The sequence below is a fragment of the Ectothiorhodospira haloalkaliphila ATCC 51935 genome, assembly GCF_000633935.1.
GTDB classification, from domain to species: domain Bacteria; phylum Pseudomonadota; class Gammaproteobacteria; order Ectothiorhodospirales; family Ectothiorhodospiraceae; genus Ectothiorhodospira; species Ectothiorhodospira haloalkaliphila.
The window spans coordinates 288,789-346,459 of the sequence record NZ_KK214996.1 but is presented as its reverse complement, the minus strand read 5'-3'; the positions used below and the strand labels follow the sequence as shown (position 1 = coordinate 346,459).

Here is a 57,671-nt window from a genome sequence, read left to right as displayed (position 1 = left end):
GGTGCTGGTGAAGTACCCGGAACTGGCGGATCGCAAGATCATCCAGCTGTGCTGCGAACCTGAACGCCAGATCATCTTCCGCGTGCCCTGGCAGGACGACAAGGGCCAGACGCACATCAACCGTGCCTTCCGTGTCGAGTTCAACAGTGCCCTGGGCCCCTACAAGGGCGGCATGCGCTTTCACCCTTCGGTGTATCTGGGCATCATCAAATTCCTGGGTTTTGAGCAGATCTTCAAGAACGCGCTCACCGGCATGCCCATCGGTGGTGGCAAGGGCGGCAGTGACTTCGATCCCAAGGGCCGTTCCGACGCCGAGATCATGCGCTTTTGCCAGAGCATGATGACCGAACTGTATCGCCACCTGGGCGAATATACCGATGTGCCCGCCGGCGACATCGGCGTGGGCCAGCGTGAGATCGGCTATCTGTTCGGGCAGTACAAGCGCATCACCAACCGCTATGAGTCCGGCGTATTCACCGGCAAAGGGCTGGATTGGGGCGGCAGTCGCGCCCGCAAGGAAGCCACGGGTTTTGGCACTGTGTTCTTCACGAACGAAATGCTCAAGGTGCGATCCGACTCCCTGGATGGCAAGACCTGCGTCGTCTCCGGTTCCGGCAACGTGGCCATCTATGCCATGGAGAAGGCCATGGAACTGGGCGCCAAGGTGGTGGCCTGTTCAGACTCCAATGGCGTGATCGTGGACAAGGAAGGCATCGACCTGGATCTGGTCAAGCAGATCAAGGAAGTGGAGCGTCGCCGCATCAACGCCTACGTCCAGGAGAAGAAGAGCGCCAGGTATCTGGAAGATGGCAACATCTGGGAAGTGCCCTGCCATGTGGCGCTGCCCTGTGCCACCCAGAACGAGCTCAATGGTCACGATGCCAAGGCCCTGGTGAAGAACGGGTGCATCGTGGTGGCCGAGGGCGCCAACATGCCCTGCACCCCGGAAGCGGTGCGCATTTTCTCTGACGCGGGCATCGCCTTTGGCCCGGGCAAGGCCGCCAATGCCGGCGGTGTGGCCACCAGCGCCCTGGAGATGCAGCAGAACGCCAGTCGCGACTCCTGGACCTTCGAGCACACCGAGGAGCGCCTGCGGGAGATCATGGTGGATATCCATCGCAACTGCTACGAGACGGCCGACGAGTTCGGTGCCCCGGGTAACTATGTGACCGGCGCCAACATCACCGGCTTCCTGAAGGTGGGCCGTGCCATGATGGCCATGGGCGTGGTCTGACGCCCGGGGGCACGCCGGCCCCTCACCCCAACCCCTCTCCCGCAAGCGGGAGAGGGGCTCTCATTTGCCTTCCTGGTAACACACCAGCCGCTGACTCACCACGTCGGCCACCAGCCTCAGGCCAACCCCGGCGACGTCATGCACCGTTATGCTCGCCAGCACGTCGGCATCCAGGCCATCCAGCGCATCTTCATCGATCACCTCCCGTGGCGCGCGATTCAGCCACTCGGGATGGTAGTCGGTGTGCCGGTCGTGAGGACGCACGGCCACGTAGGCGATGCGTGATTCCACCAGATCCTGGAAGAAATGCGACCCGTAGGACAGGTCCGGCACCACGCCGCCGCCCAGTTCAGCCACCTCCATGAGGACCGCCATGCGACTGATGTCCGCGAACCGGATGGGCACGCCCAGTTCCGGCGTGCTGGTCCCCCAGCGACCTGGGCCGATCAACAGGGTAGGGCAGTCATCCCGATTCTTCATGGCGCGATTGACCTGTCCCACGAGGCGGGCCACGGCGAATTTCTGGTGCGAGGTCAGGGCACTGTAACGCCCGCCGTCCACGCGGATCACCCGGTGAATGGGCTGATCCATGCTGCCACCCATGAAATGCCCCTGGGTTGCCAGCAGCAATCGGTCGTTCGACACGGCCTCCGGCACCGTCACGGGCCGGTTTTGCCCCAGTGTCTGCAGGGGGCGGCACTGCACCAGATTGAACGAGGGTTGCCCCTCAAGGCCGATGTGTACCGTGAATTCCACGTCCACCGGATACTCATACGTGGCTTCCAGGGTTCCCAGTAGCTGCTGCATCAGTGGCACGAAACGGGTTCGTGAGAGAAGCGGGGCGAAACTGATCCGCCAGGGCGGCGTGAGGCCATGTTCCCGGGCCCGCCGCACAGCCTCGCGGTCCTGCTCTCCACACCAGCCCAGGATGCGTTCCATATCCGCATCCAGCGGTGCCAACTGGCGCAAGGGAATACTGGTCAGAACGTTGTCGGTTACATCCAGGGTGTCGGCCTGGTGCTGGGAGAAGCGCATGGCATCCTCGTCATCCCGGAACGGGCGCTTCTCCGGGTGATCCAATGGGACAACACAGGCGTGGTCGTCATCATTGCGATCCACGGCCCGTGTGCCCAGGCCCACCACCAGTCGCGCCATGCCGGCGGCGGGATCCATCTGCGGATCCCAGGTGAAGATGTTGCGCGACACGCCCACCCCGGCAGCATCCGGCAGGTAATGACGACCGTGATAGCGACCGTTCACCCGCTGCAACAGGAGCGCCATGGGTTCCTCCATGCCGTCCAGGCCCCGCTGCTGGCGATACACCAGGGCATCTTCACCCATGGTACTGGCGAAGACCTGGCGGATGGCCTCCTCCAGTTTTGCCAGTCGCTCCTCGGGGGCGCCCTGGTTCACCAGGAAGACGCTGTCATACTTGCCTGCGAAGGCGTTGCCAAAGCCGTCCTCCAGCAGGCTGCTGGAGCGGACCAGGATGGGATACTGGCCGAAATAATCCAGCATCCGGGCCAGTTCCAGGCGGGTTTCCTCGGGCAGTTCGCCCTTGAGCATGCGCGCGTGCAGCGCGCGACCCTCGCTGTAATAACCTTCGGGTTCGTGCTGGCGCATGAGCAGTGGCCATAGGCCGTTGTGTACCAGAAAGGAGTAGTACACATCGGTGCCCAGAAAGAATGAATCATGGGGCTCCAGGTGCTCTTCCCAGGTGTTCGCATCCGCGTCCAGCAGGATGCGTCGGGCCAGTAGCATGCCGGCTGCCTTGCCACCGATGTAGCCGCTGCCGATCACCCGGGCGCGAATCGCCATCAGGTCCTCGAGGCGGAAGAATCGCCGCGCCAGCCCCAGGATGCGTTCATCCCGCCCCAGGAGCACCCGGCAGAGGCGTTCCACCTGGGCGGCCTGGCCTTTTTCGTCATCCGGCCTTTCAAGCTGCCGGGCGGCCTCCAGGAACAAGGTGTCCCAATAGTCCAGTTGGCGTTGCGGACCCTGACTGTGATCAGGTTGCAGGGCCGTTTGCACACGGGTGGCATCGCTGCTGTCGATCACCGGTTCGAACCGGTGTCCCCGGTGACGGTGGGGCAGGAACATGGTGGGAGACTGGCGCCGCCAGACCTTCACCGGTTGCACATGGCATTCGCTTGCGGTGCGGCGCACGTCGATGAGCACCTGGGTGGTCTCCCGGATGCGTGCCACCGTGGTGTGAGAGTGGCGGTCGTTGAGCAGGCCGAAATAAGCCACGGTATCCAGTTCGAACAGGTAGGGGCAGACCACACGGAACAGATTGCCCACCATCAGGTCGGTGGCCCAGTTCTCCAGCAGGTCGGAGAGGCAGTCGAATACGTAGAAGGCCCCGCGCCCATGATCCGTGATCAGGCGGTACACATGTTCCGTGAAGGCCTCGAAGCCAATCAGGGCATCCAGATGGACCACCCGTACATTGGGGCCGGCCTCCACAAGCGGAGCGTGATGACCGAAACGCAGGTAGATGATGCTTCGGTTGCGAGCGACGGCTGCCTGCACGAAGCTGTCGATGAAGCGTTGATAATCATCCACATGGTCCACGCGCCAGACCACGTTGTCGCCGATGCGCAGACAGTCGATCACTTCGTCCAGACCTGGCAGCCCGGTGGAGACGCGTGTAACCTCGGCTTCGTGTGTCATGAACTTGCCCTGGATCATGGGAACGGCGGCTTGTGCCGTCATGGATGAACTTCCCGGGAGTAAGTATTCACCCGGTGTTGATCGCCTTGTATCATGCGCGGGGTGACGGGCCCAAACCGGATCAGTCGCGGGACATGGCAGACCCGTGCGGCAAGGGGCCCAATCTGCGCTTCAATTTACAAGGGGATGACCAATGGCGTTAATTGAATGTCCCGAATGCGGCCGGGAAGTATCGGACAAGGCCCCCACCTGTCCAGGCTGTGGGGCACCCATCGCGGCTCAGGAGCACATGGAGGTCACGGAACAGGAGCCGGGCATGGAATATGAGCAGGATGTGGACGAAGAGTGGCTGCGGGGTGAGCAGGAGTACATGGCCTTTACGGACCGCGTGGCGCGTCATCGTGTGATGTCGGTATTGCTCTTCTTCGGCGGACTCACCCTGGGCATGGGCATGAAGGCCTGGGTGGGGCAGGAAGGCGACGGGCGCGCACTGATCTACTACGTGGCCGACCTCATGGTGTGGGCCGGGATCATCTGGCTGGTGATCAACGAAGCCCGCAACCTCTGGTTTCACCGTAAACTCGGCGGCTGAATTCAGCGAGCCCGTCGGGGGCGGCTGTGCTTGTGTTTGCAGATGCCGCGCGCTAACCTCCGGCGCTTGGCCGCGATCCATTCCCTCACCTCGGCCCGGGCGGCCAATCATCTGCTGGAAGCCTGAGCATCCCCCATGAACGGGCCCGGACGCCGAGACGCCAGGGGTCCGCCCCCGGCGCTTGTGAAGAACCCTAGACCGTCCTGACGGTATGACCGAGGAGAATACGGCGTGAACTCGACTTGCAATAACGACTGCCCCGCACCGCCGGACGGCGAGGGCAGCGTACAGGTGTCCATGGACCCCAATCTGCACATTGGCAAGGCCAAGGTGTTTGCCATTTATGGCAAGGGGGGCATCGGCAAGAGTACCACCTCGTCCAACCTGTCCGCCGCCTTCTCGCGACTGGGCAAACGGGTGATCCAGATCGGCTGCGACCCCAAGCACGACTCGACCTTCACCCTGACCAAGTCCATGGTGCCCACGGTCATCGATGTGCTTGAGTCCGTGAACTTTCATGAGGAAGAGCTGCGCCCCGAGGATTTTGTCTTCGAGGGCTACAACGGCGTCATGTGCGTGGAGGCCGGAGGCCCCCCTGCGGGTACCGGGTGTGGTGGCTACGTGGTGGGCCAGACGGTCAAGCTGCTCAAGCAGCACCATCTGCTGGAAGACGCCGATGTGGTGGTCTTCGATGTGCTCGGCGACGTGGTCTGCGGCGGATTTGCCGCCCCATTGCAGCATGCCCATCAGGCGCTGATTGTCACGGCCAACGATTTCGATTCCATCTTCGCGCTGAACCGCATCGCCGCAGCCATCGAGGCCAAGGCCAAGAATTACCAGGTGCGCATCGGCGGGGTGATCGCCAACCGCAGCGAAAACACCGATGAGATCGACCGTTTCAATAATGCCGTGGGCCTCAATCGCCTGGCGCACTTCCCGCTGCTGGATGTGATCCGCCGCAGCCGCCTGAAGAAGTCCACCGTCTTCGAGATGGACGACGAGCCGGAACTGAGAACGGCTCAGGCCGAGTACATGCGCCTGGCTCAGAGCCTGCTCGATGGCGTGCAATCACAGCGCGCCACGCCGATGAAGGACCGGGATATCTTTGATTTTCTGGGTTTTGATTGATGGTCGCCGGAGGTATCGCATGCACCAGACCAGTGGGAGTGATCAGCGATGAAGGATAGAAAGGCCTCAAGCGCCTTCATGGGCATCCTGAAACGGTTGGGTCCCTCGATCCTGCCGTTCGCCGATGCGGCCACCAAGGAACTGCCCTTGCCGCGCCTGTTGCGCCTGGCGTTGTTCCAGATATCGGTGGGTATGGCCATTGTGCTGCTCACGGGTACCCTGAACCGGGTCATGGTGGTGGAAATGGGGGTCGGCGCCTGGCTGGTGGCCCTGATGGTCTCCCTGCCACTGCTGTTTGCCCCCTTGAGGGCCCTGTTGGGCCATCGCTCCGACAATCACCGATCTGCCTTCGGTTGGCGACGGGTGCCCTATCTGTGGTTCGGCACCATGCTTCAATTCGGTGGCCTGGCCATCATGCCGTTTGCCCTGCTGGTGCTGGCTGACGGGAGCGGCCCGGCCTTCCTGGGCCCCATGGCGGCAGCCCTGGCCTTTCTGCTGGTGGGGGCGGGCCTGCATACCACACAAACGGCCGGTCTGGCCCTGGCCACGGATCTGGCGGCCCCCGAGCAGCGGCCCCGTGTGGTGGCACTGCTCTACGTGATCCTGCTTCTGGGCATGGTGCTGGCCTCCGGTATCTTTGGCTGGTTGCTGACCGACTATAGTCCTGGTCGCCTGATCGAGGTGCTGCAGGGCGTGGCCGTGGTCACCATTGTGGTGAACCTGTTCGCCCTGTGGAAACAGGAGGCGATTGATCATGATCGAGCCAAGGCCCGCCATGAGCCGGGAGTGCCGTTCCTGGAGGCCTGGCGTGCCCTTGCCTCCGTGGGGCACGTGCGCCGACTGCTGGTGGTGATCGGTCTGGGGACCGTCGGCTTCAACATGCAGGACATCCTGCTCGAACCCTATGGGGGTGAGATCCTGGGCATGTCGGTGTCTGCCACCACCACGCTCACGGCCCTGTGGGCCATGGGGATGCTCATGGCCTTCTCCCTGGCCGGCTACGTGCTCACCCGTGGCGGTGATCCCTACCGGGTGGGTGCCATCGGCGCGGTCATCGGCGTGGTGGCCTTCATCATCGTGGTGCTGGCGGTGCCCTTGCAGTCCACCCTGATCTTCCGTCTGGGCACCGGCCTGATCGGCTTTGGGGGAGGGCTGTTTGCGGTCTCCACCCTGTTGGCCATGATGGCCTTTGCACGCGACCAGCAAAGCGGCATGGCCGTGGGGGCCTGGGGGGCCGTGCAGGCGACTGCCGCCGGGGGCGCCATCGCCCTGGGGGGCATCATCCGCGACCTTGTCGGCCTCATCACCGGTGGCGGGCTGCTCGGGGAGACCCTGGCATCGCCAGCAACGGGTTACCTGGCGGTGTATTACCTGGAGATCGGTATCCTCCTGGCCGCGCTGGTGGTCATGATTCCGCTGCTGCGTGAGGGCGGGCCGCGCCATGGTACTGGGGATGCCCGTTTCGGCATGCCGGACTTCCCCAGCACTTGATGGTGATGGACTCAGGGGCGTCGCGGTGGCAAGCCGCGGCGCCCCTTTTTTTGTGGTTGTTGCGTGGTTGGTCTGCCCGCTGAGTTGGGAGCTCTCACCGCCGAGTCAAAATGATGATCTGGATCAGAAAAATGACAGCCACGCCTGTGGGTATGGCTTGGTTGGCCATCCTTCGAGTGCCACGATGTTTTTTTAAGGTGCTGATTTTTTTGATTTATTAACGAAGTTGCGGACTGTTCTGTTTCCTCATTCAGTGGTGGTAGGTCAGCTTGACATTTAATCCTGTCAACGTAGACTTACAACCAGACCAAAGCAGGGGTTTTTGGATCAGAAACACCCTGCCAGGCAATAAGCAAAAAAAGACTGTTCAGGGAGTGTCCCGGCCTTTCCTGTCGGGGTCCGTATCTGATTCAAGTGTCAACCTTGGCCACATGTCTGACATGTGGCGGTTGAAAACATCCTGGCCTCCACAGGGGCCTGGTCTTAAACCAAGAGGGCTTTATCTATGAGCGAATACAGACCGAGCAAGCCAAGCAACCCCAGAGACGACTGGAAGCTGTGGCTGGTGGTTAACCCCGGCACCTGGTTGATGCCCATTCTGATCACGGTTCTGGTTGTTGCTCTGGCTGTGCACGCTTTCGTGTACTCCAATGACAACTACAACCCGCTGACCTATGATGCGTCTGCGGAAGTTTCCGAGTAAGTCTGGATTCTCCTGAATCCGACCGACTTCTTGATTACACGTTAGAGGGCTTTCCCAATGAATGACAGCATCTCCGGTCTGACCGAAGAACAAGCCAAGGAATTCCACGAGCAGTTCAAGACCACCTTCACCGTGTTCATGGTGCTGGCGGCTGCTGCCCACTTCCTGGTGTTCCTGTGGAGACCTTTCTACTAAGGTCTTTACCGTCACCTCTTTGAGGTAACGGTGCAGGTAGAGGGGGTTTGGTGTATCCTTCGGCGTGGGATGGTGACTTGCAGAGGCCAGTCCCACGTACAGGTTCACCGGCCCCCTCTTCCTTTTTGTGTTTCTGATATGCCCGCTGCTACGCCCCCGCATCGCCCCCTTGCTCGTGATGAGCGCCTTGATGCCGGGCTCACTTCCAACCTCCCCCTTGATTGCCTTGCGTACCCCCGCGCGACGGATGTGTTGAGTCCGTTGGTCCGCTTCGGGCTGTACTAGCATGGCCCGCTCTGATTCCTCGCCTCATCTGATTTCGGGAACGACCGTCAAGGATTCAGATCCCGCTCATGTGATTCGGCCAGGCTTGCTGGTGGTCTTCATGGGCATCATCCTGCTGGTCGTGGCCCTCGCCATGTCGGCCTGGCAGGCGAGCCTGGTGGAATCCAATCAACGCGACCGATTATTGATCCAGGTTGTCGAAGTGGCCAATGCGCTGCACTGGCGACGGGTGGACAGCCTCACGTTCTCCGCCGACGACTTGGGCACGCCGATTTTCGAGAGCATGCGGGTGCAATTGCGGGCACTGGCCGAGCGCCATGGGGGTGGCGAGCTCTGGACGGTTGCGCCACGCAATGGCGAGTGGTTCTTCGGTCCGGAGAGCCTTCACGCGGACGACCCATTGGCCAGCCCGCCGGGCACTCGCTATGAGTCGCCGCCTGATGAGTTGGGCTGGGTTCTTCAGTCTCTGCAGGCCACGACCACGCAGCCCTATGCTGACGAATACGGCGAGTTCGTATCCAGCCTGGCGCCTGTGGTGCATCCGCAAACGGGGCAGTTGCTGATGGTGGTGGGGCTGGACGCTCCGGACACCCTGTGGTGGTCAGAGATCCACCGTGGCAGCCGCCCCGCCCTTCTGGCGGGACTGGGCTTGTTAGTGGTCTTTGGCTTGGGGGTGGCCATCGTCACACGGCGTGGCCGAGCCGGGGTCGTTCGACCGGCAGCCCCTTATCTGGAGGCTGCTTTTGTGCTGGTCAGCGGTTTATTGCTGACCGGACTGGGGGTGAGCGTGGCTCAGCAACTGGATCAGCGCGAGCAGCAGACGGAATTTGTACGCCTGGCGGCCCTGAACTCCCAGGCCATGCATGGGGCACAGGCGCCGGTGTCGGGTCCTCTGGTGCTTCCCCCTTTGAGTCAGAGCCAGAGCCTTGCCGGCGACCGGGCCTGGGGAGTGGGTGGGCTGGGGATGCTTTTTACCGTGCTGGCAACCATGCTGGTCATGCTGTTACGGGTTCGGCATTTGTCTGTGGAGCAGCAGGTCAAGGAACGCTCCGGCGAACTGAAGAAGAGTCAGGTGATGCTCAAGGCCATCACCGATGTGGCCCAGGATGCCATCGTCATGATGGATCCTCGCGGCCAGGTGGTCTTCTGGAATAAATCCGCCGAGCGCTTGTTCGGGTATCGCAGGGATGAAGCTGTGGGGCGTGATCTGCACCAGATGGTCATGCCGGGAGGCCCGGGTCCTGAAGTGAACCGGGCCATGCGTCGCTTCGCGCAGACGGGGACCGGGGACGCTGTCGATCGGATCGTGGAAGTCTCTGCCCAGCGTCGTGACGGCAGTCGTTTGGCCGGTGAATTGTCCCTCTCTTCGCTGCGGATGACGGATGGCTGGTACGCGGTGGGCATCGTCAGGGACGTGTGTCGGCGCAAGCGCATGGAGCGTCGACTGATTCGCTTGAATGAATGCCTGGCCAGCCTGGGGCCTGACTATCAGGAGAACGTCACGCAAATCACCCAGGTTTGCGGCGAACTGCTGGAGAGTGAAGCCGCGCTGTACAACCGGTTGAAAGAGGGTCGACTCTTTGCCCTGGGGCGTTGGCGAACCCCCGAGGACATGCCCCTGAGTGATGCACCTGAAGGGCATGTTTGCCATGACGTGATCAACGGCACTCTGGGGAAGGCGTATGTGACCGGGGATCTGACGCAGACGCCCTATGCCGAGCAGGACCCCTATGTGAAACGCTACGGGATCAAGTCCTACATGGGCCATGCGGTCCGCTGTCAGGATCAGGTGGTCGGTAGTCTCTGCGTGGTCTCCACCAGCCACATGCAGCCCACGGATGAGGACGAGCGAATCCTCGGGATCCTGGCGGCGGCCCTGAGTGCCGAAGAGGGTCGTCACCTGGCCATGAGTCGCTGGCAGGAGGCCAAGGAGCAGGCGGATCGGGCCAACCAGGCTAAATCGGATTTTCTGTCGCGCATGAGTCATGAACTGCGTACGCCCATGAACGCGGTGCTGGGGTTTTCCCAGTTGCTCGAGGCCGACCCGTCACTGGACGAGGGGCAACAGGAAAGCGTGAGGGAGATCCTGCGCGGTGGGCGTCATCTGCTGGATCTGATCAATGAGGTGCTGGATCTGGCTCGGGTCGAGTCCGGTCGGATCGAGATGTCCATCGAGCCCGTGCTGCTGGGGGATGTAGTCCGTGATTGTCTGACATTGTTGAGGCCACTGGCTCGGGACAAGGGCATCACCATCCACGTGGGTCAGGTGGATCAGATCCTGATGGCCGATCGCACCCGGCTCAAGCAGGTGCTGATCAATCTGATATCCAATGCCATCAAGTACAACCGCCCCCACGGCGAGGTGTGGCTGGATGCCCAGGCACGTGCCGAAGACGTGCGCGTGCGCGTGCGTGACACGGGTCGCGGCGTACCCGAGTCCCTTCGTGACGCCCTGTTTCAACCCTTTGCCCGGCTGCATGAGGACGGCAACGAGTCCATTGAAGGCACCGGAATCGGCCTGGCCATCAGTCGGCGTTTGGTGGAACTGATGGGCGGGATGATCGGCATGACGGGGCAGGAGCAGGGCAGTTGCTTCTGGTTCGAGCTCAAGGCCGGTGAGCCTGCGGCTCAGGAGAGCGGGGATGAGGTCGACCCGTTGCACTCGTCAGCCCCCGTCGCTGCCACCGGTCAGGATCGTCACTTCACGGTGCTGCACGTGGACGATAACCCTGCCAATCTGCGATTGGTGGAGCATGTGCTGCGACAGCGGGTGGGGGTGCAGGTGCTCAATGCCCCTTCGGGTGGTCTGGGTCTGGAATTGGCCAGGGCCCACCGGCCGGATCTGATCATCCTGGATATCAATATGCCGGGGATGAATGGCTATGATGTGCTGCAGCGGCTGCGGCAGGAGCCGGAGACCACTGATATTCCGCTGATCGCCCTGACCGCCAACGCCACCGAAAGGGATATGGAGCGAGGCCGCGAGGCCGGGTTTGATCAGTACCTCACCAAGCCCCTGGATATGGCGCTTTTCATGCGGGTTGTGGAATCGTTCCTGAAGGCCCGCAAGGCGGATCTCACGGACGTCTGAGATCCGCAGAGGTTTTCAGTCGTCATGCCTGCGATGATGGTGCGTTTCCTCCCGCTCCAGTACCAGCAGGGTTCGCAGCAGGTGGCGCTCGTCCTCCGGGGTCAGGTCGAAGAATCGCCCCCCCACCAGTCTCCGTCCCTTGTCCTTCTCGTCCCTGGCGAACCGTACCTGAAGCCCGCAATCTATGGGGGGGATGCCGGGGAGTTGCAGGCCCTTGACGTCAAGTAGTTCCCGGGCGTTGATGGGGGTGTCCAGGTCGAAATGGGCGCTCAGTCCACCCAGGGACACGTCCACCAGTCGACCGCTGAACTGGCGCCCGTCACGATTGGTGAGCGTCACCTTGGTGCCCAGGGAATGTTCCACGGGGGTTCGGAAGTGGGTGCGTTTTTGTTCCGAGTCCATTTCCTCCGGAAGCCCCAGAACGTAGAAGGCCACGCCATCATGCTCGCCGGTGTGCAGCACCTCGGTGCAGAAATGGGCGCCCATGTCACCGAAGACGGCGTATACATGCATGGGCTGTCCAGGTGCGACCCGCAGGTGCCCCTGGTAGGGCTTGAGTTCCTCCAGGAACAACCATCCGTGGGAAGGGTCCATGCGCAGCAATCGGCTGTTGAAGAAGTCCTGTTCATTGCCCAGTCGCACACTGAGCGGCGCATGGCGCGCTTCCAGATCCCTCAATTGTGCCAGGATATCGTCGGCGGTCATCATCGGCTGCCCCACTTCTCCGGCCGGTGCTTCACGGGCCAGTGTCTGCATCTGTGCCATGGCGCTTGTTCCTCCCACGCGGGTAGGTGTGCCTTCGGGTCTGACTAAACCCGTCAATATAAGGTTAGCACAGTGTGGGATACATGGCGGTCGGGAATCGCCGCCGAGTGATGCGCGAGGTCAGGCTTTGGTGATCGGGCGGGATGAGCTTGCCGAGAAGGCGCGACCGCGGGTGTCGTAGAGTTCGGTGCGGGATTCTTCACCGCGCAGGATGTGCAGTGCCTGGTCCACACGGCGTCGGCTGGTTTCCACCACACCGCCATTCACTTGATTCAGGCGATGGCAATGGGACATGACTTCCACCAGGCGATCCCAGACGGGGCGTAGCACGCCCTCTTCGTCCCAGTCGCGCAGCACACAGTCCATGCCGTGGGCATTGGTTTCATAGCCTTCCCGCTGCAGCAGTTCAGTTTGTTGACGCGTCAGCGCTTCCAGTGCCTGTACGCGGCTTTGTTTGTCAGCCACGGCCGCATTCAGTTCGTCCAGGTCGCGAGACGCCAGGGCCGCGCCCTCGCGCTGCAAGGCCGATTCCAGGCTGGTGGCCTCACGCACGGACTGACTGAGTATCTGGTCCAGGTGCTCGGGGAAGGGGGTGTGGTTCATGGGATCAGAACAGGGTTTCCGACTTCATGAGCCCTTCTGCCACGGCCTGCGCATTCACCTGGTAGCTTCCATCCTGGATGGCCTGGCGCAGCTCAGCCACGCGCTGCTCATCCACCTGCGGCTGGGAAGCCGCAGTCTGCTCCAGGTCACTGAGGCGTTTTGCGGCCCCGGTGAGGGTGATCTTGTCGGCCGTGTTATCGGCCGGGCTCGGAGCTTGACCGCTCCCCTTGCCGCCACGGGCACTTTCGGACGTGCCGCGGCTGTCACCGGCACCACGCGCCTGCGGCTGGCTTAGATTCTTGATTTCGATGGACATATCCATTCCTCGCACATACAGACATCGCCTCTCATGGTCCTTTTATCGGCTCATCCTGGGAATTCTTTAACCCGTATTATGTGTCGGGTGTCACATATTAACACCCACCACCCCGGCAGAAAGTACCCGGCCCTCGACGATGCGCTTGGATGACAGGTTGCGGACTCGCACCCGGTCTCCGTAGGAGCCGTCTGCCATGGCCTCACCGGCCATGCGTACAGAGACCACCGAATTTTCCGAGATCAGGGTGACGCGCTCACCCCGATGCACAAGGCGTTGCGGCTCCACCATGTGGGGTGTAAGCACCGTACCACCGCTCAGGGCGCGTCGTAGCACCATGTTCTGGGCACCCTCCGGGTCCACCAGGTAGCCGCTGTGCAGGCTGTTGAGTTCCCGATGCTCCAGTCTTATATCATTGGAGGATAGTACAGTGCCGCGGGGCAGGGAACGGTCAAGAACCACGACCTCGCCACGCAGGTTGATCTGCATCGGTACATACAGGCTCCAGGGCGCGGGGCCGGGGCAGCGCACGCCCACGGTGGTGTTGCCCACCATGCGCCCCCCGCGCGGAAGTTGGGCTTCCAGAGGGGCGCCGCAGGCCCGCAGCCGGAGTCGCGGGTCAAGTCGTCCCGGGACTACGCGCACCTCAAGGGCGTCGCCATGATGCTGTCGTGCCTGCTCGGTGAGAAACTCCCGGGCTGCCTTGAGAATGTTGCCGTGCGGTTCAACCTCCGAGCTCAGGGCTGTGGGCGGCAGTGCCAGTGCGCACAGGGCCAGGCACGACAGGACTGACCCTCTCCACCCACGGCGTCCATGAACGGAGCGGGGGCCATGAGCCCGGGGTATGAGACAGATATGTATGAGTTGGTTCATAATCGTGATCCGCGCAATCGTTGCCGGGATTCCGGCGCCGGGGGCTATTGGTGTCAAGAGGATGCAATCCCGGTGCCAGATCAGGTATCAAGGATTGCCCCAGACCGCCGATAACCCGGTCGACTGGCCATGTTTATCCCCGGGTGTTCCGCAGGAGGGGCCCATGAGCGACTTGATGGATGGTGTCAATCGGCGTACCCAGATGGTGGGGCAGAACCGCCTTGAGTTGTTGCTGTTCTCCCTGGGTACGCGACAGATGTTTGCCATCAACGTCTTCAAGGTGCGTGAGGTGATCGCCTGCCCACCCCTCAATCGCATGCCCAGCGCCCATTCGGTGGTGCGCGGCGTGGCCACCCTGCGAGGGCAGACCGTCTCGGTGGTGGACCTGGCCAACGCCATCGGCATGGCAGCGCCGGAACACGAGCAGAAGGCCTTTGTCATCCTCACCGAGTTCAACCGCTCGGTACAGGGCCTGCTGGTGGCCTCGGTGGATCGCATCATCAATCTCAACTGGGATCAGATCCGGCCGCCGCCGCGGGGCACGCACAAGGACAGCTTTTTGACGGCTGTCACCCAGGTGGAAGACCGCCTGGTGGAAATCATCGACGTGGAAAAGGTCCTGGAGATGGTCACTGGTCCTTCCAGGGATGTGGACGAAGCCCTGTCCCGTAACATCCGCGAGGGTGGGCGGGTGCGCCGTGCCCTGGTGGCCGACGATTCTTCGGTAGCCCGCAAGCAGATCGTGCGCGCCCTTACCCAGATCGGTGTCGAGGCCATTGTGGCCAATGACGGTCAGCAGGCCCTCAACAAGCTCAAGGACATGGCACGGGAGGGCCCCATCGATGAGCAGATCGGCATGGTGATCTCGGATATCGAGATGCCCGTCATGGACGGGTACACCTTATCTTCGGAGATCCGTCAGCTGCCGGAGTTGTCGGGACTGTACGTCCTGTTACATTCTTCCCTGAGTGGTACCTTCAACGAGGCCATGGTGCGTCAGGCGGGGGCCAATCGATTTCTGCCCAAGTTCAGCCCGGACGAACTGGCCGAGGCGGTGCTCAGCCACCTGCAGCCCGAAGAGGTCGGTCAATAACGGGGGGCAGGGCAGGGGAATGCCACAGGCGGCAACCCGTTGCCGCCTGTGGGCTTGTTTTGCGGGTATAATGCGCGTTCCGGTTCATGGCCGGAGGCAGGCAAAATCCATTAACCGGGAAGCACCAGAATCTTGTCATCAGGCCCGATCGAACCCCAGGATTACGAGGACTTCAAGATCTTTCTTGAGCGGTCCTGCGGACTTGTACTGGGAGACAACAAGCATTATCTGGTAACCAGCCGGTTGTCCCGGCTGATGAAGGAGTTCTCGGTCTCCTCGGTCAGTGAATTGCTCAAGCTCCTCAAACGCGGGGGCCGCTCAGGCTTGCGCGAGCGGGTGATCGAGGCCATGACGACCAACGAAACCTACTGGTTTCGTGATGTCTTCCCCTTCGAGATCCTGAAGAATCAGATCTACCCGGAACTGGCCAAGAAATCCCCGGGCTCCACGGTGCGCATCTGGTGCGCCGCCTGTTCCTCCGGCCAGGAGCCCTATTCCATCAGCATGGCCACCAGCGAGTACCTGCAGTCGCGGCCCGGTAGTCTTCGGGACGTGCAGATCCTGGGTACGGACATCTCCGGTGCTGTGCTGCGCGAGGCCAAGGAGGCCAGCTACGACTCCCTGGCCGTGGCCCGGGGGCTGTCGCTTGATCGTCGTAATCGGTTCTTCATTCAAAAAGGCGATCGCTGGGAGGTGAAGCCGGACATCAAGGCCCGCGTCAGCTACCGGGAGTTCAATCTCCTGGACAACTACAGCACCATGGGTCGGTTTGATATCGTCTTCTGTCGTAACGTGCTGATCTACTTCTCTCTGGAGTCCAAGCGGACCATCCTCAAGCGCATCTCCCAGATCCTCAATCCGGGTGGCTACCTGTTTCTGGGGGCCTCGGAGTCCATGGCCAATTATTCCGATGCCTTCGAGATGGTGCGTTGCAACCCCGGTGTGGTGTATCGCCTGAAGAAGTGATCTCCCCGTAGCGTCAAACTTTCGACTCTGCTTGCTTCGCAACGGCTCCCAACGGCGGGTTGTTGCCGGATTGCCCTCTCTTTCTGGTTTTTCCCTCCCTCCAAGTATCTGAAGCGAATCCAAATTCGCGTATGGCACGCGGATTGCATTTCGACTGACAAGAGATTTTCTTGAGGTCGAAGATCATGCCGCTCTCATTTGATAACGCCCTGGGTATTCACGATGCAGCGCTACAGGTGCGTTCAAGGCGCATGGAGCTGCTTGCATCCAATATCGCCAATGCCGACACCCCCAACTACAAGGCCCGCGATCTGGACTTCCGCCAGGTGCTCAAGCAACAGCACCAACCGGATCAGTTGTCCATGCGTCGCACCCACGCGGCTCACCTGGATGCAACGGGCGGTGCGGGCGGCATGGGCGAGGCCATGTACCGGGTGCCCAACCAACCCTCCCTGGATGGCAATACGGTGGATCCGCAGCTGGAGCAGGCAGCCTTTGCCGAGAACGCTGTTCAATACCAGGCGAGCCTGGATTTTCTGGGTGACAAGTTTACGGGTCTGCGCAACGCCTTCCGGGGCGGCGAGTAGGCCGGGGGAATTGAATCATGAGCAACATGTTCAAGGTCTTTGATGTATCCGGCTCGGCGCTGAGCGCCCAGTCCGTGAGGCTCAACACCATTGCCAGCAACATGGCCAATGCCCAGGTGGCCAGCACCACCGAGGAAGGGGCCTACCGCTCCAAGCAGCCGGTGTTCCAGACGGTGATGGATCAACTCAATCCCGGCAACAACTCCACCATGCCCGTTCGCGTGATGGACATCGTCGAGAGCGATGCGCCTGCGCGGGTGAAGTATGAACCCCATCATCCTCAGGCCAACGAGGATGGGTATGTATTCATGCCCAACGTGAACATGGTGGATGAGATGGCCAACATGATCTCGGCTTCGCGCAGTTACGAGAACAATGTGGAAGTGATGAACACCACCAAGCAGTTGCTATTGCGCACGCTGCAGTTGGGGCAGGGCTGAGGAGGTATGAGCCATGAGCGTTGATTTGAACATGCTGGAGGGCCTGGGGCTGGCGTCGACAAACTCCAGTAAGGCGAACACGGGCAAGCGTGACGAGTTGGGGCAGGAAGAGTTCTTCAAGCTCATGATCACCCAGCTGCAGAATCAGGACCCCTTCGAACCCATGGAAAACGGTGACTTTCTGGGGCAGATCGCCCAGTTCGGCACGGTGAATGGCATCGGTGAGTTGCAGAAGTCTTTCGAGAGCATCGCCAAGTCCGTGCAATCGGCCCAGACCCTGCAGGCGGCAAGCCTGGTGGATCGTGAAGTGCTGGTGCCTGTGGATATGGCCGGCCTCGGTCCTGAAGGGGGCGTGCGCGGGGCCCTGGATCTCAAGTCCTCCGCCGAGGAGGTGACCGTGGGTGTCTACGATGCTGCAGGCGCACTGGTCAGGCGCCTCCCCATGGGGGCTCAGGCCTCGGGCATGCAGTCATTCCATTGGGATGGCATGACGGACCAGGGAGAGCGGGCACCGCCGGGTGTGTATGAATTTCGTGCAAATGCGGTGCGGGATGGCAGCAGTGAGCAGCCTGAATTGCTGTTGAACGCACGTGTGGAGAGTGTGCGAACGGATCAGAGAAACGGCGGCATCAAGCTGCAGATTGAAGGTTTCGGGGAGATGGATTTCTCCCAGGTACGACGCATCGGCTAGGGCCTGCGGCCAGTGAAGCACAAACAACTTGAGGGTTAGATCATGCCGTCTTTCAACATAGGACTCACCGGAATCAACGCGGCCTCCAAAGACCTGGAGGTGACCGGGCACAATATTTCCAACTCATCCACCGCCGGCTTCAAGGGCTCCCGGGCGGAATTTGCCGACGTGTTTGCCTTGTCATACACCGGGGTGTCGCGTCTGGCCACCGGCAGCGGTGTGAATCTGGCGGCTGTCTCTCAGCAGTTCAATCAGGGAGATCTTGAGTTTACCGACAACAATCTGGACCTTGCCCTGAATGGTCGCGGTTTTTTCGTGGTCGAGCGTGACGACGTCCGTGAGTACACCCGCGCAGGGCAGTTTCTGGTCGATAAGGATGGCTTTATTGTCAATTCCGCCGGGCAGAATTTGATGGGATATCCCCCCGGGGTACGAAGTGGCGAGTTGAATGAAATTCGTGTGACCACAGGAGAAGCAGAGCCGCGCGCTACCTCCGAGATTGAGGCTTTGATGAATCTTAGTGCGGCTGCACCTACCATCCCACCTGACCCTGACAACGATCCATCCGTTGACATTGAACCCAGCGAACCAGACACGTACAACGAGTCCACCTCCCTGACTGTTTATGATTCCCGGGGGGGAGAGCATACGGTGTCTTTGTTTTTTCAGCGCACTGGTGATAGCGAGTGGGCTGTCCGCGCCTTCAAGGGCGACCAGCCCATAGATGGTGATGGTGCAACGGCGGGTGAGCTTGTTTTTACTCCGGAAGGAACATTGGATTTAGATGCGAGTACTCCCCTCGAAATAAGTTTTGATCCGGAGAATGGGGCAGCAGAACCGCTGAACATCAATGTTGATTTCACCGAAACCACCCTCTATGGCGATCGCTTCGGCGTCAGTCGTCTGAATCAAGACGGGTTTGCTCCTGGGCAGCTCATTGATGTGGATGTGGACTCCGATGGCACCGTCTTCGCGAGATTCACCAACGGTGTCAACCGCTCGTTGGGCCAAGTGGCCATCGCCAATTTCGATAACCCGCAGGGCTTGCAGCCGGTGGGCGGTACCAATTGGGTGGAAACCTCTTCATCCGGTCAAGCCTTGATGGGCGGCGCTGGCGAGACAGGTTTCGGCCTGATTCAAGGCGGTGCCTTCGAAAACTCCAACGTCAATATCGCCGAACAACTGGTCAACCTGATCACCGCCCAGCGGAATTTCCAGGCGAATGCCCAGGTGATCAGCACCGCCGACACCATCACCCAGACCATCATCAACCTCCGGTAAACGGAAAGGGTAAGGCCTCATCATGGACCGCATGCTCTACATCGCCATGACCGGTGCCCGGGAGGCGGCGCATTCCCAGGAAGTGAACAGCCACAACCTGGCCAATGCCAGCACCACCGGGTTCAAGAAGAACCTGGAGGCGTTCATCAACCACCCTATGCGCGGCCCGGTGTACGACAGCCGGGATTACGTCCAGCTGGAATCCATGCGCGCCGATTTTGCCCACGGGCCGCAGATCTCCACCGGTCGCGACCTGGATGTGGCGGTGCAGGGTGACGGCTGGATCGCGGTGCAGGGGGTGGATGGCAATGAGGCCTTTACCCGGGCCGGTAATCTGCAGGTGGATGCCGTGGGCCTGTTGACCACCGCAGATGGCCGGCCGGTCCTGGGGGATGACGGACCCATCGCCATTCCACCGTCCGAGACCATCCTCATCGGCGGCGACGGCACCATCAGCGTGCGTCCGCTGGGACAGGAACCCAATGTCCTGGCCGAGGTGGGCCGCGTGAAGCTGGTGAACCCGAATGGTCAGGATCTGGAGCGCGGGGAGGATGGCCTGTTCCGTCGCGCCGACGGTGCCATTGAGCCGGCGGATGCCCAGGTGAGGCTGCAGTCCGGGATGCTGGAAGGCAGCAATGTGAACACGGTGGAAGCCATGGTCAACATGATCGAGTTGTCTCGTAATTTCGAGACACAGGTGAAACTCATGAAGACCGCCGAAGAACTGGATCGTAGCAGTGCACAACTGCTGCGCATCTCCTAAGGCCCAGCCAGGAGACTCTCGTCATGAATCAAGCACTCTGGATTTCAAAGACTGGCCTGGATGCTCAGCAGACCCGCATGAATGTGGTGTCCAACAACCTGGCCAACGTGAACACCACGGCCTTCAAGAAGGGGCGTGCCTCTTTCGAGGATCTGATCTATCAGACCATCCGCCAACCCGGTGCCCAGGAGGCCCAGAACAACCAGTTGCCCACGGGACTGATGACCGGGGTGGGGGTGCGCACCGTGGCCACCGACAAGATCTTCACCCAGGGCAATCACACCCAGACGGACAACGCTCTGGATGTTTCCATCCAGGGGCGGGGATTCTTCGAGATCCTCACCCCGGAGGGCAACGTGGCCTACACCCGGGATGGCAGCTTCCAGCTGAATGCAGATGGTCAGATGGTGATGTCCAATGGTTATGAGTTGCAGCCGGGCATTTTCATCCCCGAAGGCACCAAGAGCATCCATATCAGTCAGGACGGCATCGTCAGCGCCACCCTGGCCGGTGAGGAAGCAGCCCCGGTGGAAGTGGGCAACATCCAGTTGGCGGATTTCGTGAATCCCGCCGGCCTGGAGCCGGTGGGGCAGAACCTGTTCGTGGAGACCGCTGCCAGTGGTGCACCCCAGCAGGGCAACCCTGGCCAGGACGGCCTGGGTCGGCTCATGCAGGGCTCCCTGGAGAGTTCCAACGTCAATATTGCCGAGGAACTGGTGAACATGATCGAGACCCAGCGGGCCTACGAGATCAATTCCAAGTCCATCTCCACCTCCGACCAGATGATGCAGTTCCTCAACCAGAATCTGTAACCAGGTCGATGTATCGCGGTAATCAAGGGGCAAGGCCATGAACAGTCAGGTATCCACGAAAGAATATGGCATTAGAGGTGGGCCCGGTCTTCAGCGACTGGGGCTGGTCATGGTCCTGTTGTCCTTGTTGATGAGCGGTTGCGCCACCATGACGCCGGTGGAACGCGGTGATGACGCGCAATTTACCGCCATCACACCGCCCCAGCCGCTGCCACCGGAACAGAATAACGGCGCCATCTTCCAGCCCGCCTCCAACCAGGGCCTGTTTGCCGACTACAAGGCCCGCCAGGTGGGGGATGTGCTCACGGTGGTGCTGGCAGAGCGGACTCAGGCTCGCAAGTCCGCGAGTACCTCCACCAGCAAGGACTCCAATGTGAACATGAATAACCCCACGGTGCTGGGTCGCCCGGTCACCCGCGGTGGTGTGCCGATCCTGGATGCCTCCGTGAGCGGTTCCCGAAGCTTTGAGGGGGAGGGCGATTCGGCCCAGAGCAACCAGTTGGATGGCTCCATCACGGTGATGGTCTCCGAGGTCCTGCCCAACGGCAATCTGGTGGTGCAGGGGGAAAAGTGGCTGCAGATCAACCAGGGCCAGGAATACATCCGCCTGCGGGGCATCGTGCGGCCGGTGGATATCCGCGCCGACAACACGGTGAACTCCAACCAGATCGCCGATGCCCAGGTGGCCTATGGCGGCAGGGGCACGCTGGCGGACAGCAACAATCCCGGCTGGTTGACGCGATTCTTCAACAGCCCCGTGTGGCCCTTCTAGGGGAGATCCGATCATGAAACCCATACGCACATTGCTGATCGTCTGGGCCCTGGCGTTGATGTCCCTGGGCCTGATCCTGCCGGCCTCTGTGGACGCCGCTGATCGGGTCAAGGACCTGGCTTCGGTGGATGGGGTGCGCAGCAACCAGCTCATCGGCTACGGCCTGGTGGTGGGTCTGGATGGCTCGGGTGACCAGACCACCCAGGCCCCCTTCACGGTGCAAAGCCTCAAGAACATGCTGGGTCAGTTGGGTGTGACCATCCCGCCCAATGTGAATCCACAGCTGCGCAACGTGGCCGCTGTCATGGTGCATGCGGACCTGCCTCCTTTTGCCAAGCCTGGTCAGACGATTGATGTGACCGTTTCTTCCATCGGCAATGCCGGCAGTCTGCGCGGTGGCAGTCTGCTCATGACACCCATGAAGGGTGCTGATGGCCGCACCTACGCCATCGCCCAGGGCAACCTGGCCGTGGGTGGGCTGGGTGTGGAAGGGGCCGACGGCTCCCGGGTGACCGTGAATGTGCCCAGTGTGGGCCGCATTCCCAATGGGGCCACGGTGGAGCGGGAGGTGCCATCCGGTTTTGCCCGGGGCAATCACGTCACGCTCAATCTGCATCGCCACGACTTCACCACTGCCAACCGGCTCAGCGATGTCATCAACGACACCATGGGTCCGGGCACGGCCCATCCGGTGGACGGCTCCTCGGTGCGGGTGAGTGCCCCTCAGGATCCAGGCCAGCGGGTCACCTTCATCTCCATGCTGGAGAACCTGCGGGTACAGCCCGGAGAGCCGCCAGCCAAGGTGATCGTCAACTCGCGTACCGGCACGGTGGTGATCGGCAGCAATGTGCGCGTGAGCCCGGCTGCCGTGTCTCACGGCAACCTCATCGTGACCATCACGGAACGACCGCAGGTGACGCAACCTGCGCCGTTCGCTGCCGGCGAGACCGTGGTCACCCCGCAGACCGACATTGAGGTGATTCAGGAGGATGCCCGCATGTTCCTGTTCGACCCCGGCGTGACCCTGGATGAGATCGTGCGCGCGGTCAACGAGGTGGGGGCTGCCCCGGGAGATCTGGTGTCCATTCTGGAAGCCCTGCGTGAATCCGGTGCCCTGCGGGCCCAGTTGGTCATCATCTGATCCGGGACGGGGAGCGCTGCCATGAACGCCTACATTGCCGATAGCTTCAACTACACCGACATCGCAGGTCTGAGTGAGTTGCGGGGGCGTGTGCAGAGTCAGTCGCCCGAGGCGGCCGATGAGGTGGCGCGGCAGTTCGAGGCCCTGTTCATTCAGATGATGATCAAGAGCATGCGCGCCGCCGCGCCGGCGGAAGGCCTGCTCAGCAGTGATCAGACCCGCATGTTCGAGGGCATGTTTGATCAGCAGGTGGCTCTGGATATGGCCCGGGGGGAGGGCATCGGTCTGCGTGAGCAGGTGGCGCGGCAGTTGGCAGGCCCCGAGGCACGTCGCGACGACGACCGGGAATTGCAAATGCCCACGCATCGGGTGCCCGCCCTGCGCGCCGCCATCGAGGCGGCCATGGCGGCACCGGCTGCATCCATGGGTCGTCACGATACCCCGGAGGCTGACGGTATGAAACCAGGTCAGGGCACGAGTAAGGCAGGGCCGGCCGGCGGCGATGGTTCCTGGTCGCCCCGGTCCCCGCAGGAGTTCATCCGTGACGTCTGGCCCCATGCACAGCAGGCCGCCGCCGAACTGGGTGTGGCCCCCGAGGTGCTGGTGGCCCAGTCCGCCCTGGAAACAGGCTGGGGGCAGCATGTGATCCAGCATGGGGACGGGCGCAGCAGCCACAACCTGTTCGGCATCAAGGCCGATGGTCGCTGGCAGGGGGATCGGGTGACGGTGCAGACCCTGGAATACGTGCAGGACATCCCGGAGATGCAGCGGGCCCAGTTCCGCTCTTATGGCAGCGTGGCAGAGAGCTTTGAAGACTATGTGGATTTCCTGCGCAGTAACCCCCGCTACCGGCATGCGCTGGAGGCTGCGGGTGATCCGGAACAGTATGTGCGCGGCTTGCAGGATGCAGGTTACGCCACCGACCCCGACTACGCAGACAAGATTCTGAACATCATGCGGCGCGGCACGCTCAGCGACACCCTGGCCGGATTCAAGTCTGGCGGCGAGCGGCCGCTATCCTGAAGGAGGTAACGATCATGTTCATGCACCCCATTCACTTCACACTGCGGATTGCCGCCAGGAGGGCATCATGAGTGCGGGACTCTTTGGTATCGCCACCTCCGGGCTCAATGCGGCGCAGCGTGCGCTGGACACCACCGGCCACAACATCGCCAACGTCAATACCGAGGGCTACAGTCGCCAGCGGACGGAGCAGGGCACGCGCCCGGCTCAGTTTTCCGGGGCGGGCTATGTGGGCCGGGGGGTGGATGTCAACACAGTCAGGCGGATGTACGACGAGTTCGTGCAGACTCAGCTGCGCAACAACACGACCAGCAGCGAGTATTACAATACGCAGCGAGATTTCATCAGCCGGGTGGATAACCTCCTGGCTGATCCGGCCGCGGGCTTGTCCCCTGGCTTGCAGCAATTCTTCTCGGCCACCCAGGAGCTGGCCAATGATCCCACCTCCAGTGCCAATCGCACCGTGTTGATCTCGGAGGCGGAGTCACTGGTGGACCGTTTCAAGTTCCTGGATCAGCGGCTCAAGGATCAGCAGACCATCGTGGATGGCCAGATCGGCTCGGGGGTGGACGAGGTCAATGGCTATGCCGATTCCATTGCCAAGCTGAATCAGCAGATCGTGGCCGCCCAGGGTCGCGGTCAGCCGCCCAATGACCTGCTGGACAAGCGGGATCAGATGGTGCTGGAAATGTCCAAGTTCGTGGACGTGAGAACCACGATCCAGGACGATGGCTCCATGAACGTCTTCATTGGTCGTGGACAGGGTGTGGTACTGGGTAACAAGGCCACGCCGTTGTCTACAAGTCGTATTCCCCCGGGTTCGCCTCTGGAGGTGAATTTTGGTGCGCAAGGGGGCACCAAGACCAATGTGACCAACCTGATCTCGGGCGGCAAACTGGGCGGTCTGCTGGAGCTACGCAGCTCAGTCCTGGACGAGGCTCAGAATGAATTGGGCAGGGTCGCCGTTGCCGTTGCTGTGGGGTTCAACAATCAGCACCAGGCGGGACTGGATCTGGATGGCAATCCGGGGGAGGCGTTTTTTAAAGTGCCTCGACCTGAAGTTTTATCGGCTTCTGGAAATACTGCTGAGAAACCCAAGGTGACTATCGATCCAGAGGGTCTATCTGAATTGACGAGTCGGGATTACCGTATGACCCGTGAGGGTGGCAATTGGGTCTTGAATACCGTTCCCGGCAGTTCGCCACAAACGCTTGATTTCACCAGTGGTGATCCGGTGCGCGTTGCGGGTATGTTGATTGATGAGCCCACAGGAGGGGCAGATGAGGGTGATAGCTTCCTGATCCGCCCAACCCGTAATGCGGCGCAGCAGATGCAGGTGAATATCACCGAGCCGGACAAGCTTGCGGCCGCAGCTGGTTGGTTGCCTGACGATTCCGCACCTGCAATCGATTCCTTAAGTGTGGTGGATCCATCAGCACTGCCTCCGATGGGCACTGACGAGGTGAATTTTGCATCCGGCGATTTTACTGAGATATCCGCGGGTGCAGGTGTTTGGAAAGCAGTGAGTGAGGGCATCGAACTTGTGGTGCGCTCAGATGACCCTGCAGGCCCGGGGGATGTCAAACTTAACCGCAACACGGACCCGGGCCCCGGCGACAACCGCAACGGCCTGGCTCTGGCACAGGTACAGGCCACCGGGTACCTGGACGGCGGCAAGAGCTCCATTGAGGACACCTACAACGGCCTGATCGGCAAGGTGGGCACCAAGACCCGTCAGACCCAGGTGGCTGCCGATTCCCAGGCGCGGCTGCTGGCGGATGCCAAGGCCCAGCGGGAGAGTCTCTCCGGGGTGAATCTCGATGAGGAGGCAGCCAACCTGCTGAAGTTCCAGCAGGCCTACCAGGCATCGGCGCAGGTCATCGCCGTGACCAGCACCCTGTTTGACACCCTCATCGGTGTAGCGAGGCGTTAAGTCATGAGGATATCCACCAGCCAGATTTTCCAGAACGGCATCGACGTGATTCAGCGCCAGCAGGCCGAGATCTCTCGCACCCAGAACCAGTTGGGCACCGGGCGCCGCATCCTATCGCCGTCGGACGACCCCAGTGGCAGTGTTCAGGCCCTGCAGTTCGAGAGCCGTATCGAGCAAACCAAACAGTTCCAGCGCAACGGCGGCCTGGCCGAGCAGCGCCTGCGCCTCACCGAGGTCACCCTGGCCTCCGTGGGCGATGGCCTGCAGCGCATCCGCGAACTCTCCGTGAAAGCCAATAACGCCACGGAAACCGACGAAACCCGGCGCTACATCGCCGGTGAAATGCAGCAGGTGCTCAACTCCCTGGTCGATCTGGGTAACACCCGCGATGCCAACGGGGAGTACCTGTTCGCGGGTTACAAGTCCCAGACCCAGCCTTTTGTCATGAAGAATGGTGAGGTGGAGTATCAGGGGGATGATAAGGCCCGGCAGGTGGACATCAGCCCCGTGCGCAAGATGGCGGTAGGGGATCCGGGTAATCAGGTGTTTGGGGATGCGGGTGTGTCCGGGGCGCTGAAGGACGGGAATGGAACCTTCACCACTCTGCCTGGTGATGGTAACACCGGGTCAGGGGTGATCAGTGCGGGAAGCGTGGTGGATCGCGGAGACTGGCAGGACGCTTTGGCTGCTGAAGTCGAGATAACCCCACCCGACCCTGACCCCCCGTTCGTTGAATCGGTCAGTTACTACAAAGTGGTTTTTGACGACGGTGGAGAGAACTACTCGGTTCAAGCCTTCAACGCTGATGGTGAATTCCTGGGTCCTGGAGATCCTGCGGGCGAAGCGATCCTGGAGGAGGCTGATCAAATTGCCCTTGGTCTGAACGAGTTGCCCACGGACGTGCCTTTTAAAAGTGGCGAATCCATTGCGTTCAATGGCATCAGCTTCGACATCAAGGGCACTCCGGCTGGAGATGACGCGTTCACCATCCGTCCTTCCGAACCCCAGAGCCTCTTCACCGGCGTCCAGAAAATTATTGATGCCCTGAATTCCCCCGTGGGCACCAGCACCGCCCCGGTGAACAACGCCATCAATTGCGGCCTGTCCGAACTGGACAACGCCCTGGGCCATGTCCTGGACACCCGTGCCACCGTGGGTGCGCGTCTCAATGCCCTGGAGAACCAGGATAACCTCAACCGGGATCAGATCCTGCAGCTGGAGACCACCATCTCCGAGATCCGCGACCTGGACTATGCCGAGGCCATCAGCCGCTTCAACCTGCAGCAGGTGGGTTTGCAGGCAGCGCAGCAGTCGTACACCCAGGTGGCGCGCCTGACCTTGTTCGATTACATCCGCTGATCGCAGGAGCGGCAAGCGCTTTTCGGCCCTCACCCCAACCCCTCTCCCGCCAGCGGGAGAGGGGCTCAGGTTTCTTCTTCCCGGAAGGGCGCGGCGGGCACCATCCCGTCCAGCATGTTAAAATCCCCGGTTTTCCCAAACACCCGTCGGAAGGCCGCTCCATGCTGGAACTCAACCCGCTATTTACCCACATCAAGGATCTGCAAGGGCGTGTGGATGCCCTGAGGGGGTATCTTTGACTTCGATACCAAGCGCGAACGCCTGGAGGAAGTGAACCGGGAACTGGAAGACCCCAACATCTGGAACGACCCCGACAAGGCCCAGGCCCTGGGCAAGGAGCGTTCCCACCTGGAAGGCATCGTCCACAATCTGGAGCGCATCGGCGGTGGCCTGGATGATGCCCAGGAATTGCTGGAGATGGCCCAGGCCGAGGGCGACGAGGACACCGTTGCGTCCGTCCAGTCGGATCTGGATCAATACGAGTCCACCGTTGCCGGCCTGGAATTCCAGCGCATGTTCTCCGGCGAGATGGACGACTCCGCCGCCTTCCTGGAGATCCAGGCCGGCTCCGGCGGCACCGAGGCCCAGGACTGGGCGGAGATGCTGCTGCGCATGTACCTGCGCTGGGGCGAGCGCCACGGCTTCAAGACCGAACTCATGGAGGCCTCCGCCGGTGAAGTGGCCGGCATCAAGAGTGCCACGGTGCGTTTCGAGGGCCCCTATGCTTTCGGCTGGCTGCGCACCGAGACCGGTGTGCACCGGCTGGTGCGCAAGTCCCCCTTCGACTCGGGCAACCGCCGCCACACCTCCTTCACCTCCGTGTTCGTATCCCCCGAGGTGAGCGATGACATCGACATCGAGATCAACCCGGCGGATCTGCGCATCGACGTCTACCGGGCCAGTGGCGCCGGGGGTCAGCACGTGAACCGCACCGAATCCGCCGTGCGTATCACCCACTTGCCCACCGGTGTGGTCACCGCCTGTCAGAACGGTCGTTCCCAGCACAAGAACAAGGACTTTGCCATGAGCCAGCTACGCGCCAAGCTCTATGAGCTGGAGCTGCAGAAGCGCAATGCGGAAAAGCAGGCCATGGAAGACAGCAAGGCAGACATCGGCTGGGGCAGCCAGATCCGCTCCTATGTGCTGGACCAATCCCGTATCAAGGACCTGCGCACCGGCGTTGAGGTGGGCAACACCCAGGCGGTGCTGGATGGGGATCTGGACCAGTTCATCGAGGCCAGCCTCAAGAGCGGCCTTTGATGCCGCTCGCCCCCTATTCCGCGGAGCAGTGTTGCCGCGTCATCCCGTTACATAGCAATCCATTGGCAGACTGATGAACGACCACACCCAGGACGAGAACAAGCTCATTGCCCAGCGCAGGGAGAAGCTGGGCAAGCTGCGCGAAGACAACGGCGCAGCCTTCCCCAATGACTTTCGCCGCAACGTGATGGCCGGCGAGCTGCATGCCGAGTATGGCGAGCGGGAGCCGGAATGGTTCGAGAGCAATCCCATCCGTGTGGCCGTGGCCGGTCGCATGATGGCCAAGCGGGTGATGGGCAAGGCGAGCTTTACCCAATTGCTGGACATGTCCGGGCGCATTCAGTTGTTCGTGCAGCGAGATGAACTGCCCGAAGGGCGTTATCAGGAGTTCAAGGCCTGGGACGTGGGTGACATCCTGGGCGCCGAGGGCACGCTGTTCAAGACCAAGACCGGCGAGCTTTCCGTGAAGGTGGACAGCCTGCGCTTGCTCACCAAGTCCCTGCGGCCGCTGCCGGAGAAGTTTCATGGCCTGTCGGATATGGAAACCCGCTATCGCCAGCGCTATGTGGATCTGATCATGAACGAGCCGGTGCGGGAGATCTTCCGCACCCGCACGCGCATCATCCAGAGCATCCGCAATTACCTCAATGCGCGGGACTTCCTGGAAGTGGAAACCCCCATGATGCAGTCCATCCCCGGCGGGGCCACGGCGCGGCCGTTTGCCACCCACCACAATGCCCTGGACATGCAGCTGTTCCTGCGCATTGCCCCGGAGCTGTATCTCAAGCGTCTGGTGGTGGGCGGTTTCGAGAAGGTGTATGAAATCAACCGCAATTTCCGCAACGAGGGCCTGTCCACCCGGCACAATCCCGAGTTCACCATGCTGGAGTTCTATGAGGCCTACGTGACTTATCACGAGCTCATGGACCTCACCGAGGACCTGCTGCGCACCCTCACCCAGGAGGTGCTGGGCACCACCACGGTGAACTACCAGGGCGAGACCTACGACTTCGGCCAGCCCTTCGAGCGCCTCACCGTCAAGGAGGCCATCCTCAAGTACAACCCGGATCTGACCGCCGCGGATCTGGAAGACGAGCAGAGGGCCCGCGCCGTGGCCGAGCGGCTGGGCATTCCCCTCAAGGATGGCTACGGTCTGGGCAAGGTGTGGATCGAGATCTTCGAAAAGACGGCGGAATCGCGTCTGCAGAATCCCACTTTCATCACCGCTTATCCCACGGAAGTCTCGCCCCTGGCCCGGCGCAATGACGACGATCCCTTCGTGACGGATCGTTTCGAGTTTTTCGTGGGCGGGCGGGAGATCGCCAATGGCTTTTCCGAGCTCAACGATTACGAGGATCAGGCGGAGCGCTTCCGCCAGCAGGTGCAGGAAAAGGAGGCCGGCGACGACGAGGCCATGCATTTCGATGCCGACTATCTGCGCGCCCTGGAGCATGGCATGCCGCCCACGGCGGGCGAGGGCATCGGCATCGATCGACTGGTGATGCTGTTCACCGACTCCCCCTCCATCCGGGATGTGCTGCTCTTCCCCCACATGCGACCCGAGGCAGGCTAGGCTCCACCCATGACCCCGAACATGCCCGTGGCCCGCCGTATGGCGGACATCCAGCCCTTTCACGTGATGGACCTGCTGGCCCGGGCCAGGCGTCTGGAGGCCCAGGGGCGGGACATCATCCACCTGGAGATCGGTGAGCCGGATTTTCCCACCCCGGCGCCCATCGTCGAGGCGGGTCGTCAGGCCCTGGCCGATGGTCACACGCATTACACCCCGGCCACGGGCTTGCCCGCCCTGCGCGAGGCCATTGCCCGTTTCTATCAGGATGAATACGGGGCCCATGTGCCCCCGGAACGCATCGTGATCACGCCAGGAGCCTCTGGGGCACTGCTACTGGTGATGGGCGTGCTGGTGAACCCGGGCGCCCAGGTGATCATGGCCGATCCCGGCTATCCCTGTAACCGGCATTTTGTGCGCGCCATGGAGGGGGAACCAGTGGGGGTCTCCGTGGGGCCGGATACGGCCTATCAACTCACACCGGATCATCTGGCCGATACCTGGACGGAGCGTACCGCCGCCGCCATGGTGGCCACCCCCTCCAACCCTACCGGCACCCTCACCGACACCCACAGCCTCAAGTCCATGATCGACTTTGCCCGTTCCCAGGGCGGCAACCTGATCGTGGATGAGATCTATCAGGGGCTGGTCTACGGGGAGCGGCCCATGACGGCCGCGGGTCTGTCGAATCAGGTATTCGTGATCAACAGCTTTTCCAAGTTTTTCGGCATGACCGGCTGGCGTCTGGGCTGGGTGGTGGCGCCGGAACCCTATGTGCGTGAACTGGACAAGCTGGCACAGAACCTGTTCCTGGCCGCGTCCACCCCGGCCCAGCACGCGGCCCTGGCAGCCTTCACGCCGGCCTGCCGGGAGATCCTGGAGGCACGCCGCGAGGCCTTCCGTCAGCGCCGGGACGTGCTGCTGCCGGGCCTGCGCGCCCTGGGTCTGCGGGTGCCGGTGACGCCCGAAGGCGCCTTCTACATCTACGGCAACAGCACGGCCTGGGGCGAGGACAGCTTTGTGCTGGCCGAGCGTCTGCTGGAGGAAGCGGGCGTAGCGGTCACGCCGGGCATCGACTTTGGCCGCCACGGGGCCAGTCAGCATCTGCGATTTGCCTACACCCGTGATATCCCGGTGCTGGAGGCGGCGCTGGAGCGTCTGCGGCAATGGCTCGGCTGAGATCCCTGTCGATGCCTTGGCCCCCGCGTTCGGCCTGAGTACACTGGCCACCATGCGTACATTGATGATGGTGGTGTTGATCGGGTTGGGGGCCTACGGGGCCTTCGTGGGCATGCTGTATTTCACCCAGGGGCAGATGGTCTACATCCCCCTGTCGGCCCACGCCGGCTCACCCTCGGACGCGGGGCTGCCCTACGAGGAAGTCTGGCTGGACACCGAGGACGGTGAGCGCCTGCATGCCTGGTTCATCCCGGCCCGGGAGGGCGCCGGGGATCGGAATGAGGCGGGGGCTGATGAATGCCGGGCACCCGTGCTGCTGTTCCTGCATGGCAACGCCGGCAACATCAGCCATCGCCTGGAATCCCTGCAGATCTTCCACCGGCTGGGGCTCTCGGTGCTGATCCTGGACTACCGGGGCTATGGCAAGAGTTCCGGTTCCCCCGCGGAGGAGGGCACCTATCTGGATGCCCTGGCCGGCTGGCAACACCTGCTGGAGGAGCGCGACTACGCCGCCGATGAAGTGGTGGTGTTCGGACGCTCCCTGGGCGCGGCGGTGGCCGCCCACACGGCCGCCCGGGTGCAGCCGGGGGCGCTGATTCTGGAATCCGCATTCACCAGCGCCCCGGAGCTGGGTGCCGATCTCTACCCCTGGGTGCCGGTGCGCACCCTGCTGCGCTTCGAGTATGACACCCGCCGTGCCCTGGAGCAGGTGGAGTCCCCGGTGTTGCTGGCCCACAGCCGCGACGACGAGATCGTGCCCCATGGCCATCTGGAGCGTTTGAAGCAGGCAGCGGGGAGTGCGCGGGCGTTGTCGGTGCTGGAGATGCGCGGCGGGCACAACGATGGCTTCATGCGCACTGGAGAGGATTACGTCAGGGGCCTGGAAGACTTCCTGGAAGCCTCGTTCGACTGCCCCTGACAAGGTCTGCGTCCCCTTTTGCGCAAGCCCCTCTCCCCTGCGGGGAGAGGGGCCCCTTTTTTACCCGACGCTTTCCGGCACGCGCGGGGCGGCCTGGCGGATCTCCTCGCTGGCCTGGTCCTCATAGGTCCTGAAGTTGTTGTGGAACAGCATGGCCAGTTTCGCGGCCGTGTCCTGATAGGCCTGCTTGTCTTCCCAGGTGTTGGAGGGGATCAGCACCTCGTCGGGCACGTTGGGGCAGGTGGTCGGGATCTGCACGCCGAAGATGGGGTCTTCCACCGTGTCCGACTTTTCCAGTGAGCCATCGTGAATGGCATCGATGATGGCGCGGGTGTGGGCGATGCTCATGCGCTTGCCCACGCCATAGGGGCCCCCGCTCCAGCCGGTGTTCACCAGCCACACGCGCACGTCGTGCTCACGGATGCGCTCCGCCAGCAGTTCGGCATAGCGGGTGGGATGCCATACCAGGAAGGGCGCCCCGAAGCAGGCAGAGAAGGTGGCTTCGGGCTCGGTCACGCCCACTTCCGTACCGGCCACCTTGGCGGTGTAGCCGCTGATGAAGTGGTACATGGCCTGGGCGGGGGTGAGGCGGCTGACGGGGGGCAGCACGCTGAAGGCGTCGCAGGTGAGAAACACCAGATTGCGCGGATGTCCACCGGTGCAGGGGATCTTGGTATTGGGGATGAATTCCACCGGATAGGAGCAGCGGGTATTCTCCGTGAGGGAGCTGTCTTCGTAATTCACCTCGCGGGTGTCCTTGTCGTAGACCACGTTCTCCAGTACGGCGCCAAAGCGGATGGCGTTGTAGATCTCCGGTTCGGCCTTGGGGTCCAGATTGATGGCCTTGGCGTAGCAACCGCCCTCGATGTTGAACACGCCCTGGTCGGACCAGCAGTGCTCGTCATCACCGATGAGATAGCGATCCGGGTCGGCGGAAAGGGTGGTCTTGCCCGTGCCTGAAAGGCCGAAGAAGATGGAAACATCCCCTTCCGTGCCTTCGTTGGCGGAGCAGTGCATGGACAGCACGTCCTGCTTGGGCATGATGTAATTCATGATGGTGAACACGCCCTTCTTCATCTCCCCAGCGTATTCGGTGCCCAGAATGACGAATTCACCCCGGGCAAAGCACAGGCTGACGCTGGTGGGGTTCTTCACGCCGAGGATGCTGGTGTCTGCCGACGCGCGTCCGGCGTTGTAGATCACGTAGTCGGGGTCGCCGAAATTATCCAGCTCTTCCTGGCTCGGGCGGATCAGCATGTTGCGCATGAACAGGGCATGATAGGCCCGTTCGCAGATCACACGAATACGCACCCGGTAGCGGGGATCCCATCCAGCGAATCCATCGATGACATAGAGTCGCGAACAGGTGTTCAGGTGATCCACGGCCTGGGTGCGCAGGGCATCGAAACTGGCCGCTTCCAGGCCCACGTTGACCGAACCCCACCAGACGTCATCATTGATATGATCGTGGGAGACCACGCGCTTGTCCTTGGGACTGCGACCGGTCTTGTCGCCGGAGCGGGCGATCAGGGCGCCCGTGGAGGAGATGGCGGTGCCGTGTTCGTGGGCGAGGGCCTCTTCGTAGAGAACGGCGGGGGAGGGGTTGCGCAGCACTTTCGCCACGCTGATGCCATGCTGATTCAGGCTGAAGGTCATGCAGATCTACCTGTGGGGAAAGGGGGAGGGGTTTGCGACAGACTATTGACATGCGTGGTCTAAAACAACAGCCGTGGGGGCTGTTTTGAGTATTTCATTGATAAAAGGCACGTGGGCGCCCAGGAATCAGGGCCCCTGGCTATTGCCCTATGCTTCGCTTCCTGACAAGCTTTACGGTTTTTCATTATAAGTATCTATTCAAAAGTGCTGAAGGCCCCGCGACGCGGGGTCGCGTGAGGTGCCCTTCATGAGCCTGCAGTCGCTGTTGACCCGGTGAGATACCGTTCCGATTACGCCTATTCGGATCAGCGGGTGAACTGGCGTATCCTGCTCAGCCTGATCCCCTACCTGATGGAGTTCCGGGGGCGGGTGATCCTGGCTCTGGTCCTGCTCACCCTGGCCAAACTGGCCAATGTGGCCGTGCCGGTGGCCCTGAAGTACATCGTCGATCATTTCGAGTCTTCTCCCGAGACAGCCGTGATGGTGGTGCCAGTGGCCCTGCTGGTGGCCTATGGGTTGCTGCGTTTCGGGTCGGTGTTTTTCTCGGAATTGCGGGACGCCGTGTTCGCAAGGGTGGCGGAGCGCGCCATGCGCCGGGTGTCGTTGCGGGTGTTCGAGCATCTGCACCGCATGGACCTGGGTTTTCATCTGTCCCGCCGCACGGGGGGGCTGGCCCGGGACATCGAGCGTGGCACCACCGGCATCAGTTTCCTCCTGCGTTTCACCCTGTTCAACATCCTGCCCACCCTGCTGGAGATCGCCATGGTGGCGGTGATCCTGTTCGTCTTCCTGAGCCCCGGGTTTGCGGTCACCGTGGTGGTGGCGGTGGCCATCTATATTGCTTTCTCGGTGGTGGTGACCGAATGGCGTAACCGTTTCGTGCGCCAGGCCAATCAGATGGACAACCGCTCCAACACTCGGGCGGTGGACAGTCTGCTCAATTTTGAGACGGTGAAGTATTTTGGCAACGAAGGGTATGAGGCCCGCCGTTACGACACGGATCTGGAGGCCTGGGAGACGGCGCGGATGCACAACCGTCTGTCCCTGGCGGCCCTGAACTCCGGGCAGGCTTTCATCATCGCCGGTGCGATCACGGTGATGATGGTGATGGCGGCCACTCAGGTGGCGGATGGCAGCATGACCATCGGTGATCTGGTGATGGTGAATGCTTACATGATCCAGTTGTTCATTCCCCTGAATTTCCTGGGCTTCGTGTACCGGGAGATCCGCGAATCCCTGATCAACATCGAGCGGGTGTTCCGGCTCATGGATCAGCCAGCGCAGGTGGTGGATCGCCCGGACGCCCGGCCGTTGGTGCCGGATGGGGGCGAGGTGGCCTTCGATGAGGTGAGCTTTGGCTACGGGGCGGATCGGCAGATCCTGCACGAGGTGAGCTTTCGGGTGCCGGCGGGTCACAAACTGGCCCTGGTGGGCAGCAGTGGTGCGGGCAAGTCCACCATCGCACGTCTGTTGTTCCGATTCTACGATGTGGACAGGGGACGCATCACCATCCACGGCCAGGATGTCCGGGAGGTCACCCAGGACAGTCTGCGGGCGGCCATCGGGGTGGTGCCTCAGGATACGGTGTTGTTCAACGATACCATCTACTACAACATCGCCTATGGGCGACCCGATGCGACCCCGGAGGAGGTTCACCGGGCGGCGCGGCTGGCCCACCTGGAGGCGTTCATCCAGCGGTTGCCGGAGGGATACGATACGGTGGTGGGTGAGCGGGGCCTGAAACTGTCCGGCGGCGAGAAGCAGCGTATTGCCATTGCCCGGGTGATCCTCAAGGATCCGCCCATCCTGGTGCTGGACGAGGCAACATCCTCGCTGGATTCTCATTCCGAGCAGGCCATCCTGGGGGCCCTGCGGGAGATCGCCCGGGAACGCACCACCCTGGCCATCGCCCACCGGCTGTCCACGGTGGAGGATGCGGACACCATCCTGGTGCTGGAACATGGGCGCGTGGTGGAGCAGGGCACCCATGACGCCCTGCTGGCCGCCAACGGGGCCTATGCGGCGCTGTGGCGGCGTCAGCAGCGGGGAGAGGGGTTGGGGTGAGGGGCGCGGCGGGCACGATCCCGGGTGTGTCAGCCTACCCCCAGTAACGCCGCCCCGTACGCGGCTTCCGTCTCCCTCGCCGCCACCATGGGCACACCACACCGGGCCTCCCGAATCCGGGTCCAGGCCGGATTCCCTGCGCCGCCGCCCACGGTGCGGATGGAGGTCAGAGCCGGCGCCCCCAACTCCCTCAAAAGCGCATATCCCTGCGCCTCAATGGTCGCGATCCCCTCCAGCAGTCCCTGAAAGAAAATCACATCATCCTCCGGTCGGGGCGAGATCTTCGGCGCCATGGCCGGATCACAGACGGGAAAGCGCTCGCCTAAGCCAGGCAGGGGGTAATAGTCCAGGCCGGTGGGCTGTTCGGGCCGCAGTTGTGGCTTCATCCCGGCCATCTCTTTATCGGTAAAGTGCTGACGCAGCACTGCCCCGCCGCTGTTGGAGGCCCCGCCCACCAGCCAGCGGTCGTGCAGACGATGACTGTAGATCCCGTATTGGGGGGCAAAGATGGGGTGATCGGAGAGCAGCTTGATGGCCAGGGTGCTGCCCAGGGAGGTGACCGCCTCGCCGGGGCGATCGGCGCCGGTGGCCAGGAAGGCCGCGATGCTGTCGGTGGTACCGGCGATGATCTGAAGGTCACGCGGCAGTCCCAGTTGCCGGGCCAGGTCGGGCCGGATGGGGGCCAGGGGGGTGCCGGGCGGTGAGACCTGAGGGAGAAGATGGGTCGGTAAGTCCATCGCGTTCAGCCATGCTGGCCAGGCGCGTTCAACCGGGTCGAAGCCCAGCTTCAGGCAGTTGTTCTCATCGCTCAGGCCAAACCGGCCGGTCAGGCACCCGGCAAGCCAGTCGGCTTGATGCAGGGCATGGGCGGCCCGCCCGGCCTGATCCGGGTGGTATTCCAGCCACCACAGGAGCTTGGCCAGGCTGGAACTGGCCCCATGGGCACCGCTGTCACTGGGTGCCACTGCGGCGATGCGGTGGGCCTGCGGGCGTGCCCGGGCGTCGTTGTACATCATTGCAGGCCCGAGAGGGCGGCCCTCGGTATCGGTCAGTAGCAGGGTGGCTGATGTGCCATCAATCGCCAGGGTGTTGGGCGGGCAGGGCAAGCGTCGCGCGAGTTCGTCAAGCACTTGTTGCAGGGCGTTCCACCACAAGACCGGATCCTGTTCCACGGCCGGCCCTTGGCGAACAGGGTTTTCCAGCGCGACATGATGCCTGGCCAGGATCGCCCCATCAGGCGAGACGGCCACCCCGCGACACCCCGAGGTGCCCATGTCGATGCCGAGATGACAATAGGTGTGTGCCATGTTCGGGTGTTTCCTGCTTCTGTCGTGGCCCCTTCCCCCTCACCCCAACCCCTCTCCCCGGCGGGGAGAGGGGCTCAGGATCTTTTGCCGGCAACCGGAAGCCCCGATCTCAACGCCTCTTCGTGGGCGGCGGGTTCCTGTAAGCGGGTGTTCGCCGCATGGAAGCGGCGGTCAAGCCTACAGGGATGTATTCACGGCGTCCCGCTGTAAGGAACCCGCCGCCCGCGAAGAGGCTACCCTCCGAAGCTGAACCCGGGAGAGTGTTGCCTCGAAGTTAAATCCAGGTGATTGTGTCCCCGGAAGTCAAGCCCGGGGGAGTGTGCCCCCCACAGTCAAACCCCGGCGAGCGGACCCCGCACTCAGGGCAGTTTCACCTCTTCAGGCGCCACCCACTGCGGGTCCCGGTGCTCCACCACCACCGTGGTGTATACCCCGCCGCGCACATTGAACTCCGCCGTCAGCCGCATGAACCGGGGCGCAGTCGCCTTCACCAGATCCTCCAGGATGCGGTTGGTCACCGCCTCGTGAAAGGCACCTTCGTCCCGGAAGGACCACACATACAGCTTGAGCGATTTGAGTTCCACACAGCGCTCATCGGGCACATACTCCAGACGCAGTTCAGCAAAGTCTGGCTGACCCGTCTTGGGACACAGGCAAGTGAACTCCGGCACCTGGATACGAATGGTATAATCACGCGCTTTATTGGGGTTTTCAAAGGTTTCCAGTTGCTTACTGGGCTGGGTGGTCATCAGTATCAATCCAGTCTGATCGCGGCGCGCCGGGCGCCACCGCGAGAATCGAGGGTTCATGGGTTACAAGCCGTATAGTTTAGCGTTTTCTTCTGGATTCGGCAGTCCATCATGCGTCTGAGCAAGATCAAGCTCGCCGGATTCAAGTCCTTCGTGGACCCCACCACCATCCCCTTCCCCAGCAACCGGGTGGGCGTGGTGGGCCCCAATGGCTGCGGCAAGTCCAACACCATCGACGCCGTGCGCTGGGTGATGGGCGAATCCTCCGCCAAGTACCTGCGTGGCGATTCCATGGAGGACGTCATCTTCAATGGATCCTCCTCCCGCAAACCCGTCGGCCAGGCCTCCATCGAACTGGTCTTCGACAACAGCGACGGCGGTCTGGGCGGCCAGTACGCCCAATACAACGAGATTGCCATCAAGCGTCGCGTGAGCCGCGACGGGCAATCCCAGTATTTCCTCAATGGCACCCGCTGCCGCCGCCGGGACATCACCGACATCTTCCTGGGCACCGGGCTGGGCCCACGCAGTTACGCCATCATCGAACAGGGCATGATCTCCCGCCTCATCGAGGCCAAGCCTGAGGAACTGCGCGTCTACCTGGAAGAGGCCGCCGGGATCTCCAAGTACAAGGAACGCCGCCGGGAAACGGAAAACCGGATCCGACACACCCGCGAGAACCTGGAGCGCCTGCAGGACGTGCGAGACGAGGTGGAAAAACACCTCAAGCACCTTCAGCGCCAGGCCGAGACGGCGGAGAAGTACAAGTCCCTGCGTGACGAAGAACGTCGGGTCAAGGCCGAACTGCTGGCCCTTCGCCTGCGGGATCTGGATCAGGAGGCCCAGCGGCGCGAACAGACCCTGCGCACCCAGGAAACCCGCCTGGAAGAGGTGGTGGCCTCGCAGCGCCAGCAGGAAACCGCCCTGGAACGCGATCGCCAGGCCCTGCATGAGGCCAACGAAACCCTCAACCAGGTACAGGGGCGCTACTACCGTCTCGGTGCCGACATCTCCGGCACCGAGCAGTCCATACGCCATCATAAGGAGATGCAGGAACGCCAGTCCCGGGAACTGCAGCAGGCCGAACAGGCCCAGGCAGAAACCACGGGGCATATCCAGGCCGACGAAGAACGCCTGGTGGACGTGCTCGCCGCCCTGGAAGATCTGGAACCCGAGCACGAAGTGGGCAACGAGGCCCTGGAAGAGGTCAATGAGCGCCTCTCCGAAGCCGAGCAGGCCATGAACGACTGGCAGGGGCGCTGGGAGGATTTCAATCGACGCGCCGCCGAGCCCAGCCAGGTGGCCCAGGTGGAGCGCGCCCGCCTGGAGCAGCTGGAGAACCAGATCGGTCAGCTGGATGCCCGCCATGGGCGGCTGGACGATGAACTCAAGGGCTTGTCCACCGAGGGGTTGCAAGCAGAGATCGATACCGTGGCCGAAGAGGTGGAACAGGCCCGGGAACAGGAACGGGCGCTGCAAGGCACCCTTCGGGAGACGGCAGACTGTATTCAGGAAAATCGGGATGAAAGCCGCACCCAGGCGGCGGAACTGGAAGAATGGCGCCGCCGCCTGCAGGCGCACGGCGGTCGGCTGGCCTCGCTGGAGGCGCTGCAGCAGGCGGCCCTGGGCAAAGAGACCAGAACCCTGGTGGACTGGCTGGAAGGCCAGGGCCTGGACGGCGCGCCGCGACTGGGCGAGGCTCTGGATGTGGAACCCGGTTGGGAAAAGGCTGCCGAGACCGTGCTCGGACCCTTCCTGGAAGCGGTCTGCGTGGAGGACCTGGAGGCGGTGGCCCGGGTCACCGGCAGCCTGGAGCAGGGGCAGCTGGTTCTCTTTGAAGAGGCTGGGAAGCCCCCTGCCGAGACCGGCAAGGGCGACCTGCTGGCCCATCGGGTCACCACCCGCCTGCCTCTGGACACCCTGCTCAGAGGCATTCACACCGCGCCGGATCTGGATGCCGCCCTGGCCCTGCGCCCCCGTCTTGAGCCTCACGAATCCGTGATCACACCCGAGGGCCTGTGGTTGGGCCCCCGGTGGCTGAGGATCGCCCGGGATCATGACGAGCACGCCGGGCTACTGGCTCGTGACAAGGAGATCCGCAGCCTCAAGGAAGAGATCGAGACACTCAGGGAAGCCGTCGATACCCGCCAGACCCTGATCGAGGATCAGCGTGAAACCCGGCGTGAACTGGAAGCCGAGCGGGATCGGCTGCAGCAGGAGGTCAATGGGGCCCACCGCACGGTGTCCGACCTGCAGGCCCAGCTCAGCAACCGCCAGACCCGTCTGGAGCAGATGGAAACCCGCATCCAGCGCGTTTCCGACGAGATGGCAGACATCCGTCAGACCCGCGAACGCGACGCGCAGGCGCTGCAGCAGGCTACCCGCAAGCGCAACGAAGCGGTGTCACAGATGGAGGTCCTGGCCCGGGAGCGGGAAGGGCTGGATGCGGAACGGGACACCTTGCGCCAAAGCCTGGAGGCGGTGCGCAGCGAGGCCCGCACGCGACGCGACGCGGTTCACCAGGTGGCCCTGCAGGTGCAGTCCCTCACGGCATCACGGGATGCCACCCAGCAGAGCCTCACCCGCATGCGCAGCCAGGCCTCGCAACTGGAGCTGCGCCTGGAGACCCTGCGCGAATCCCTGGACGCCTCCGGCGAGCCCATCCTGGAACTGGAAACCACCCTGGAGACCCTGGTCGGCGAGCGCGTGGCCCTGGAGGACGAACTGGCCCGGGCACGAGCCCAGGTGCAGTCTCTGGAGGCGCGGATGCGCGAGACGGATCAGGCGCGGGTCACCCAGGAGCGGGAGGCCGAATCCCTGCGCCAGGGCCTGGATGAATTGCGCATGGCCTGGCAGGAGATTAAGGTTCGAAGGCAGACCAGTCTGGAACAATTGCAGGAGAGCGGGTTCGAAGCCGACACCCTGCTGGCACAACTGGACGCCGAGGCCGGCGTGGAGGCCTGGCAGTCGCGGGCCGATGAGCTGGCCCAGCGTATCCAGCGCCTGGGGGCCATCAACCTGGCGGCCATCGACGAATACCGGGAGCAGAGCGAGCGGAAACAGTACCTGGACAATCAGTACGCGGATCTGGTGGAGGCCCTGGAAACCCTGGAAAATGCCATCCAGCGCATCGACCGGGAGACACGCTCCCGGTTCCGGGAAACCTTTGAACGGGTGAACCTGCGGCTCAAGGAGATGTTCCCACGCCTGTTCGGGGGCGGCCAGGCTCACCTGGAGATGACCGGCGATGATCTGCTCACCACCGGGGTGGCAGTGCTGGCGCGCCCCCCTGGCAAGCGCCTGTCCACCATCCATCTGATGTCCGGTGGTGAGAAGGCGCTCACAGCAGTGGCCCTGGTATTTGCCATCTTCGAGCTCAACCCGGCACCCTTCTGCATGCTGGATGAGGTGGACGCGCCACTGGACGAGGCCAATGTGGGTCGTTTCTGTGATCTGGTGAGGGAGATGTCGGAACGGGTGCAGTTCATCTTCATCACCCACAACAAGGCCACCATGGAAATGGCCGATCAACTCATTGGCGTGACCATGCGGGAGCCGGGTGTGTCGCGGCTGGTCACAGTGGATGTGGAAGAGGCGGCGCAGATGGCCATTGGCTGATCGGCACGGCACCCTTTGAAACCGAATACAGAGACAGGACCGGGGAGATGGATACGTTGCGTTGGATTCTACTGTTACTGGGGATCATGATCCTGGCCGGGATCTACCTGGCCGGGCGCGTCCGCCAGCCGCGTCGTCCCCGTGATCTGGACGACGACGGGATTGATGCCGATGAGTTGGAGCACGTGCATATTCGTGCCGACGAGGGCTTCACGCCGTCGTCTTCGCGGAGAGAGGGGCAGTCCGTGGATGAGGATCCCCTGGCGTCGCAGCGCGAGGAACCCGTTTTTGACGAGGTGGGCGTGGGCAAGGTGCGGGTGGTTCACCGTGATGAGCCCCGCAAGGACGATGCCGAGCCCTCCTGGGGCCAGGAAACTTCGCCGGACCCGGTTCCCGCTTCGGAAAAGGTCGAGTCCGTGCCCGCCGAGCGCCCGGCCAGGCCGACGCGCTCCCGCAGCCACGGTGGCGCAAGCCGGCGCCCTCGTGGCGGGAAGTCGAGTCTGCTTGCCCGACTCAAGGGCAGCCTACCGAAGCCTTCCATGCCCGCCATCAAGGCGCCTCGCATGCCCGACCTGGGCCAGTTTTTCCGGGGCAGGAAGGCCGACTCGAGTCAATCGGACGCGGCGTTGGCCGAAGAGAACGAAGCCGGGTCCGCCACGCAGCCGGAGGCCGATGACAAGATCATCGTCCTGCATGTGGTGGCCCCCAATCAGGATCGGTTTCTGGGGGTGAACCTGCAGGCGGCCCTGGCCGACATGGGCCTGCAGCATGGTGATCTGGGTATTTATCATCTGAACGTTTCCGACGGTCAGCGCAACTTCACCCTGTTCAGCCTGGCCAATATGGTCAAGCCGGGCACCTTCGACCCGGAGACCATGGACGAATTCACCACCCCGGGCGTGAGCCTGTTCCTGCGCCTGCCGGGGCCCTGTGATCCCCTGGAAAGCTTCGATGCCATGCTTACCTGTGCCGAGAAGCTGGCGGAACGCCTGAACGGACAGGTGCTGGATGCCTCCCGCAGCGCAGTGACGCCCCAGGGCAACCAGCACACCCGGGAGGATATCCGGCAGTGGAAGCTGCGCAGGGGGCTGTGATCGCAAGTGACGCCGATGAATGATGCCGTACCCGAGGCCGCCCGGGAGAAGGCGGCGGACCTGCGCAGCCAGCTGGATCATCATGACTACCGCTACTACGTCCTGGATGACCCGGAGATACCGGATGCCGCCTATGACCAGTTGATGCGCCAGTTGCAGGCCCTGGAGGCAGAATATCCCGACCTGGTCACGCCCGACTCGCCCACCCAGCGGGTGGGTGGCTCCCCCCTGGAGGGCTTTCCCGAGGCCCGCCATCTGTTGCCCATGCTGTCTCTGGATAATGCCTTCGAGGAAGCCGAAGTGCTGGCCTTCGATCAGCGCCTGCGCGAACGCCTGGATACCCACGACACCCTGGAATATGCGGTGGAGCCCAAACTGGATGGCCTGGCGGTGAGCCTGCTCTACGAGGACGGCCAGCTGGTGCGGGGAGCCACCCGGGGGGACGGCACCACGGGCGAGGACATCACCTCCAATATCCGCACCATTCGTGCCATCCCCTTGAGGCTTCAGGGGCAGGATCATCCGCCCCGCGTGGAGATTCGCGGGGAGGTCTACATGGAGAAGGCTCGTTTTGAGGAACTGAACGCCCGGGCTCGGGAGAGCGGTGGCAAGGTCTTCGTGAATCCCCGTAACGCCGCTGCCGGCAGCCTGAGGCAGTTGGACCCCCGGATCACCGCTGAGCGCCCCCTGTCGTTCTTTGCCTATGGCGTGGGGCAGGTGGAGACAGGCAGCCTGAGCGATACCCAGGGCGGGACCCTGGATGAACTGGCCCGCTGGGGCCTGCGGGTATGCCCGGAGCGTGACGTGGTCAGCGGCGGCGAGGGGTGCCTGGAATACTACGAGCGGATCCGCGCGGCCCGGGATTCGCTCCCCTACGAGATCGATGGGGTGGTGTACAAGGTCAATTCCCTTCGCCTGCAGCAGGAACTGGGCTTCGTCTCCCGGGCGCCGCGCTGGGCCATCGCCCATAAATACCCTGCTCAGGAGCAGATCACGGTGCTCAAGGATGTGGAATTCCAGGTGGGCCGCACCGGGGCGGTGACGCCGGTGGCCCGACTGGAACCGGTCTTTGTGGGGGGCGTGACCGTGAGCAATGCCACGTTGCACAACATGGACGAGGTCCTGCGCAAGGACGTGCGCATCGGCGACACGGTGATCGTGCGCCGCGCGGGCGATGTGATCCCCGAGGTGGCGGGCGTGGTGAAGGAGCGCCGCCCCGACGATGCCCGCGCCATCGTCATGCCCGACACCTGTCCGGTGTGCGGCTCATCGGTGGTCCGGCCCGAAGGGGAGGCGGTTTCCCGCTGCTCCGGCGGGCTCTACTGCGGTGCCCAGCGTCGCGAGGCCATCAAGCATTTCGCCTCGCGCCGGGCTCTGGATATCGAGGGCCTGGGGGACAAGCTGGTGGAGCAACTGGTGGACCAGGGCCTGGTGGACCATGTGGATGGCCTGTACGCCCTGGATGCCGCCACCCTGGCGGGCCTGGAGCGCATGGGCGAGAAATCGGCGGCCAATCTGGTGAACGCCCTGGAGAAGAGCAAGCAGACCACGCTGGCCCGGTTCATCTTTGCCCTGGGCATTCGCGAGGTGGGCGAGGCCACGGCCCGGGGCCTGGCGGCCCATTTCGGCAGCCTGGATGCCCTGATGGCGGCGGATACCGAGGCCCTCATGCAGGTGCCGGATGTGGGGCCCAAGGTGGCCGAGCATGTATCGGCATTTTTCGCCCAGGAACATAATCGCCAGGTCATTCAAGCCCTGAGAGAGGCCGGCGTGCGCTGGGACGAGCACGAACCGGCTGCCCAGCCATCGGAAGAGGATCAGCCGCTGGCCGGTTGCACCTATGTGCTCACCGGCACCCTGTCATCCATGACCCGGGATGAGGCCGGCGCCCGCTTGCGGGCGCTGGGGGCCAAGGTGTCGGGCAGTGTGTCGAAGAAGACCACCGGCGTGATCGCCGGGGAGGCCGCCGGCTCCAAGCGCGACAAGGCGGAACAGCTGGGGGTGCCGGTGCTGGACGAGGCGGCGCTGATGGCATTGCTGGGGGAAGGGGCGTGAACGGAGACGCCTAGTGCCAGTCCCATTCTCCGTCGTTCAGGGGGCCGTCGTCGAAGGCGTCCTCCAGGCGGCGGCGCAGGGCCTTGCGCTCCAGGTACAACTCCAGGGAGCGGCGGGCGGAGAGTCGCTTGGGCGATTCTTCATCCTTCCAGTCAAAGGCGGGTTCGTCATCGTCGGCCATCACGGCGTCGTGGGACAGGCTCATGTCAATCGGATCTCCAGGATCATGGTGTCTGAGCGAGCCTTATAAACCTTTCCCCGAAATGCGCAACATGATTGTTTTTATCAATCATCCCAAGAAAGATTGATGCCTGGATGCCGGATGAAGCACCCAAGAAAAAGGGCCGCTCACCGATGGTGAGCGGCCCTTTAAAACTCAGGTTCGGCCACAAACACTCCCTTCTTCCTCAGGGGGAGAAGGGCTCATCAGGGCATCAGGCCCGATGGATCAGGACCGCCGGGCCTGCCGACGTGGACCTGCCTTGCGAGGGGCGTTGAAGCGACGAGGTGCACCACGGTCCGGGGAAGCGTCATTGATGGGGCGCAGCCCCAGTTTCTGACCACAGACCCATACCTTCTTCAGGTGATTCAGCAACGCCGGGGGCATCTGCGCAGGCAGATCCACGGTGGCGTGATCTTCACTGATGTCGATCTTGCCGATATGGGAATTGTCCAGCCCGCCCTCATTGGCGATGGCGCCCACCAGGTTACCTGGCTTGAGGCCGTGCTGGTGACCCACGTCCACCAGGAAGCGCTGCATGCCCTCATCCACTGCCTGTCCACGGCCGCCGCCACCTTCGCGCTTGCGCTTGGGCGGACGCTGACCACCGTCCATGCTCCGCTCGCGGCCCTTGCGGGGTCCTCGTTCCGGTGCAGGCCGGGGCATTTCCCGGCTCTCATCCAGCAGTAGCGGGGTGTCACCCTGGGCCATATGGGCCAGGGCAGCTGCCACGTTCATGGGGTCGGCATCATTTTCCTTCACGTACTCGGCCACCAGGTTCTGGAAGAACTCCAGGTCCTGGCCACCCAGGGTGTCGGCGATCTGCTGACGGAAGCGTTCCACGCGACGTTCGTTCACGTCGCGGGTGGTGGGCATGTGCATGGCCTCGATCGGCTGGCGCGTGGCCCGTTCAATGGCCTGCAGCATGCGCTGTTCGCGGGGTGCCACGAACAGGATGGCTTCACCCGGACGACCGGCGCGCCCCGTGCGACCGATGCGGTGCACGTAGGATTCCGTGTCATGGGGGATGTCGTAGTTGACCACATGGCTGATGCGCTCCACGTCCAGACCACGCGCTACCACATCGGTGGCCACGACGATGTCCAGCTGGCCGCGTTTGAGGCGTTCCACCACCCGCTCGCGCAGGTTCTGCGGGATGTCACCGTTCAGGGGTTCGCAGGCATGGCCGCGGGCAGCCAGCTTCTCGGCCAGCTCCACTGTTTCGGTCTTGGTGCGCACGAACACCAGCATGGCATCAAAGTCTTCATGCTCCAGCAGGCGCGTGAGGGCATCCAGCTTGTGCAGGCCACTGACCCGCCAATAGCGCTGACGGATGGTGGACGCCGTGCTGGTGGTGGAGGCGATACGCACTTCCTGAGGAGATTTCAGGTGCTTGCGGGCCACCTTGCGGATCACGTCGGGCATGGTGGCGGAGAACAGCGCCAGCTGACAGGTGGATGGGGTCTGTTCCAGCACCCATTCCACATCGTCGATGAAACCCATGCGCAGCATCTCGTCGGCTTCATCCAGTACCAGAGCGGTCAGGTTTTCCAGGCGCAGTGTGCCTCGGCGCATGTGATCCATGACCCGGCCGGGCGTGCCCACGATCACCTGGGCGCCGCGCTTGAGCTGCCGCAGCTGCACGGTGTAGGACTGCCCACCGTAGATGGGCAGCACGTGAAAGTCGGGCATGTGCCGGGCGTAGGTTTCGAAGGCCTCTGCCACCTGGATGGCCAGTTCCCGGGTGGGGGCCAGTACCAGGATTTGAGGATACTGGACATTGGGGTTCAGTTTGGCCAGCAGCGGCAGGGCGAAGGCCGCCGTCTTGCCGGTGCCGGTCTGCGCCTGGCCCAGCAGGTCCTGGCCGGAGAGCAGCACGGGGATGCTCTGAGCCTGGATCGGCGTGGGTTCTTCGTAGCCGCTCTCGTCAAGGGATTTAAGGATGGATGCGGGCAAGCCCAGCGCCGCAAACGCGGCTGGGGTAAGGTTTTCCTGATTCAATGTGATGACCTGTGGAAGAGTAGGAAGGGAGGGGCACTGATCACGAACACGTGCCTGTAATGCACTGGGCCCCCGGATCTCGAAGCGGTGAACCGTTACTGTGCTCAGGTCCGCTCGAAGACCCGCCTATTCCACGGTGTGCCGCTTGGGCTGGATTCGTTTGGTGCCGGGAGCGAGAATCGAACTCGCACTCTGTTGCCAGAACCGGATTTTGAGTCCGGCGCGTCTACCAGTTCCGCCATCCCGGCTGAATCCAATCCGTCATTATAGTGATAATCTTGGGGCAAGGATAGCCCTTGTGGGTGGATTCGGCATGGGCGGACCATTCCATTAGGGAGCTTTGGGGTTTTTCTCATGGGGCAGAGCCCCTCTCTCGCTGGCGGGAGGGGGGTTGGGGTGAGGGTGCCCATGCCTCAGTCGCCCCCTGGCCCCAATCCTGCTACCATCGCGCGCCATGCAAGTCCGCGATTTCGACTTTTTCCTCCCTCAGGAACTCATTGCCCAGGCCCCGCTGCCCGATCGCGGCGGGGCCCGTCTGCTGTGCCTGGATGGGCCAACTGGACAACTGGCGGACCGGCAGATCCGTGATCTTCCAGAGTTGTTGTCTCCCGATGACCTGCTGGTGTTTAACGACACCCGCGTCATCCCGGCGCGCCTCAAGGGCCACAAGGTGGAGACGGGCGGGCAGGTGGAAGTCCTGGTGGAGCGCATCACCGGTCGACAGGCGGCCTTGGCCCATGTGCGGGCGAGCAAGGCCCCCGGGCCCGGTACCCGGCTGTGCCTGGAGGGCGTGGTGGAGGCAACGGTGGAAGGTCGAGACGGGGATCTGTTCGTGCTCGTTTTCGATGCGCCGGTGCTGGATCAACTGGAACGGCACGGTCATATGCCCTTGCCACCTTATATTACCCGGGAAGATACCGAGGAAGACCGGCAGCGCTACCAGACCGTGTTTGCCAGGGAGCCCGGTGCCGTGGCCGCCCCGACGGCGGGTCTGCATTTCGATGATGCCTTGCTGGCGGCCATCCGTGCCCGAGGGGTGGAAACCGCCTCGGTGACCCTCCACGTGGGGGCCGGTACCTTCCAGCCGGTACGCGTGGCCGATACCCAGGATCATGTGATGCACGCCGAATGGGTGCGGGTCACCCAGGACACCTGCGATCAGGTGACCCGCTGCCGGGCCCGCGGCGGGCGTGTGGTGGCGGTGGGTACCACCAGCGTGCGTTGTCTGGAGACCGCTGCAGCCGGTGGCGAACTGATTCCCTTCGAGGGAGACACGCGCTTGTTCATTACCCCCGGCTTTGAATACCGGGCCGTCGATGCCATGGTCACCAATTTTCATCTGCCCCAGTCCACGCTGCTGATGCTGGTCTGTGCCTTCGGGGGCCAGGCGGCGGTGCTGGCCGCCTATCAACATGCGGTACGTCAGCAGTACCGATTCTTCAGTTACGGGGATGCCATGTTCATCACTGCCCAACGCGGGGCCCAGCGCGATGCAGTTTGAGTTACTTGGTCAGGATGGCGCTGCGCGTCGCGGGCAGCTTCGCTTTGATCGCGGCACGGTGGAAACGCCGGCCTTCATGCCCGTGGGCACCTACGGCACCGTGAAGGCCATGACCCCGGAGGAACTGGAGGGCCTGGGGGCCCAGATCATCCTGGGCAACACCTTCCATCTGATGCTTCGCCCCGGCACGGACGTGATCCAGGCCCATGGGGATCTGCATGACTTCATGCACTGGGAGAGGCCGATCCTGACGGATTCGGGTGGTTTTCAGGTGTTTTCCCTGGCAGAACTGCGCAAGATCACCGAGAAAGGCGTGCGCTTTCGCTCGCCGGTGGACGGCTCCCCCATCCTGCTCACCCCTGAGCGGTCCATGGAGGTGCAGCGGGCGCTGGGCTCGGACATCGTCATGATCTTCGATGAGTGCACGCCGCACCCGGCCACCGAGGATCAGGCACGGGAGTCCATGGAGCTCTCCCTGCGCTGGGCGGCCCGCTCCCGCCAGGCCCACGGCGATAACCCATCGGCCCTGTTCGGCATTGTTCAGGGCGGCATGTACGACGGCTTGCGCCGCCGCTCCCTGGACGGCCTGATGGAGATCGGGTTCGACGGCTATGCCATCGGTGGACTGTCGGTGGGAGAAACGGAAGAGGAACGCCACCGGGTGCTGGATGGCCTGATGCCACACATGCCGGTGCAGCGGCCCCGCTATCTCATGGGCGTGGGGCGGCCCGAGGACATCGTCGAGGCGGTGCGGCGAGGGGTGGACATGTTCGATTGCGTGATTCCCACCCGCAATGCCCGCAACGGTTTCCTTTACACCCGCGAGGGCGTGATGCGCATCCGCAATGCCCGTTTTCGGGATGACACCGGGCCCATCGACCCCCATTGCGATTGCTACACCTGCCGAAACTACTCCCGTGCCTATCTCAAGCATCTGGACAAGTGCAACGAGATGCTGGCCAGTCGTCTGGCCACCATCCACAACCTGTACTTCTACCAGACCCTGATGCGGGAGATGCGCGAGGCCATCGCTCAGGGGCAGCTGGGCGCCTGGGTGGCCGAGTTCCATGGGCGACGCGCGCAAACCCCACGGTCTATGCCATAATGCCGGCCTTTCAAGGGCCCAAACCCTGTCGATCTGTCAACTGCTAAGGAGTCCCACGCATGAACTTCCTGATTTCCGACGCGTATGCCCAGCAGGGCCAGGCCGCCGGAGGCGGTTTCATCGAGTTTCTGATCATGATCGTGATCTTCTTTGCGATCATGTACTTCCTGATCATCCGCCCGCAGAGCAAGCGCGCCAAGGAACACAAGGCGATGGTGGATGGCCTGAACAAGGGCGACGAGATCGTCACCCAGGGCGGCCTGGTGGGCAAGATCACCCAGGTGACCGACAACTTCATCAAGGTGGAGGTGTCCGAGGGCAACACGGTGAATGTTCAGCGCCAGTCGGTGGCCACCGTTCTGCCAAAAGGCACGATGAAGGACATCTGATCCTCCACGTCGATCTCCCAACGCTGGTCTTGTCATGAACGCTTATCCTTCCTGGAAGTACCTGCTCATCGTGGTCGTGATCCTGGTGGGCCTGGTCTACTCGTTGCCCAACCTGTTTCCCGAGGATCCGGTGGTGCAGATCGCCCACTCCGTCACGGACGAGGTGGATGAGGATACCCGGATGCAGATCCGGGCGATCCTGGAAGGGCGGGGCGTCGACATCAAGGCCGAGGAGTTCGACGGCAGCCAGATGATGCTGCGGTTCGATTCCACGGATGATCAGATGCGTGCCGCAGACATCCTGCGCACCGCCCTGCCTGATCAGCATTCCGTGGGACTGAACCTGGCCCCGGCCACGCCCAACTGGCTGCGGGCCATCAATGCCCGGCCCATGTCGCTGGGGCTGGACCTGCGCGGTGGTGTCCACTTCCTGATGGAAGTGGACATGGATGCCGTCGGTGACAACGTGGCCGAGCGTTATACCAGCGAGTTCCGCACTGTACTGCGTGACGAGCGCATCCGGTATCTGGCAGTGGAGCGGGATGGCAGCTCCGTGGAGGTGCGTTTCGAGGATCAGGCCAGTCGGGACGAGGCACGTGATCTGCTGCGGCGTGAGTATCGCGGTGACCTGGATTTCAGTACGCGCCAGTCCGGTGACACGCATATCCTGACGGCCAACATCAGCAGCGATCAGCTGGATGCCCAGCGTCGCCTGGCCCTGCAACAGAACATCACCACACTGCGTAACCGGGTGGATGAACTGGGTGTGGCCGAGCCCGTGATCCAGCAACAGGGCGAGAATCGCATCGTCGTCCAGTTGCCGGGCGTGCAGGACACCGCCCGCGCCAAGGAGATCCTGGGGGCCACGGCCACACTGGAGTTTCGCCTGGTGGATGAGGCCAACGATCCCTTCGAGGCCGAGCGCACCGGCCGCGTGCCCGCCAACTCCCGACTCTATTACGAACGTGACGGCAATCCGGTGCTGCTGCAGCGCCGGGTGATGCTCACCGGGGACTTCATCAACGACGCCAGTTCCGGCATTGCTCAGGACACCGGCGGCGCGGCGGTATTCATTAATCTGGACGGCCAGGGCGCACGCATCTTCAGTCGGGTGACCGGCGAGAATATCGGTCGCCTCATGGGCGTGGTCTTCATCGAGACCACCACCGAAACGGTGGAGGAAGACGGTGAAATGGTCCGCCAGACCACTCGCTCGGAGGAGGTCATCAACGTGGCCCGCATCCAGGACCAGTTGGGCCGCCGCTTCCAGATCACGGGTCTGGATAGCACCCGCGAAGCCCGCAACCTGGCCCTGCTGCTGCGTGCCGGTGCCCTGGCCGCACCCATGAGCATTGTCGAGGAACGCACCGTCGGCCCCAGCCTGGGTCAGGACAACATCGAGCGCGGCTTCAACTCGGTGATCATCGGCTTTGCGCTGGTGCTGGTCTTCATGGCGCTTTACTACCGGGCCTTTGGTCTGGTGGCCAATGTGGCGCTCACCCTGAATCTGGTCCTGATCGTGGCGATACTCTCCATGCTGCAGGCCACGCTCACGCTGCCGGGGATCGCCGGTATCGTGCTCACCGTGGGCATGGCGGTGGATGCCAACGTGCTGATCTTCGAGCGAATACGCGAAGAAATCAGGAATGGCAACTCACCCCAGGCTTCCATACAGGCGGGTTATGCGCGGGCGCTTTCCACCATTGCCGACGCCAACATCACGACCCTGATTGCGGCGGTGGTGCTGTTCATGTTCGGTACTGGCCCCATCAAGGGCTTCGCCATCACCCTGTCCATCGGCATCCTGGTGTCCATGTTCACGGCCCTGATGGTGACTCGCGCCATTATCAATCTGACTTATGGTCGTCAGCGTCGCCTCAAGACGCTCTCCATTTGAAGGCGGCAAAATGATGAAGCTTAATTTCGCCAACGCCAATATCGATTTCCTGGGCCAGCGACGCATCGCCCTGAGCGTTTCAGCCGTCCTGCTGGTGGCCTCCATCCTGCTGCTGGTGTTTCGCGGGCTGAACTTTGGTATCGACTTTACCGGTGGCACCCTGATAGAGGTGGGCTATCCGGAGCCCGTCGAGCTGGAGGAGATTCGCGACCAGCTTGAGATGGGCGGTTTTGATCGGGCCACGGTGCAGAACTTTGGCACCTCCCGGGATGTGCTGATCCGTCTGGCGCCCCGGGAGGGAGAGGAGAGCGCTGAGCTGTCCGAGGAAGTGCTGCAGGTTCTGCGCAGTGGTGGGCCCGAGGGGGTGGATCTACGCCGGGTGGAGTTCGTGGGCCCGCAGGTGGGGGATGAATTGCGCGAGCAGGGCGGTCTGGCCATGCTCTATGCCCTGTTCGGTATCCTGATTTATGTGGCCCTGCGCTTTGAGTGGCGGTTTTCCCTCGGCTCGGTCGCGGCCCTGGTTCACGACGTCACCATCACGCTGGGGATCTTCTCGCTGTTCTGGCTGGAGTTCGACCTCTCGGTGCTGGCAGCCATACTGGCAGTGATCGGTTATTCCCTGAATGACACCATCGTGGTGTACGACCGTATCCGGGAGAACTTCCGTCGGCTGCGCAAGGATGCCGTGGAGAAGGTCATGAACAAGTCGGTGAACCAGATCCTGTCGCGGACCATCATCACCAGTTTCACCACGTTGCTGGTGCTGTTCTGCCTGTTCCTGCTGGGTGGTGCGGTGATCCAGAACTTCGCCTTGGCATTGATCATCGGTGTGCTGGTGGGGACCTATTCCTCGATCTATGTGGCGGCGGCCCTGGCCCTGGTGCTGGGTGTGGACCGCACGGTGATGCTGCCGGTGAAGAAGGAAGGGGAAGAGCTGGAGGAGCAGCCGTAAGGCGCCGTTTGGGCTTCCTGCTCGCAGCCCTCCACCCTCACCCCAACCCCTCTCCCGCCAGCGGGAGAGGGGCTCGGACTGGCTTCACCCCTCCCGGTTCACCACCGGGTGCAAGCGCTGCAGCATGGCCTTGAACACCTTCGGACCGGCGGCGACCACATTGCCCGTCGTCAGGTACTCCGGGCCGCCGCGCAGGTCGCCCACCAGGCCGCCGGCCTCCTGAATCAGCAGCACACCCGCGGCCATGTCCCATTCATTCAGGCCAATCTCCCAGAAACCATCCAGGCGACCGCAGGCCACGTAGGCCAGGTCCAGGGCGGCGGAGCCGGGGCGGCGTACACCGGCCGTGCCGGGCAGCAGGGCCTTGAGGGTCCGCAGGTAGTAGTCCAGGTCCTGATCCTCTCGGAAGGGAATGCCTGTGCCCAGCAGGGTGCCAGAGAGATCCTTGTGCTGACTCACGCGGATGCGACGATTATTCAGGAAGGCGCCGGCACCTCGGGTGGCCACGAACAGTTCCTCCTTGATGGGGTCGTACACCACCGCCTGCTCCAGGCGCCCGCGCTGTTTCAGGGCGATGGAAACGGCAAACTGGGGGATGCCATGGATGAAATTCGTGGTACCGTCCAGGGGGTCGATCACCCAGATGAATTCCCGGTTGATATCATGCTCACCGCTTTCCTCGGCCATGATGCCGTGGTCCGGGTAGGCCCGCTGAATGACGCGGATGATCTCCCGCTCGGCGTTGCGATCCACTTCCGTGACAAAATCATTGGGCTGCTTGTCCTGGATCTTGAGGGTATCCACCCGATTGGCACTGCGGGCGATGACCTGACCTGCGGCGCGGGCGGCCTTGATGGCGGTGTTCAAAAACGGATGCATGGCGAGGGTGTCCGACTGATTTTGAAGGAAACGACGTCGTATCCGCGAAGGGTACGGGAAGATGGCGAACCATACACAACCCGCGATGACAATTGAAGCAACCCAAGACACAAACATCCTGAACCAGGTACGCATCGTTCTGGTGAACACCACACACCCGGGTAATGTGGGTGGCGTGGCCCGGGCCATGAAGAACATGGGGCTGAGTGATCTGCATCTGGTGAACCCTCAGGGCTACCCAAGTGCCGAGGCCACTGCCCGGGCCTCCGGGGCGGATGATCTGCTGGCCAGGGCCCGGGTGCATGAGGATCTGGATGCGGCGCTGGTGGGCTGTCAACTGGTGCTGGGGACCAGCGCCCGGCAGCGCACCTTGCGGTGGCCCCAGCACGAGCCCAGGCAGGCGGCCGCCGAACTGCTTGCCGCAGCCCGATCCGGCCCCGTGGCATTGCTGTTTGGTCGCGAACGCACTGGCCTGACCAACGAGGAACTGGACCGTTGTCATGCCCTGGTGAACATCCCCGCCAATCCCGAATACAGTTCCCTGAATCTGGCGGCAGCGGCGCAGGTGCTCAGCTATGAGCTACGCATGACCGCCCTGGAAGGTCGGGCCGCCCAGGCTTCGGCGGCGGAGTCCGGCGGTGAATTGCCGGCGCCCCATGAGGACGTGGAGCGCTTCTACGCCCACCTGGAGGACACCCTGCGGGTGCTGGACTTCCTGGACCCGGACAATCCTCGGCATCTGATGCGTCGCTTGCGCCGTCTGTTTGGTCGTGTTCGCCTCACCATCAACGAGGTGAATATCCTGCGTGGCATCCTTGCCCATGCGGCCAAGGGCCGCAAGGACCCGGCGCCTTGACCGCTCAAGAGCCAGCCGTTCAACCGGTTTCGATCCACTTTCCGTGAAGTAGTACAATGCGCTTTCCACACTGAGGAACTCGGGTACCAGGGAGCCTATGCTTCAGCGTCTGCGAGAGGATGTCCGCTGCGTCTTTGAACGCGACCCGGCGGCGCGTAACACCTTTGAGGTGCTCACCACCTACCCGGGTGTGCACGCCCTGCTGATCCATCGGATAAGCCATTGCCTCTGGAGTCGCGGTGTGCGCTGGCCGGCCCGTTTCCTGGCCTATTTCGGGCGATGGCTGACCGGCGTGGAGATCCACCCGGGGGCCACCATCGGTCGGCGCTTTTTCATCGACCATGGCATGGGCGTGGTCATCGGCGAGACCGCCGAGATTGGTGACGACTGCACGCTGTATCATGGCGTGACCCTGGGTGGCACCACCTGGCACAAGGGCAAGCGTCACCCGCAGCTTGAAGACAATGTGGTGGTGGGGGCGGGCGCCAAGATACTCGGGCCCATACGGATAGGCGAGGGGGCCCGCATCGGGTCCAATGCCGTGGTGCTCAAGAAGATACCGCCCGGCGCCACCGTGGTGGGCATTCCCGGTCGTATCATCACACCCCGCTCCGACGACCAGAAACGCCGCGAGGTCATGGCTCAGAAGATGGGGTTCGACGCTTACGGCATGACCGACGACATGCCCGACCCGGTGGCCGTGGCCATCAACCGCATTCTCGATCACCTGCACACCCTGGATCACCGTCTGGATGAGACCTGTCACGCCCTCAAGGAGATGGGGGGTGATGTGGACGATTCCCATATCCGCGAGATCGAACCCGGGGAGCTGGGCGGGCTGGCCCTGGACACGGAAGATGGCAACGCTGAAACCAGCGTGGTCAATCGGCGGAATAATACTTGACTAAAAAGATAGGGTATAGCTAGTATACCCGGACGGATCATACGGGAGAGAGGGCAATGAGACTGACAACCAAGGGGCGCTACGCCGTCACCGCCATGCTGGACCTGGCGCTACATAACGACCAGGGACCGATATCCCTTGCGGATATCTCCGGACGACAGGGTATCTCACTGTCGTACCTGGAACAACTGTTCGCCCGACTGCGCAAGCGCGGCCTGGTGCTCAGCACCCGGGGCCCTGGCGGAGGTTACACCCTGAGCCGCCCCCCCAGTGAGCTGGCCATTGCCGATGTGATCTCGGCGGTGGACGAAAAGGTGGACACCACCCGTTGTGGTGGCACGGTGGATTGCCAGAACAACGAACGCTGTCTCACCCACGACCTGTGGTCCGACCTGAGCAGTCAGATCTATGATTTTCTCGCCAACATCACCCTGGGCGATGTGATGAAACGCAACGGTGTGCAGGAGGTGGCCGCACGCCAGGACAAGGCCATGGGTGGCCAGCCCGTGAGCATGCCCCGCGCATCGGCTGCTCCGGTGAGCGCCGCGTCGGAATCGGTGGAATAGGGCTGGTTTTCAGGCCGCCTATGGGATCGTTTGTAAGGAGAGAGCAGTGAGCAATATCCAACTACCCATCTATCTGGATTACTCGGCCACCACGCCGGTGGATGAGCGCGTGGCCGAAAAGATGGTCGGATTCATGACCCGCTCCGGTTGCTACGGTAACCCCGCCTCCCGTTCCCACAGCTTCGGGTGGACGGCAGAGAAGGCCGTGGAGACCGCCCGCGAGCAGGTGGCCGCCCTGGTGGGTGCCGACCCCCGTGAGATCATCTGGACCAGCGGTGCCACGGAGGCTGACAACCTGGCCATCAAGGGGGCTGCGCACTTCTACCAGAAGAAGGGTCGCCATATCGTCACCCTGAAGACAGAGCACAAGGCTGTGCTCGATCCCTGCAGGCAGCTGGAACGTGAGGGTTTCGAGGTCACCTATCTGGATCCTGAGCCCAATGGTCTGCTGAATCTGAACAAGCTTGAGGCTGCCCTGCGGGAAGACACGATCCTGGTGTCCGTGATGCACGTGAACAACGAGATCGGTGTCATCCAGGATCTGGAGGCCATTGGTCAGCTCACCCGCGCCCGGGGCATCGTCTTCCATGTGGATGCCGCCCAGTCCGCCGGCAAGATCCCGCTGAACCTCTCCTCCCTGCCGGTGGACCTGGCAAGCTTTTCCGCCCACAAGATCTATGGCCCCAAGGGCGTGGGTGCCCTTTATGTGTCCCGCAAGCCTCGGGTGCGTCTGGAGGCCCAGATGCATGGCGGTGGTCATGAGCGTGGTCTGCGCTCCGGCACCCTGGCCACCCACCAGATCGTGGGCATGGGTGAGGCCTTCCGCATCGCCGGTGAGCAGATGGATGTCGAAGCGACTCGTGTGCTCCAGTTGCGCGATCGCCTGTGGGCCGGCCTGAGCGCCATGGAGGAGGTCTATCTCAACGGTGACCTGGAACACCGCGTGGCGGGCAATCTGAACGTCTCCTTCAACTTCGTGGAGGGCGAGAGCCTGATCATGGCCCTCAAGGACATCGCCGTCTCCTCCGGTTCGGCCTGCACCAGTTCCAGCCTGGAACCCTCCTACGTCTTGCGTGCCCTGGGGCGTGATGACGAACTGGCCCACAGTTCCATCCGCTTTTCCATTGGCCGCTACACCACCGTCGAGGAAGTCGATTACACCGTGGAGCTGGTCAGGGCCGCAGTGCAAAAACTGCGCGACCTGTCCCCCCTGTGGGAAATGCACCAGGAGGGGATCGACCTGAAATCCGTGGAATGGGTGGCCCACTGATCTTCCGCCCGATCTGAACATTGAGGTAAGCACACATGGCCTATAGCGACAAAGTACTCGATCACTACGAAAACCCTCGCAACGTCGGGGCAATGGACAAGAACGACACCTCCGTGGGTACCGGCATGGTGGGAGCCCCCGCCTGCGGCGACGTGATGAAGCTGCAGATCAAGGTGAATGATGCCGGCGTGATCGAGGACGCCAAGTTCAAGACCTACGGCTGTGGCTCGGCGATTGCCAGTTCCAGCCTGCTCACCGAGTGGGTGAAGGGCAAGACCCTGGAAGAAGCGGGCGCCATCAAGAACACCCAGATCGCCGAGGAACTGGCCCTGCCGCCGGTGAAGATCCATTGCTCGGTGCTGGCCGAGGATGCCATCAAGGCCGCCATCGACGATTTTCGCCAGAAGGGCGGCAAGACGACCGATGCCGCGCAAGATAGCGCATAAATCCTTGAACTGATCATTGAACGAAGGAGAACAGGCATGGCCATCCAGTTGACCGATACCGCCGCCCAGCGGGTGCGCACCTTCATGGAAAAACGCGGCAAGGGTGTGGGCCTGCGTCTGGGCGTGAAGACCACCGGATGCTCCGGCATGGCCTATGTGATGGAGTTTGCCGATGAACTGGAAGAGGGCGATACGGTATTTGAGGACAAGGGCGTGAAGCTCATCGTCAATCCGCGCAGCCTGGTCTATCTGGACGGCACCGAGCTGGATTACACCCGGGAAGGTCTGAATGAAGGCTTCAAGTTCAACAATCCCAACGAGGCCTCCCGTTGTGGTTGTGGCGAGAGCTTTGGCGTCTGACGGGCGTCACAGGAGCGCACAGGTGGATCTGGACTTCAGTCGCA

Annotated in this window: 51 protein-coding genes, 1 tRNA gene and 1 pseudogene (2 of these 53 cut by a window edge); 41 read left to right on the top strand and 12 right to left on the bottom strand. The window is 62.6% G+C overall.

All coding sequences use genetic code 11. The annotated features are described in order from the left end of the window. Window positions 1-1,234 carry the 3' portion of an NADP-specific glutamate dehydrogenase gene (gdhA, locus tag ECTHA_RS0103420; RefSeq protein ID WP_025282080.1) on the top strand. Its footprint begins 116 nt before the window's first position, so the window shows 1,234 of its 1,350 coding nt (coding positions 117-1,350); the start codon falls outside the window, past its left edge; its stop codon occupies window positions 1,232-1,234. Window positions 1,235-1,294: 60 nt separating this feature from the next. Here the strand turns inward: gdhA and ECTHA_RS0103415 are convergent, their stop codons facing one another. Beyond that, window positions 1,295-3,907, bottom strand: coding sequence for a PEP/pyruvate-binding domain-containing protein (locus ECTHA_RS0103415; protein ID WP_035369245.1), 2,613 nt, complete (start codon window positions 3,905-3,907; stop codon window positions 1,295-1,297). A 193-nt stretch (window positions 3,908-4,100) separates the two neighbouring features. Here ECTHA_RS0103415 and ECTHA_RS20655 point away from each other — a divergent pair. The 7 genes and pseudogenes from ECTHA_RS20655 to ECTHA_RS18865 all read left to right on the top strand — a co-directional run. Then, window positions 4,101-4,175: pseudogene (locus tag ECTHA_RS20655) on the top strand (zinc-ribbon domain-containing protein); the annotation flags it as partial. A gap of 21 nt (window positions 4,176-4,196) precedes the next feature. Next, entirely contained in the window at window positions 4,197-4,499 is a 303-nt protein-coding gene (locus ECTHA_RS0103410; RefSeq protein WP_025282078.1) for a hypothetical protein, read from the top strand. A gap of 297 nt (window positions 4,500-4,796) precedes the next feature. Next, window positions 4,797-5,627, top strand: a complete 831-nt coding sequence (bchL, locus tag ECTHA_RS0103405) for a ferredoxin:protochlorophyllide reductase (ATP-dependent) iron-sulfur ATP-binding protein (protein WP_238624500.1) — start codon at window positions 4,797-4,799, stop codon at window positions 5,625-5,627. 48 nt (window positions 5,628-5,675) lie between these two features. Beyond that, window positions 5,676-7,118, top strand: a complete 1,443-nt coding sequence (locus ECTHA_RS0103400) for a BCD family MFS transporter (RefSeq protein ID WP_025282076.1) — start codon at window positions 5,676-5,678, stop codon at window positions 7,116-7,118. Between the two features lie 505 nt (window positions 7,119-7,623). After that, the gene (pufA, locus tag ECTHA_RS16950; RefSeq protein WP_025282075.1) at window positions 7,624-7,821 is read left to right on the top strand and encodes a light-harvesting antenna LH1, alpha subunit; all 198 of its coding nucleotides are present in this window, start codon (window positions 7,624-7,626) and stop codon (window positions 7,819-7,821) included. Window positions 7,822-7,878: 57 nt separating this feature from the next. Further along, on the top strand, window positions 7,879-8,016 hold the full coding sequence (gene pufB / locus ECTHA_RS0103390) for a light-harvesting antenna LH1, beta subunit (RefSeq protein ID WP_025282074.1): 138 nt from the start codon (window positions 7,879-7,881) through the stop codon (window positions 8,014-8,016). 385 nt (window positions 8,017-8,401) lie between these two features. Continuing rightward, the gene (locus ECTHA_RS18865) at window positions 8,402-11,392 is read left to right on the top strand and encodes a hybrid sensor histidine kinase/response regulator (protein ID WP_218915902.1); all 2,991 of its coding nucleotides are present in this window, start codon (window positions 8,402-8,404) and stop codon (window positions 11,390-11,392) included. A gap of 15 nt (window positions 11,393-11,407) precedes the next feature. On the opposite strand, the gene ECTHA_RS16940 is transcribed toward ECTHA_RS18865, so the two are convergent. The 4 genes from ECTHA_RS16940 to flgA all read right to left on the bottom strand — a co-directional run bounded on the left by ECTHA_RS16940 (window position 11,408) and on the right by flgA (window position 13,949). Continuing rightward, a complete protein-coding gene (locus ECTHA_RS16940) occupies window positions 11,408-12,157 on the bottom strand; it encodes a flagellar brake protein (protein ID WP_025282072.1) in 750 nt (249 codons plus the stop codon). Between the two features lie 120 nt (window positions 12,158-12,277). Next, window positions 12,278-12,760, bottom strand: a complete 483-nt coding sequence (locus ECTHA_RS0103375; RefSeq protein ID WP_025282071.1) for a flagella synthesis protein FlgN — start codon at window positions 12,758-12,760, stop codon at window positions 12,278-12,280. A 4-nt stretch (window positions 12,761-12,764) separates the two neighbouring features. Next, entirely contained in the window at window positions 12,765-13,076 is a 312-nt protein-coding gene (flgM, locus tag ECTHA_RS0103370; RefSeq protein WP_025282070.1) for a flagellar biosynthesis anti-sigma factor FlgM, read from the bottom strand. 90 nt (window positions 13,077-13,166) lie between these two features. Next, window positions 13,167-13,949: a flagellar basal body P-ring formation chaperone FlgA gene (flgA, locus tag ECTHA_RS0103365; protein WP_025282069.1), complete on the bottom strand. Its 783-nt coding sequence runs from the start codon at window positions 13,947-13,949 to the stop codon at window positions 13,167-13,169. A gap of 163 nt (window positions 13,950-14,112) precedes the next feature. Here flgA and ECTHA_RS0103360 point away from each other — a divergent pair, with 163 nt between their 5' ends. The 17 genes from ECTHA_RS0103360 to ECTHA_RS0103280 all read left to right on the top strand — a co-directional run bounded on the left by ECTHA_RS0103360 (window position 14,113) and on the right by ECTHA_RS0103280 (window position 31,738). Continuing rightward, window positions 14,113-15,042: a chemotaxis protein gene (locus ECTHA_RS0103360; RefSeq protein WP_025282068.1), complete on the top strand. Its 930-nt coding sequence runs from the start codon at window positions 14,113-14,115 to the stop codon at window positions 15,040-15,042. A 129-nt stretch (window positions 15,043-15,171) separates the two neighbouring features. After that, on the top strand, window positions 15,172-16,008 hold the full coding sequence (locus tag ECTHA_RS0103355) for a CheR family methyltransferase (RefSeq protein ID WP_275260075.1): 837 nt from the start codon (window positions 15,172-15,174) through the stop codon (window positions 16,006-16,008). A 185-nt stretch (window positions 16,009-16,193) separates the two neighbouring features. Then, a complete protein-coding gene (flgB, locus tag ECTHA_RS0103350) occupies window positions 16,194-16,595 on the top strand; it encodes a flagellar basal body rod protein FlgB (protein ID WP_029762530.1) in 402 nt (133 codons plus the stop codon). A gap of 17 nt (window positions 16,596-16,612) precedes the next feature. Continuing rightward, window positions 16,613-17,035 (top strand): flagellar basal body rod protein FlgC, encoded by a 423-nt coding sequence (flgC, locus tag ECTHA_RS0103345; protein ID WP_025282065.1) that lies wholly within the window; start codon window positions 16,613-16,615, stop codon window positions 17,033-17,035. A gap of 13 nt (window positions 17,036-17,048) precedes the next feature. Beyond that, the gene (locus tag ECTHA_RS0103340) at window positions 17,049-17,726 is read left to right on the top strand and encodes a flagellar hook assembly protein FlgD (protein WP_025282064.1); all 678 of its coding nucleotides are present in this window, start codon (window positions 17,049-17,051) and stop codon (window positions 17,724-17,726) included. 42 nt (window positions 17,727-17,768) lie between these two features. Continuing rightward, window positions 17,769-19,007 carry a flagellar hook protein FlgE gene (gene flgE, locus ECTHA_RS0103335; protein ID WP_025282063.1) on the top strand — a complete coding sequence of 413 codons (1,239 nt, stop codon included), beginning with the start codon at window positions 17,769-17,771 and terminating at the stop codon, window positions 19,005-19,007. A gap of 22 nt (window positions 19,008-19,029) precedes the next feature. Continuing rightward, complete coding sequence (locus ECTHA_RS0103330) at window positions 19,030-19,770, top strand: flagellar basal body rod protein FlgF (RefSeq protein WP_025282062.1); 741 nt, start codon at window positions 19,030-19,032, stop codon at window positions 19,768-19,770. 23 nt (window positions 19,771-19,793) lie between these two features. Then, a complete protein-coding gene (gene flgG / locus ECTHA_RS0103325) occupies window positions 19,794-20,582 on the top strand; it encodes a flagellar basal-body rod protein FlgG (RefSeq protein WP_025282061.1) in 789 nt (262 codons plus the stop codon). A 109-nt stretch (window positions 20,583-20,691) separates the two neighbouring features. Next, window positions 20,692-21,354 (top strand): flagellar basal body L-ring protein FlgH, encoded by a 663-nt coding sequence (gene flgH / locus ECTHA_RS0103320; protein WP_051582592.1) that lies wholly within the window; start codon window positions 20,692-20,694, stop codon window positions 21,352-21,354. A gap of 58 nt (window positions 21,355-21,412) precedes the next feature. Next, the gene (locus ECTHA_RS0103315) at window positions 21,413-22,495 is read left to right on the top strand and encodes a flagellar basal body P-ring protein FlgI (protein ID WP_128572024.1); all 1,083 of its coding nucleotides are present in this window, start codon (window positions 21,413-21,415) and stop codon (window positions 22,493-22,495) included. A gap of 21 nt (window positions 22,496-22,516) precedes the next feature. After that, complete coding sequence (gene flgJ, locus ECTHA_RS0103310) at window positions 22,517-23,518, top strand: flagellar assembly peptidoglycan hydrolase FlgJ (RefSeq protein ID WP_025282058.1); 1,002 nt, start codon at window positions 22,517-22,519, stop codon at window positions 23,516-23,518. Between the two features lie 67 nt (window positions 23,519-23,585). Then, window positions 23,586-25,451: a flagellar hook-associated protein FlgK gene (flgK, locus tag ECTHA_RS0103305; protein ID WP_025282057.1), complete on the top strand. Its 1,866-nt coding sequence runs from the start codon at window positions 23,586-23,588 to the stop codon at window positions 25,449-25,451. A 3-nt stretch (window positions 25,452-25,454) separates the two neighbouring features. Further along, window positions 25,455-26,810: a flagellar hook-associated protein FlgL gene (gene flgL, locus ECTHA_RS0103300; protein WP_025282056.1), complete on the top strand. Its 1,356-nt coding sequence runs from the start codon at window positions 25,455-25,457 to the stop codon at window positions 26,808-26,810. Window positions 26,811-26,971: 161 nt separating this feature from the next. Continuing rightward, window positions 26,972-28,070, top strand: a protein-coding gene (gene prfB / locus ECTHA_RS0103295) for a peptide chain release factor 2 (RefSeq protein ID WP_128571921.1) whose coding sequence is annotated in 2 segments (ribosomal slippage) — window positions 26,972-27,046 and window positions 27,048-28,070 — 1,098 coding nt in all. Because the reading frame shifts where the segments join, the coding sequence is not laid out codon by codon here. Between the two features lie 73 nt (window positions 28,071-28,143). Next, entirely contained in the window at window positions 28,144-29,643 is a 1,500-nt protein-coding gene (lysS, locus tag ECTHA_RS0103290; protein ID WP_025282054.1) for a lysine--tRNA ligase, read from the top strand. Window positions 29,644-29,652: 9 nt separating this feature from the next. Further along, window positions 29,653-30,819: a pyridoxal phosphate-dependent aminotransferase gene (locus ECTHA_RS0103285; RefSeq protein WP_025282053.1), complete on the top strand. Its 1,167-nt coding sequence runs from the start codon at window positions 29,653-29,655 to the stop codon at window positions 30,817-30,819. A gap of 52 nt (window positions 30,820-30,871) precedes the next feature. Next, window positions 30,872-31,738, top strand: coding sequence for an alpha/beta hydrolase (locus ECTHA_RS0103280; RefSeq protein ID WP_025282052.1), 867 nt, complete (start codon window positions 30,872-30,874; stop codon window positions 31,736-31,738). A 60-nt stretch (window positions 31,739-31,798) separates the two neighbouring features. Here ECTHA_RS0103280 and pckA read toward each other — a convergent pair whose 3' ends face one another. Beyond that, window positions 31,799-33,394 carry a phosphoenolpyruvate carboxykinase (ATP) gene (gene pckA, locus ECTHA_RS0103275; RefSeq protein WP_026623498.1) on the bottom strand — a complete coding sequence of 532 codons (1,596 nt, stop codon included), beginning with the start codon at window positions 33,392-33,394 and terminating at the stop codon, window positions 31,799-31,801. A gap of 273 nt (window positions 33,395-33,667) precedes the next feature. Here pckA and ECTHA_RS0103270 point away from each other — a divergent pair, with 273 nt between their 5' ends. After that, complete coding sequence (locus ECTHA_RS0103270; protein ID WP_025282050.1) at window positions 33,668-35,458, top strand: ABCB family ABC transporter ATP-binding protein/permease; 1,791 nt, start codon at window positions 33,668-33,670, stop codon at window positions 35,456-35,458. Between the two features lie 29 nt (window positions 35,459-35,487). Here the strand turns inward: ECTHA_RS0103270 and ECTHA_RS0103265 are convergent, their stop codons facing one another. Then, a complete protein-coding gene (locus ECTHA_RS0103265; RefSeq protein WP_025282049.1) occupies window positions 35,488-36,765 on the bottom strand; it encodes an FGGY-family carbohydrate kinase in 1,278 nt (425 codons plus the stop codon). Between the two features lie 359 nt (window positions 36,766-37,124). Further along, the gene (gene queF / locus ECTHA_RS0103260; protein ID WP_025282048.1) at window positions 37,125-37,514 is read right to left on the bottom strand and encodes a preQ(1) synthase; all 390 of its coding nucleotides are present in this window, start codon (window positions 37,512-37,514) and stop codon (window positions 37,125-37,127) included. Between the two features lie 111 nt (window positions 37,515-37,625). Here queF and smc point away from each other — a divergent pair, with 111 nt between their 5' ends. From smc to ligA, 3 genes are read left to right on the top strand one after another with little or no spacing between them, the layout of a single operon-like run. Then, window positions 37,626-41,132 (top strand): chromosome segregation protein SMC, encoded by a 3,507-nt coding sequence (smc, locus tag ECTHA_RS0103255; protein WP_025282047.1) that lies wholly within the window; start codon window positions 37,626-37,628, stop codon window positions 41,130-41,132. Between the two features lie 56 nt (window positions 41,133-41,188). Next, a complete protein-coding gene (gene zipA, locus ECTHA_RS0103250) occupies window positions 41,189-42,226 on the top strand; it encodes a cell division protein ZipA (protein ID WP_158407558.1) in 1,038 nt (345 codons plus the stop codon). Between the two features lie 15 nt (window positions 42,227-42,241). Continuing rightward, the gene (ligA, locus tag ECTHA_RS0103245) at window positions 42,242-44,281 is read left to right on the top strand and encodes an NAD-dependent DNA ligase LigA (RefSeq protein WP_026623497.1); all 2,040 of its coding nucleotides are present in this window, start codon (window positions 42,242-42,244) and stop codon (window positions 44,279-44,281) included. Between the two features lie 10 nt (window positions 44,282-44,291). Here the strand turns inward: ligA and ECTHA_RS0103240 are convergent, their stop codons facing one another. The 3 genes from ECTHA_RS0103240 to ECTHA_RS0103230 form a co-directional block, all read right to left on the bottom strand. Further along, the gene (locus tag ECTHA_RS0103240; RefSeq protein ID WP_025282045.1) at window positions 44,292-44,486 is read right to left on the bottom strand and encodes a PA3496 family putative envelope integrity protein; all 195 of its coding nucleotides are present in this window, start codon (window positions 44,484-44,486) and stop codon (window positions 44,292-44,294) included. 243 nt (window positions 44,487-44,729) lie between these two features. Next, complete coding sequence (locus ECTHA_RS0103235) at window positions 44,730-46,502, bottom strand: DEAD/DEAH box helicase (RefSeq protein WP_025282044.1); 1,773 nt, start codon at window positions 46,500-46,502, stop codon at window positions 44,730-44,732. A 161-nt stretch (window positions 46,503-46,663) separates the two neighbouring features. After that, a tRNA-Leu gene (locus ECTHA_RS0103230) sits at window positions 46,664-46,750 on the bottom strand. Between the two features lie 206 nt (window positions 46,751-46,956). Between ECTHA_RS0103230 and queA the strand changes: the two genes are divergently transcribed. The 5 genes from queA to secF are packed head-to-tail and all read left to right on the top strand — an operon-like array spanning window position 46,957 to window position 52,346. Next, entirely contained in the window at window positions 46,957-48,003 is a 1,047-nt protein-coding gene (queA, locus tag ECTHA_RS0103225) for a tRNA preQ1(34) S-adenosylmethionine ribosyltransferase-isomerase QueA (protein WP_025282043.1), read from the top strand. Beyond that, on the top strand, window positions 47,993-49,108 hold the full coding sequence (tgt, locus tag ECTHA_RS0103220; RefSeq protein WP_025282042.1) for a tRNA guanosine(34) transglycosylase Tgt: 1,116 nt from the start codon (window positions 47,993-47,995) through the stop codon (window positions 49,106-49,108). Before queA ends, tgt begins: the two co-directional genes overlap by 11 nt. A 59-nt stretch (window positions 49,109-49,167) precedes the next feature. After that, window positions 49,168-49,497 carry a preprotein translocase subunit YajC gene (gene yajC / locus ECTHA_RS0103215; RefSeq protein WP_025282041.1) on the top strand — a complete coding sequence of 110 codons (330 nt, stop codon included), beginning with the start codon at window positions 49,168-49,170 and terminating at the stop codon, window positions 49,495-49,497. Window positions 49,498-49,531: 34 nt separating this feature from the next. Beyond that, entirely contained in the window at window positions 49,532-51,394 is a 1,863-nt protein-coding gene (gene secD / locus ECTHA_RS0103210; RefSeq protein ID WP_025282040.1) for a protein translocase subunit SecD, read from the top strand. 13 nt (window positions 51,395-51,407) lie between these two features. Continuing rightward, a complete protein-coding gene (gene secF / locus ECTHA_RS0103205; RefSeq protein ID WP_025282039.1) occupies window positions 51,408-52,346 on the top strand; it encodes a protein translocase subunit SecF in 939 nt (312 codons plus the stop codon). 84 nt (window positions 52,347-52,430) lie between these two features. Here secF and ECTHA_RS0103200 read toward each other — a convergent pair whose 3' ends face one another. Beyond that, window positions 52,431-53,225 carry an inositol monophosphatase family protein gene (locus tag ECTHA_RS0103200; protein ID WP_025282038.1) on the bottom strand — a complete coding sequence of 265 codons (795 nt, stop codon included), beginning with the start codon at window positions 53,223-53,225 and terminating at the stop codon, window positions 52,431-52,433. A gap of 85 nt (window positions 53,226-53,310) precedes the next feature. Here ECTHA_RS0103200 and trmJ point away from each other — a divergent pair, with 85 nt between their 5' ends. From trmJ to hscB, 7 genes are all read left to right on the top strand, one after another. Next, entirely contained in the window at window positions 53,311-54,081 is a 771-nt protein-coding gene (gene trmJ / locus ECTHA_RS0103195) for a tRNA (cytosine(32)/uridine(32)-2'-O)-methyltransferase TrmJ (RefSeq protein WP_084306678.1), read from the top strand. A gap of 97 nt (window positions 54,082-54,178) precedes the next feature. Beyond that, window positions 54,179-54,985, top strand: coding sequence for a serine O-acetyltransferase (gene cysE / locus ECTHA_RS0103190; protein WP_025282036.1), 807 nt, complete (start codon window positions 54,179-54,181; stop codon window positions 54,983-54,985). Between the two features lie 56 nt (window positions 54,986-55,041). Further along, window positions 55,042-55,551, top strand: coding sequence for a Fe-S cluster assembly transcription factor (locus tag ECTHA_RS0103185; RefSeq protein ID WP_025282035.1), 510 nt, complete (start codon window positions 55,042-55,044; stop codon window positions 55,549-55,551). A 46-nt stretch (window positions 55,552-55,597) separates the two neighbouring features. Continuing rightward, on the top strand, window positions 55,598-56,821 hold the full coding sequence (locus ECTHA_RS0103180; RefSeq protein WP_025282034.1) for an IscS subfamily cysteine desulfurase: 1,224 nt from the start codon (window positions 55,598-55,600) through the stop codon (window positions 56,819-56,821). Between the two features lie 35 nt (window positions 56,822-56,856). Then, window positions 56,857-57,267 carry a Fe-S cluster assembly scaffold IscU gene (iscU, locus tag ECTHA_RS0103175; RefSeq protein WP_025282033.1) on the top strand — a complete coding sequence of 137 codons (411 nt, stop codon included), beginning with the start codon at window positions 56,857-56,859 and terminating at the stop codon, window positions 57,265-57,267. A gap of 36 nt (window positions 57,268-57,303) precedes the next feature. Then, window positions 57,304-57,627, top strand: coding sequence for an iron-sulfur cluster assembly protein IscA (iscA, locus tag ECTHA_RS0103170; protein ID WP_025282032.1), 324 nt, complete (start codon window positions 57,304-57,306; stop codon window positions 57,625-57,627). A 22-nt stretch (window positions 57,628-57,649) separates the two neighbouring features. Further along, window positions 57,650-57,671, top strand: the beginning of a protein-coding gene (gene hscB / locus ECTHA_RS0103165) for a Fe-S protein assembly co-chaperone HscB (protein WP_035369086.1). The gene runs 524 nt beyond the window's last position; the window shows 22 of its 546 coding nt (coding positions 1-22); its start codon is at window positions 57,650-57,652; its stop codon lies beyond the right edge, outside the window.

Coding starts and splice junctions, on each gene's coding strand:
- ECTHA_RS0103415 (WP_035369245.1), bottom strand. CDS start 3,907: ATGACACACGAAGCCGAGGTTACACGCGTCTCCACCGGGCTGCCAGGT.
- ECTHA_RS0103410 (WP_025282078.1), top strand. CDS start 4,197: ATGGAGGTCACGGAACAGGAGCCGGGCATGGAATATGAGCAGGATGTG.
- bchL (WP_238624500.1), top strand. CDS start 4,797: ATGGACCCCAATCTGCACATTGGCAAGGCCAAGGTGTTTGCCATTTAT.
- ECTHA_RS0103400 (WP_025282076.1), top strand. CDS start 5,676: ATGAAGGATAGAAAGGCCTCAAGCGCCTTCATGGGCATCCTGAAACGG.
- pufA (WP_025282075.1), top strand. CDS start 7,624: ATGAGCGAATACAGACCGAGCAAGCCAAGCAACCCCAGAGACGACTGG.
- pufB (WP_025282074.1), top strand. CDS start 7,879: ATGAATGACAGCATCTCCGGTCTGACCGAAGAACAAGCCAAGGAATTC.
- ECTHA_RS18865 (WP_218915902.1), top strand. CDS start 8,402: ATGGGCATCATCCTGCTGGTCGTGGCCCTCGCCATGTCGGCCTGGCAG.
- ECTHA_RS16940 (WP_025282072.1), bottom strand. CDS start 12,157: ATGGCACAGATGCAGACACTGGCCCGTGAAGCACCGGCCGGAGAAGTG.
- ECTHA_RS0103375 (WP_025282071.1), bottom strand. CDS start 12,760: ATGAACCACACCCCCTTCCCCGAGCACCTGGACCAGATACTCAGTCAG.
- flgM (WP_025282070.1), bottom strand. CDS start 13,076: ATGTCCATCGAAATCAAGAATCTAAGCCAGCCGCAGGCGCGTGGTGCC.
- flgA (WP_025282069.1), bottom strand. CDS start 13,949: ATGAACCAACTCATACATATCTGTCTCATACCCCGGGCTCATGGCCCC.
- ECTHA_RS0103360 (WP_025282068.1), top strand. CDS start 14,113: ATGAGCGACTTGATGGATGGTGTCAATCGGCGTACCCAGATGGTGGGG.
- flgB (WP_029762530.1), top strand. CDS start 16,194: ATGCCGCTCTCATTTGATAACGCCCTGGGTATTCACGATGCAGCGCTA.
- flgC (WP_025282065.1), top strand. CDS start 16,613: ATGAGCAACATGTTCAAGGTCTTTGATGTATCCGGCTCGGCGCTGAGC.
- ECTHA_RS0103340 (WP_025282064.1), top strand. CDS start 17,049: ATGAGCGTTGATTTGAACATGCTGGAGGGCCTGGGGCTGGCGTCGACA.
- flgE (WP_025282063.1), top strand. CDS start 17,769: ATGCCGTCTTTCAACATAGGACTCACCGGAATCAACGCGGCCTCCAAA.
- ECTHA_RS0103330 (WP_025282062.1), top strand. CDS start 19,030: ATGGACCGCATGCTCTACATCGCCATGACCGGTGCCCGGGAGGCGGCG.
- flgG (WP_025282061.1), top strand. CDS start 19,794: ATGAATCAAGCACTCTGGATTTCAAAGACTGGCCTGGATGCTCAGCAG.
- flgH (WP_051582592.1), top strand. CDS start 20,692: ATGGTCCTGTTGTCCTTGTTGATGAGCGGTTGCGCCACCATGACGCCG.
- ECTHA_RS0103315 (WP_128572024.1), top strand. CDS start 21,413: ATGTCCCTGGGCCTGATCCTGCCGGCCTCTGTGGACGCCGCTGATCGG.
- flgJ (WP_025282058.1), top strand. CDS start 22,517: ATGAACGCCTACATTGCCGATAGCTTCAACTACACCGACATCGCAGGT.
- flgK (WP_025282057.1), top strand. CDS start 23,586: ATGAGTGCGGGACTCTTTGGTATCGCCACCTCCGGGCTCAATGCGGCG.
- flgL (WP_025282056.1), top strand. CDS start 25,455: ATGAGGATATCCACCAGCCAGATTTTCCAGAACGGCATCGACGTGATT.
- lysS (WP_025282054.1), top strand. CDS start 28,144: ATGAACGACCACACCCAGGACGAGAACAAGCTCATTGCCCAGCGCAGG.
- ECTHA_RS0103285 (WP_025282053.1), top strand. CDS start 29,653: ATGACCCCGAACATGCCCGTGGCCCGCCGTATGGCGGACATCCAGCCC.
- ECTHA_RS0103280 (WP_025282052.1), top strand. CDS start 30,872: ATGCGTACATTGATGATGGTGGTGTTGATCGGGTTGGGGGCCTACGGG.
- pckA (WP_026623498.1), bottom strand. CDS start 33,394: ATGACCTTCAGCCTGAATCAGCATGGCATCAGCGTGGCGAAAGTGCTG.
- ECTHA_RS0103265 (WP_025282049.1), bottom strand. CDS start 36,765: ATGGCACACACCTATTGTCATCTCGGCATCGACATGGGCACCTCGGGG.
- queF (WP_025282048.1), bottom strand. CDS start 37,514: ATGACCACCCAGCCCAGTAAGCAACTGGAAACCTTTGAAAACCCCAAT.
- smc (WP_025282047.1), top strand. CDS start 37,626: ATGCGTCTGAGCAAGATCAAGCTCGCCGGATTCAAGTCCTTCGTGGAC.
- ligA (WP_026623497.1), top strand. CDS start 42,242: ATGAATGATGCCGTACCCGAGGCCGCCCGGGAGAAGGCGGCGGACCTG.
- ECTHA_RS0103240 (WP_025282045.1), bottom strand. CDS start 44,486: ATGAGCCTGTCCCACGACGCCGTGATGGCCGACGATGACGAACCCGCC.
- queA (WP_025282043.1), top strand. CDS start 46,957: ATGCAAGTCCGCGATTTCGACTTTTTCCTCCCTCAGGAACTCATTGCC.
- tgt (WP_025282042.1), top strand. CDS start 47,993: ATGCAGTTTGAGTTACTTGGTCAGGATGGCGCTGCGCGTCGCGGGCAG.
- yajC (WP_025282041.1), top strand. CDS start 49,168: ATGAACTTCCTGATTTCCGACGCGTATGCCCAGCAGGGCCAGGCCGCC.
- secD (WP_025282040.1), top strand. CDS start 49,532: ATGAACGCTTATCCTTCCTGGAAGTACCTGCTCATCGTGGTCGTGATC.
- secF (WP_025282039.1), top strand. CDS start 51,408: ATGAAGCTTAATTTCGCCAACGCCAATATCGATTTCCTGGGCCAGCGA.
- ECTHA_RS0103200 (WP_025282038.1), bottom strand. CDS start 53,225: ATGCATCCGTTTTTGAACACCGCCATCAAGGCCGCCCGCGCCGCAGGT.
- trmJ (WP_084306678.1), top strand. CDS start 53,311: ATGACAATTGAAGCAACCCAAGACACAAACATCCTGAACCAGGTACGC.
- cysE (WP_025282036.1), top strand. CDS start 54,179: ATGCTTCAGCGTCTGCGAGAGGATGTCCGCTGCGTCTTTGAACGCGAC.
- ECTHA_RS0103185 (WP_025282035.1), top strand. CDS start 55,042: ATGAGACTGACAACCAAGGGGCGCTACGCCGTCACCGCCATGCTGGAC.
- iscU (WP_025282033.1), top strand. CDS start 56,857: ATGGCCTATAGCGACAAAGTACTCGATCACTACGAAAACCCTCGCAAC.
- iscA (WP_025282032.1), top strand. CDS start 57,304: ATGGCCATCCAGTTGACCGATACCGCCGCCCAGCGGGTGCGCACCTTC.